Origin of the sequence: Botrimarina sp. (assembly GCF_040219535.1) — a bacterium.
GTDB lineage: Bacteria > Planctomycetota > Planctomycetia > Pirellulales > Lacipirellulaceae > Botrimarina.
The window spans coordinates 111,965-161,917 of record NZ_JAVJSH010000013.1 but is presented as its reverse complement, the minus strand read 5'-3'; the positions used below and the strand labels follow the sequence as shown (position 1 = coordinate 161,917).

Annotated in this window: 34 protein-coding genes and 1 pseudogene (1 of these 35 running past the window's edge); 11 read left to right on the top strand and 24 right to left on the bottom strand. The window is 70.4% G+C overall.

The window, feature by feature from the left end; all coding sequences use genetic code 11:
* The 4 genes and pseudogenes from RIC11_RS07755 to ribH all read right to left on the bottom strand — a co-directional run.
* Positions 1–443 (bottom strand): annotated as a pseudogene (locus tag RIC11_RS07755) (hypothetical protein); the annotation flags it as partial.
* A 233-nt stretch (positions 444–676) separates the two neighbouring features.
* Entirely contained in the window at positions 677–1,609 is a 933-nt protein-coding gene (gene ftsY, locus RIC11_RS07750; protein ID WP_350209995.1) for a signal recognition particle-docking protein FtsY, read from the bottom strand.
* A gap of 86 nt (positions 1,610–1,695) precedes the next feature.
* Complete coding sequence (gene nusB, locus RIC11_RS07745) at positions 1,696–2,106, bottom strand: transcription antitermination factor NusB (RefSeq protein WP_350209993.1); 411 nt, start codon at positions 2,104–2,106, stop codon at positions 1,696–1,698.
* 78 nt (positions 2,107–2,184) lie between these two features.
* Positions 2,185–2,667, bottom strand: coding sequence for a 6,7-dimethyl-8-ribityllumazine synthase (gene ribH, locus RIC11_RS07740; RefSeq protein WP_350209991.1), 483 nt, complete (start codon positions 2,665–2,667; stop codon positions 2,185–2,187).
* Positions 2,668–2,754: 87 nt separating this feature from the next.
* Here ribH and RIC11_RS07735 point away from each other — a divergent pair, with 87 nt between their 5' ends.
* Positions 2,755–2,970, top strand: a complete 216-nt coding sequence (locus RIC11_RS07735; RefSeq protein WP_350209989.1) for a hypothetical protein — start codon at positions 2,755–2,757, stop codon at positions 2,968–2,970.
* Positions 2,971–3,386: 416 nt separating this feature from the next.
* Here the strand turns inward: RIC11_RS07735 and rho are convergent, their stop codons facing one another.
* The 4 genes from rho to polA all read right to left on the bottom strand — a co-directional run bounded on the left by rho (position 3,387) and on the right by polA (position 9,738).
* Positions 3,387–4,937 carry a transcription termination factor Rho gene (rho, locus tag RIC11_RS07730; RefSeq protein ID WP_502879379.1) on the bottom strand — a complete coding sequence of 517 codons (1,551 nt, stop codon included), beginning with the start codon at positions 4,935–4,937 and terminating at the stop codon, positions 3,387–3,389.
* A 572-nt stretch (positions 4,938–5,509) separates the two neighbouring features.
* Positions 5,510–6,112: a dephospho-CoA kinase gene (gene coaE, locus RIC11_RS07725; protein WP_350209988.1), complete on the bottom strand. Its 603-nt coding sequence runs from the start codon at positions 6,110–6,112 to the stop codon at positions 5,510–5,512.
* Positions 6,109–6,858, bottom strand: a complete 750-nt coding sequence (locus RIC11_RS07720; RefSeq protein ID WP_350209986.1) for a Uma2 family endonuclease — start codon at positions 6,856–6,858, stop codon at positions 6,109–6,111. The genes coaE and RIC11_RS07720 overlap by 4 nt, the downstream gene beginning before the upstream one ends.
* A gap of 102 nt (positions 6,859–6,960) precedes the next feature.
* Positions 6,961–9,738 carry a DNA polymerase I gene (gene polA, locus RIC11_RS07715; RefSeq protein WP_350209984.1) on the bottom strand — a complete coding sequence of 926 codons (2,778 nt, stop codon included), beginning with the start codon at positions 9,736–9,738 and terminating at the stop codon, positions 6,961–6,963.
* A 342-nt stretch (positions 9,739–10,080) separates the two neighbouring features.
* Here polA and RIC11_RS07710 point away from each other — a divergent pair, with 342 nt between their 5' ends.
* Positions 10,081–11,433 (top strand): hypothetical protein, encoded by a 1,353-nt coding sequence (locus RIC11_RS07710; protein WP_350209982.1) that lies wholly within the window; start codon positions 10,081–10,083, stop codon positions 11,431–11,433.
* 52 nt (positions 11,434–11,485) lie between these two features.
* Here RIC11_RS07710 and RIC11_RS07705 read toward each other — a convergent pair whose 3' ends face one another.
* Both RIC11_RS07705 and RIC11_RS07700 read right to left on the bottom strand, forming a co-directional pair.
* Positions 11,486–11,884, bottom strand: coding sequence for a hypothetical protein (locus RIC11_RS07705; protein ID WP_350209980.1), 399 nt, complete (start codon positions 11,882–11,884; stop codon positions 11,486–11,488).
* A gap of 1 nt (position 11,885) precedes the next feature.
* Positions 11,886–13,490, bottom strand: a complete 1,605-nt coding sequence (locus tag RIC11_RS07700; protein WP_350209978.1) for a HEAT repeat domain-containing protein — start codon at positions 13,488–13,490, stop codon at positions 11,886–11,888.
* 230 nt (positions 13,491–13,720) lie between these two features.
* Between RIC11_RS07700 and RIC11_RS07695 the strand changes: the two genes are divergently transcribed.
* Both RIC11_RS07695 and RIC11_RS07690 read left to right on the top strand, forming a co-directional pair.
* A complete protein-coding gene (locus RIC11_RS07695; protein WP_350209977.1) occupies positions 13,721–14,005 on the top strand; it encodes a hypothetical protein in 285 nt (94 codons plus the stop codon).
* 46 nt (positions 14,006–14,051) lie between these two features.
* A complete protein-coding gene (locus RIC11_RS07690; protein WP_350209975.1) occupies positions 14,052–14,879 on the top strand; it encodes a TatD family hydrolase in 828 nt (275 codons plus the stop codon).
* 236 nt (positions 14,880–15,115) lie between these two features.
* On the opposite strand, the gene RIC11_RS07685 is transcribed toward RIC11_RS07690, so the two are convergent.
* Positions 15,116–15,475 carry a type II secretion system protein gene (locus tag RIC11_RS07685; protein ID WP_350209973.1) on the bottom strand — a complete coding sequence of 120 codons (360 nt, stop codon included), beginning with the start codon at positions 15,473–15,475 and terminating at the stop codon, positions 15,116–15,118.
* A 265-nt stretch (positions 15,476–15,740) separates the two neighbouring features.
* A complete protein-coding gene (locus RIC11_RS07680) occupies positions 15,741–17,645 on the bottom strand; it encodes an ABC transporter ATP-binding protein (protein WP_350209971.1) in 1,905 nt (634 codons plus the stop codon).
* A gap of 345 nt (positions 17,646–17,990) precedes the next feature.
* Here RIC11_RS07680 and hrpA point away from each other — a divergent pair, with 345 nt between their 5' ends.
* The gene (gene hrpA, locus RIC11_RS07675; protein WP_350209969.1) at positions 17,991–21,932 is read left to right on the top strand and encodes an ATP-dependent RNA helicase HrpA; all 3,942 of its coding nucleotides are present in this window, start codon (positions 17,991–17,993) and stop codon (positions 21,930–21,932) included.
* Positions 21,933–22,351: 419 nt separating this feature from the next.
* The gene (locus RIC11_RS07670) at positions 22,352–24,211 is read left to right on the top strand and encodes an alpha-amylase family glycosyl hydrolase (protein ID WP_350209967.1); all 1,860 of its coding nucleotides are present in this window, start codon (positions 22,352–22,354) and stop codon (positions 24,209–24,211) included.
* Between the two features lie 161 nt (positions 24,212–24,372).
* Here the strand turns inward: RIC11_RS07670 and RIC11_RS07665 are convergent, their stop codons facing one another.
* The 9 genes from RIC11_RS07665 to RIC11_RS07625 all read right to left on the bottom strand — a co-directional run bounded on the left by RIC11_RS07665 (position 24,373) and on the right by RIC11_RS07625 (position 34,249).
* Positions 24,373–24,813, bottom strand: a complete 441-nt coding sequence (locus RIC11_RS07665) for a hypothetical protein (RefSeq protein WP_350209965.1) — start codon at positions 24,811–24,813, stop codon at positions 24,373–24,375.
* Between the two features lie 23 nt (positions 24,814–24,836).
* Positions 24,837–25,946: a DUF1559 family PulG-like putative transporter gene (locus RIC11_RS07660; RefSeq protein ID WP_350209963.1), complete on the bottom strand. Its 1,110-nt coding sequence runs from the start codon at positions 25,944–25,946 to the stop codon at positions 24,837–24,839.
* 409 nt (positions 25,947–26,355) lie between these two features.
* Positions 26,356–26,631, bottom strand: a complete 276-nt coding sequence (locus RIC11_RS07655; RefSeq protein ID WP_350209962.1) for a GlsB/YeaQ/YmgE family stress response membrane protein — start codon at positions 26,629–26,631, stop codon at positions 26,356–26,358.
* A 261-nt stretch (positions 26,632–26,892) separates the two neighbouring features.
* The gene (locus RIC11_RS07650) at positions 26,893–27,111 is read right to left on the bottom strand and encodes a hypothetical protein (RefSeq protein WP_350209960.1); all 219 of its coding nucleotides are present in this window, start codon (positions 27,109–27,111) and stop codon (positions 26,893–26,895) included.
* 57 nt (positions 27,112–27,168) lie between these two features.
* A complete protein-coding gene (locus RIC11_RS07645; protein ID WP_350209958.1) occupies positions 27,169–28,578 on the bottom strand; it encodes a purine-cytosine permease family protein in 1,410 nt (469 codons plus the stop codon).
* A gap of 83 nt (positions 28,579–28,661) precedes the next feature.
* Positions 28,662–29,930: an L-rhamnose isomerase gene (locus RIC11_RS07640; protein WP_350209956.1), complete on the bottom strand. Its 1,269-nt coding sequence runs from the start codon at positions 29,928–29,930 to the stop codon at positions 28,662–28,664.
* 169 nt (positions 29,931–30,099) lie between these two features.
* Positions 30,100–31,608: a rhamnulokinase gene (locus RIC11_RS07635; protein WP_350209954.1), complete on the bottom strand. Its 1,509-nt coding sequence runs from the start codon at positions 31,606–31,608 to the stop codon at positions 30,100–30,102.
* Positions 31,609–31,639: 31 nt separating this feature from the next.
* Positions 31,640–32,011 (bottom strand): four helix bundle protein, encoded by a 372-nt coding sequence (locus RIC11_RS07630; protein WP_350209952.1) that lies wholly within the window; start codon positions 32,009–32,011, stop codon positions 31,640–31,642.
* 42 nt (positions 32,012–32,053) lie between these two features.
* Complete coding sequence (locus RIC11_RS07625; protein WP_350209950.1) at positions 32,054–34,249, bottom strand: bifunctional rhamnulose-1-phosphate aldolase/short-chain dehydrogenase; 2,196 nt, start codon at positions 34,247–34,249, stop codon at positions 32,054–32,056.
* Positions 34,250–34,586: 337 nt separating this feature from the next.
* Between RIC11_RS07625 and RIC11_RS07620 the strand changes: the two genes are divergently transcribed.
* The 4 genes from RIC11_RS07620 to RIC11_RS07605 all read left to right on the top strand — a co-directional run bounded on the left by RIC11_RS07620 (position 34,587) and on the right by RIC11_RS07605 (position 42,177).
* Positions 34,587–35,426 (top strand): DeoR/GlpR family DNA-binding transcription regulator, encoded by an 840-nt coding sequence (locus RIC11_RS07620; RefSeq protein ID WP_350209948.1) that lies wholly within the window; start codon positions 34,587–34,589, stop codon positions 35,424–35,426.
* Between the two features lie 239 nt (positions 35,427–35,665).
* Positions 35,666–38,557 (top strand): peptidylprolyl isomerase, encoded by a 2,892-nt coding sequence (locus RIC11_RS07615; RefSeq protein WP_350209946.1) that lies wholly within the window; start codon positions 35,666–35,668, stop codon positions 38,555–38,557.
* A gap of 229 nt (positions 38,558–38,786) precedes the next feature.
* Positions 38,787–40,772: a putative Ig domain-containing protein gene (locus RIC11_RS07610; RefSeq protein WP_350209945.1), complete on the top strand. Its 1,986-nt coding sequence runs from the start codon at positions 38,787–38,789 to the stop codon at positions 40,770–40,772.
* Positions 40,773–40,971: 199 nt separating this feature from the next.
* Complete coding sequence (locus RIC11_RS07605) at positions 40,972–42,177, top strand: Lpg1974 family pore-forming outer membrane protein (protein ID WP_350209943.1); 1,206 nt, start codon at positions 40,972–40,974, stop codon at positions 42,175–42,177.
* Positions 42,178–42,371: 194 nt separating this feature from the next.
* Here the strand turns inward: RIC11_RS07605 and RIC11_RS07600 are convergent, their stop codons facing one another.
* The 3 genes from RIC11_RS07600 to lacZ are packed head-to-tail and all read right to left on the bottom strand — an operon-like array spanning position 42,372 to position 48,063.
* Positions 42,372–43,604: an amidohydrolase family protein gene (locus RIC11_RS07600; protein ID WP_350209941.1), complete on the bottom strand. Its 1,233-nt coding sequence runs from the start codon at positions 43,602–43,604 to the stop codon at positions 42,372–42,374.
* A 35-nt stretch (positions 43,605–43,639) separates the two neighbouring features.
* Positions 43,640–44,824, bottom strand: a complete 1,185-nt coding sequence (galK, locus tag RIC11_RS07595; RefSeq protein ID WP_350209940.1) for a galactokinase — start codon at positions 44,822–44,824, stop codon at positions 43,640–43,642.
* A 5-nt stretch (positions 44,825–44,829) separates the two neighbouring features.
* Complete coding sequence (lacZ, locus tag RIC11_RS07590) at positions 44,830–48,063, bottom strand: beta-galactosidase, LacZ type (protein WP_350209938.1); 3,234 nt, start codon at positions 48,061–48,063, stop codon at positions 44,830–44,832.
* Between the two features lie 188 nt (positions 48,064–48,251).
* On the opposite strand from lacZ, the gene RIC11_RS07585 reads away from it, so the two are divergent.
* On the top strand, positions 48,252–49,953 hold the 5' portion of the coding sequence (locus RIC11_RS07585; RefSeq protein WP_350209936.1) for a sodium:solute symporter family transporter. Its footprint extends 371 nt past the window's final position; 1,702 of the gene's 2,073 nt are visible here — the first part of the coding sequence; it begins with the start codon at positions 48,252–48,254; the stop codon falls past the right edge of the window.

The following is a 49,953-nucleotide window of genomic DNA, read 5'->3' as shown; positions in this document are numbered from 1 at the left end:
CGGATGTTGTCGGTGTGGAAGCCGAACTGCGTCCACCCGCCGAAGTCGATCGGGCAGCAGCCGCAAGGGTCCACGCAGTCCTTCAGCGCGTACGCGTCGCCCAGGCAGCAGTCGCCCAGCAACGAGCACCCGCCGCCGCCTGAGCACCCGCGGTGGCCGCCGCAAGCGTCGGCGCCGCAGCAAGCGAGCGGCGCGTCGCAGTGGAGCGACACCGGCTCCACCCCTGGCGCCGCGGCCGGCGCGGCGTACGGGATCGGCGCGGCCGTCGGCGCCGGCGGCGTCGCCTCGTCGGCGAGCGCCGGCAGCGTTTCGGCGGGCTGCGCGTAGTAGCTGTCGTACCGGAGGGTCGACGGGGCGATCGATCGGGGCTGGGCGACCTCGTCGGCCCCCGCCACCCCGGCGACCGCGAGCGTGGCCCACCCGGCCAAGACTCGGTGTTTCATATGCTTTTCTCCGCTCCGTGGAGCACTGGGCTAGCAACCAGGGAGGGCGCAAGCCGCCAGTCGGCAAGCGTCGCTAGCTAGCACCGATATCGACCCGGGCCCGCGCGTCGGATGAGCCGCCACCACTCCGAAGCGCCGGCAAAGCGGCCCGGCGTGAGAAACCCCGCGGGCAGATCGGGCCGCATTGGTCGATGCGGTCGTAGCGGCGAGGTCGCGGCGGCGCGGCCCGCCCGTTAAGCGGGCGCCTTGAGCACGTCGGCGAACAGCGCGTCGACGAACTCGTCCGGCTTGAACGGGGCGAGGTCGTCGTGCCCCTCGCCGAGTCCCACGTACTTCACCGGGAGGCCGAGCTGCTGGCGGATCGAAACCACGACGCCCCCCTTGGCGGTGCCGTCGAGCTTCGCGAGCACGATGCCCGTGCAGCCGGCCGCTTCGGCGAACTTGGTCGCTTGGCTGATGCCGTTCTGGCCGGTCGTGGCGTCGAGCACGAGCAGCACCTCGTGCGGCGCGCCGGGCAGGGCCTTGTTGAGCGCGCCGCGGATCTTGGTCAGCTCCGCCATCAGGTCCGACTGCGTCTGCAAGCGGCCCGCGGTGTCGACGATCGCCACGTCGGCCCCCTCGGCCAGCGCCCTCTCGACCGTCTGGTAGCCGACGGTCGCCGGGTGGGTCTTGGGCGGCGCGGTGATGATCCCGACCCCCAGCCGGTCGGCCCACACGGTGAGCTGCTCGACGGCCGCGGCGCGGAACGTGTCGCCGGCGCCGAGCAGCACGCGGCGCCCCTCGCCCTTGAACTGGCTGGCCAGCTTCGCGATGGAGGTCGTCTTGCCGGCGCCGTTGACGCCGCAGACCATGACCACCGTCGGGCCGCTCTGGGCGAACTCGACGGGCGCCTCGGGCTGCTGCATCAGCTCCTTGAGCTTGGCCTTGAGGACCTCGACGACCTCCTCGAGCTGCACGACCCGGCCCCGCAGCTTCTTGCCGATCTCGTCGACGAGCGCCTCGGTCGAGTCGTACCCCATGTCGGTGCGGAAGAGGATGCCGCGGACCTCCTCGAGGAACTCCTCGTCGATCAGCCGCCCCTCGCTCTTGAAGAGGTCGCGGATGTCGGTGTTGAGCACGTCGCCGGTCTTCTTGAGCCCGGCGCGGATACGTTTGAAGAAGCCCATCTGGGAAGGCTGCAGGCTGGAGGCGGTAGGCGGGAGGCAGCGCACGCGGCTGAGGGACCCGATTCTCAGCCCTCAAGCCTCAGCCCTCAAGCCTCAGGCCGCACTCCCTCTTTCAGCCGGTCGAGGATGCCGTTCACGAAACCGCCCGACTGCGCGCTGCCGTAGCGCTTGGCCAGTTCGACCGCCTCGTTGACGGCGACCGCGTGCGGGGCGCCCCCGTAGAGGGCCTCGTACGCGCCGAGGCGGAGGATGTTGCGGTCGGCGCCCGCCATCCGTTTGAGGCTCCAGTTCTCGGCGATCTGCGCCAGCCGCTCATCGATCGCTTCGCGGTTGCGGCGCACGCCGAGGATCAGCCCCAGGGCGAACTCGCGCCCCTCCTCGTTCCTCAGCCGCCCCTGGAGGAACTCGGTCAGCTCGCCCGCCGTGGCGCGCGGGTTGACGTCGTCCTCGAAGAGGATCTGCAGGGCGACTTCGCGGGCGCGGCGGCGGAGTGACATGGTTCGTGCTGGTTCGGTGGGCGGCTCCTCGCATTAACCGGCGGAGTTCGCCCCGGGTCAATAACCCCGGGCCAATCGCTACGACGTGGGGAGCGATTTTAGCAGCGCGACCATCTGCATCGCGGCCTCGGCGCACTCGGCGCCCTTGTTGCCTTTCTCGCCGCCGGCCCGGGCGACGGCGTGCTCGCGGCTGTTGACCATCAGCACGCCGAACTGCACCGGCAGGGAGTGCTCGGTGGCGATCCGCATCAGGGCCTCGGTCACCCCGTGGTTGATCCAGTGGTCGTGCGAGGTCTGGCCTTTGATCACCGCACCGAGCGTGATGATGGCGCCGTAGCGGCAGGTGTCCGCCAGCCGCTGCACGGCGACCGGGATCTCCCACGCGCCGGGCACCCACACGAGGTCGATCTGCTCGTCCGGCACGCCGGCCTCGGTGAGCTTAGCGACGGCGCCGTCGGCCAGGGGCTGGGTGATGTCGTCGCGGTTCCACTCGGCGGCGACGATCGCGTAGCGGGCGGACTTCGCGGCGTCGTCGGGGGCGGGGCGGTATTCGTTGGGCATGGGTCGGATCACTCAGGCGGGCGGCATCGTGCTCGGGTATAATCGCAGTGACACCGACGCTCCGACAGCCCCTCCGAGAGAGTGCCGATGGAACGGGAAGAGCTGATGAAACTGATTCTGGCCGGCCCGATTCGGATCACAATGAACGACGGTCAGTCGTACGACGTGATAAACCGAGACTTTGCCACGGTCAGCGATTTTTCCGTTTCGGTGCTCTACAAGGCTCCGGACGGCAAATGGCGCCACCACCACCTGCCGCTGGTTAGCATCGCCGGTGTGGAAGAGCTGCAGCCGCAATCCTAGTTGAGATCAAAACTGCCGAGTCGTCTGAGATTCCGGCTGCCCCAAAGTGACCATCTTGTCGAGAAAGGAAGGCCAGGCCTTCGGCCGACAGGTCGATTCCGGAGGCGACTGAGAGTCCGTAGAGCGGGAAGATATTCAGCCCATCGGCGCAGTCAGCTAACCTCTTGCGGAGACGTGTCTTCAGGACTACGGCGTCGTGACGCGTCCAAACATAGGCCGTTGGATCGACTCTCCCCGGCAGAGAAATCCGCCATTCGCTGGCGAGGAAGTCCTCGAGGGCGTCCCACATGCTGACGGTGTAGCCGCGTAGCTCGTCCAACAGTCCGGCCGACCTTAAGTCGAAGCTCGGCGCGGCAAGAGGATCGCGAACTCGGTAGCTGGCGATGATCAGGTGATCGCTGAACGTGCTGCTCCGGTCAGTCCTTCAGGCTCATCAAGAACTCGGCGTTGGTCTTGGTCTTGCCCAGCCGGGTGGTGAGCAGGTCCATCGCCTCGGGCGCGTTCATCTCGCTGAGAACGCGGCGGAGGACGGACACGCGGCGGTGCTCTTCGGGGTCCATGAGCATCTCTTCGCGGCGCGTGCCGCTGCGGTCGATGTCGATCGAGGGCCAGATCCGTTTGTCGACCAGGCGGCGGTCGAGGAAGATCTCTTGGTTGCCCGTGCCCTTGAACTCCTCGAAGATCACCTCGTCCATCCGGCTGCCGGTTTCGATCAACGCCGTGGCGATGATCGTCAGCGAGCCCCCCTCTTCGACCTTGCGGGCCGAGCCGAAGAACCGCTTGGGCCGCTGCATGGCGTTCGCGTCGAGGCCGCCCGAGAGCACCTTGCCCGACGGCGGGCACTCCGAGTTCCACGCCCGGGCGAGGCGCGTCACCGAGTCGAGGAAGATCACCACGTCGCGGCCGAACTCGACCATCCGCTTGGCCTTCTCGATGACCATCTCGCTGACCTGCACGTGCCGGCTGGCCGGCTCGTCGAACGTGCTGGAGATGACCTCGCAATTGGGGCCCTTGACCTCGCGCTCCATGTCGGTGACCTCCTCGGGCCGCTCGTCGATCAGGAGCATCATCACGTACGCGTCGGGGTAGTTCGCCAGCACGCTACGGGCCATCTTCTGCATGAGGATCGTCTTGCCCGCCCGCGGCGGGCTGACGATCAGCCCGCGCTGGCCGAAGCCGATCGGCACGATCAGGTCGACCACCCGCATGGCGATCTCTTCGGGCGTGGTCTCCATCGAGATCCGGCTGTCGGGATGGATCGCCGTGAGGTCGTCGTAGGGGATCTTCTTGCTGAGCTTGTTCGGGTCCTCGCCGTTGATCGACTCGACCCGCAGCAGCGCGAAGTACCGCTCGTTCTCTTTCGGCGGGCGGATCGTGCCGGTGACCGTGTTGCCGTTGCGGAGGTTGAACCGCCGGATCTGGCTCGGCGACACGTAGATGTCGTCCGGGCAGGACAGGTAGTGGTAGTCCGGGCTGCGGAGGAAGCCGAAGCCGTCGGGCAGGATCTCGAGCGTGCCCTGGCCGACCATCATCCCCTGCAGCTTCACCCGCTGCTTGAGGATGCGGAAGATCAGGTCCTGCTTCTTCAGCCCGGCCGCGTTCTCGACGCCCTCGGCCTCGGCGATGTCCATCAGCTCCTGGGTGGGGAGCTGCTGCAAGGCCGCGATGTGGATGTTGTGGTCCGGCTCGGTCGCCTTGGCGATCGCAGCGCCGCTGCGGCGGACCCGCTCGGCCGCCTTGTCTAGCTCCTCGGCGATCGACAGCGGTTCCTCCCGGTCGAGCTGGCGGACCAGCTCCTGGTCCAGGTGCTCGTCGGGCGGCGCGCTGCTCGAGCGGCGGATGTGTGGGCCGCCGGTGCCCGACGGGCCGCCGCTGCGGTTGCGGATGCCTCGGAGCGGGCCGCGGCCCGAGGTGGACGGGTTGCCGCGGTCGGACCGTGAGTCGCTGTGGGGGGGGCGGTCAGCCATAGAGAGGGGTTCCTATCGCCGCGCAACGGGGGCGGGATCGCGGCAGCCGCTTGGCCGGAGTCGGCCGGGCTTGCGAACGAGGCAAGTGGGGGGTGCGGGAGGTGGGGAGGGCGGGCGGTCGCTCCGCCTAAAATGGGGCGCGAGCTCGTGTGCGATCAGGAAACGGGGAGGACGCGGGAAGGAAAGTCAGCGAATAGGTTGGGTCGCCACAGGAGGGCGGGTGGGCCAGCGGAATAGGCAGCGGACTAGGTGTCGTTCAGGTGGGGGCGTCGTTCAGGTGGGGGGCGTCGTTCAGGTGGGGGCGCCGTGCAGGTGGGGTCGATCAGGTGGGGTCGTTCAGGTGGGGTCGTTCAGGTGGGGAGCGGCACCGGCTGGGGGCCGGAGCCTGTCAGGCAGGCAACGCCCAATCTAGCGGTCAAACGCCATCGGCCGCAGCCACCGCTCCGCCGGCAGTGCTACTGCGGAGTATGCCAAAGGGGCGGCCGGCTTGGTAGCGGAATCGGTAGAACTTCCAGGCTATTTGCAGGAAATTAGCAGGATAAATCCCCTCTCTATCCGTCCGAAGCCGCTAGCTATTCCTCGGCGACCCGCCCACGCCATATCTCCTGCACAGCTCGCCGGGCGCCTCTCGGGTCGTCGCCGGGGACGACCGCGTCGGCGCCGAGCCGCTTGGCGTCGAGGTCGGTTTGTGCCGCTTCCCGCCGGGCGAATTCCGCGTCGCTCCACCCCCGACGCCGGGCCCGCTCCAGCCGCACCGGCCGGGGCGTGTCGACGAAACAGACCGCGTCGCAGCGTTCGGCCCAGCCGGCTTCAACTAACAACGGGATGTCGAGCACGGCCGCCGCGGCGCCGGCCGCCTCGGCTTCGGCCAGCGCGGACTCCAGGCGCTGCCGCACGCGCGGGTGGACGACGCTCTCGAGGAAAGCCCGCTCGGCGGCGGCCTCGGCGTGGGGACCGAACACCCGGCGGGCCAGCTCCGATTTCACGACCGCGCCGGCCGAGTCGACCACCGCGTCGCCCCAGCGGTTGCGGAGCGTGCTGACCACTTCCGGCTCGGCCAGCACCGTGTGTGCGTAGCGGTCGGCGTCGAGCACCACGGCGCCCAACTCGCCGAACAGCGCGGCGACATACGACTTTCCGCTGGCGATCCCGCCGGTGAGGCCGAAGACGATCACGCTGTGGGCCCCGCCTCGGCGAGGCGGTCGCGGAACTGGCGGTACGCGTCCGATTGCAGCCCCTCGTTGAGCGTCGCGAGGACGCGCGGCATGTCTCGCGCGAGCATCGCTTCGACCGGGAGCCACAAGCCGGGGAAGACCTCGCTCTGCAGCACGCCGTCCGCATTGGGAGAGAGCGGCTCGTAAACGCCGCCGCGCAACGCGAACCAGTCGATCGCCCGGTCGCGCGTCCGCCACACCAGGTACTCGCGCACGCCGGAGCGGCGGAACGCGTCTTTCTTCTGGTGCAGGTCGTAGCTGGCCGAGGTCGCCGCGATCTCGCAACACAGCTCCGGCGCGCCGCCGACGTACTGGCCATCGTTGGTCGACTGCCCACCGTAGCCAGGCAGCACCCGCAGCGCGGCGTCGGGCTGCGGCTCGTTGTCCCAGTCCAGCCGGAGCGTTGCGTTGTCGCAGCCTTCGACCCCCGCCGTGTTGGCCGAGTACACGCCCAGCCACGTGTTGAGCTCGAAGTGAGGCGCCCCGTGGAATTCGTTGGAGACAGGCGAAGACATCAGGTACACCACCCCATCGACTAACTCGGCCTTTTTTATCTCCGGCATCGCCTCGTACCGGCGCTCGAACTCGGCGCGGCTAAGCCGGTCGCCGTTCTCTAGCGGCGGCAGGTCGGCCTTGGCCGGGGGCAAAGCCGGCGGCGACACGTTGAATCCGGCGGCGGTCGATTGGGCTTGGGCGTCGGTCGACATCGGGCGGCTCCGGACAGCCAGGCAGAAGGGGCGTGCCCCTAGTTTACGCGAAAAAGACCCTTGTTCCACGTGAGCCGCCCCAGCCTCAGCAGAAGCGAATCCTCAGCACTCGGCCCAGTTGACGCCCACGCCCACGTCGACCGCGAGCGGCGTCCGCAAATCGGCCACGCCGGTCATCTCTTCGGTCACGAGCGCCCTCAGCGTGTCAACTTCGTCCTCGGGCGTGTCGAAGACCAGCTCGTCGTGCACCTGCAGGATGAGCTTCGCGCGGAGGCCCTCCTCCCTTAGGCGGCGGTACACGGCCAGCATCGCCAGCTTGATGAGGTCCGCGGCGGTCCCCTGGATGACCGTGTTGACGGCGGTCCGCTCGGGCAGGTTCATCTGGATCGGTTGCGGCCGGTCGTCGAACAGCGATCCCTTGGGCGGCCCCGGCTTGCGCACTCCGGTGATCGCGCGGCGGCGGCCGAGGAGCGTCTCGACGTAGCCCTGCTCGCTGCAAGTGGTCAGCGTGTCGACGATAAAGTCGGCCACGCCCGGGTAGCGGGCGAAGTACTCGGCGATGAACCGCGCGGCCTCCTCCTGCGGGATGCCGAGCGACTTGGCCAGCCCGAACGCGCTCTGGCCGTAGATGATACCGAAGTTAACGGCCTTCGCGCCGCGGCGCTGGTCGGCGGTGACCTCGTCGAGCGGCACGCCGTTCACTTGGCTGGCGACCAGCGTGTGGATGTCTTTGCCCGCGGAGAAGGCCTCGCAGAGCGTCGGGTCCTCCGAGAAGTGCGCCAGCACACGCAGCTCGATCTGCGAGTAGTCCGCCGCCAGGAGCCGCCAGCCCGGCTCGCCGGCGGTGAAGGCCGAGCGGATCTGCCGGCCTTCCTCGGTGCGGATCGGGATGTTCTGCAGGTTGGGGTCGCTGCAACTGAGCCGGCCGGTCGCGGCGACCACCTGGTTGAACGAGCAGTGCACCCGTCCCGTCTGCTCGTTGATCAAGTCGGGCAACGCGTCGACGTACGTGCCGCGGAGCTTCGCGTACTGGCGGTGCTCGACGATCAGCCGCGGAAGCGGGTGCTGCTCGGCGAGTTGCTCCAGCACGCCCGCATCGGTCGACGGCCCCGTCTTGGTCCGCTTGAGGACCGGCAGCTTCAGCTCTTGGAACAGCACCTCGGCCAGTTGCTTCGGCGAGGCCAGGTTGAACGGGTGGCCGACGACCTCTTCGATCTCCTCGGCGAGCTCTTGCAGGCGCACGCCGAACTGCTCGCTCAGCTCGCCGAGGCGTTGCGGGTCGACCCGCACGCCGTTGAACTCCATCTCGGCGAGGACCTCGATGAGCGGCGTCTCGAGGTCGTCGGCCAGCGTGAGCAGGCCCGCGCGGTCGAGCCGGTCGTGCAGCAGCGGCGCCAGGCGGAGCGGCACGTCGGCGTCCTCGCCCGCGTACGCGGCCACGTCGGCGACCGGCGCCTGGTCGATCCGCTTCTGGTTTTTCCCCTTCCCGATCAGCTCGGTGATCTTGGTGGTGTGGTGGCCGAGGTAACGCTCGGAGAGCACGTCGAGGTTGTGGGTCCGCTCGCCCGCGTCGAGCAGGTAGCTGGCGACCATCGTGTCGAGCGACACACCGCGGAGCGTGACGCCCGCACCGCGGAGCACGACCATGTCGTACTTGAGGTTTTGCCCGATCTTGGCGATCGACTCGTCTTCGAGGATCGGCCGCAGCGCGTCCAGCGCGTCGGCCTCGGCGAGCACCTTGTCGCCGTCCGGCCCGCGCACGGCGACGTACGCCGCTTCGCCCGGCGCCCAGGCGAACGACAGGCCGACCAGCCGAGCCTCCCGAGCGTTGAGCGAGGTTGTCTCGGTGTCGATCGACAAGGTCTCGTGCTCGCGGAGCGTCGCCACCAGCTCGGCGAGCGCCTCGCGCGTGTCGACGGTGCGGTAGTCGGCTCGCCATTCTTGGGCGGCGACCGGCGCGCCCTCGCCGAGGCCCCTCGCGCGGGCGGCGATGCTGCGGAAGCCGAATTCCGCGCACAGCTCGGCCAGCCGCTCGTGGTCGTACTCGCCCAGGCGGGCGGCCTTCCAGTCGATCTCGATCGGCGTGTCGCGATCCAGCCGCACCAGCTGCCGCGAAAGGAGGGCCATCTCGCGCCCTTCCATCAGGTTTTGCTTCCGCTTGGCGCCTTTGACGCGCTCGGCGTTGGCGAGCACGCCGTCCAGGTCGCCGAACTCATCGAGCAGCTCCTTGGCGATCTTCGGACCGATCAGCGGCACGCCGGGGATGTTGTCGATCTTGTCGCCGACGAGCGCCTGAAAATCGATCACCTGATCGGGCCGCACCCCCCAGTCGGCGGCCAGAGCGACCTCGTCGTACACGTGGTCCTTGCGGATGTTGTAGACCGCCACGAAGGGGCTGATCAGCTGGCGGCAGTCCTTGTCGCCGGTCACGAGCCGGCAGTAGGCCTGGGCCGCGTCGCACCGCGTAGCGACGGCGGCCAGCACGTCGTCGGCTTCATAGCGGGGAACCGTAACGATCGGCACGCCCAACGCGCGCACGACCTGTTCGATCTTCGGGAATTGCGATCGCAGCTCGCCGGGCATCTCGCCGCGGTCTCCCTTGTAGACCGGGTAGAGGTCGTGCCGGAACGTGTCGCCGGGCGGGTCGAACGCGCAAAGCAGCGTGTCGGGCTGTTTTTCCTCGATCAGTTTCAGCAGGTCTTTCGTAAAGCCAAAGACGGCGTTCACCGGCTCGCCCGTCGGGCTGGTCATCTCCGGGATCGCATGAAAGACCTGGAAGATGAGCGAGTGGGCGTCGACGACCCAGACGGTCGAGCCCTTTTCGGGGCCGCCGATCGCGGGGTCGCCCACTGCGGGTTCTTGGGCTTCGGGGCCTGCCATCGCGTGCCGGTCGTCGGGAGTGTTGAGAGGGGCGTCGGTAGAGATGGGGCCGGCTAGCCGGGCGACCCGCGGACGCCCCCGGAGAACCCCGCGAGCCGTCAGAGCCGGACTCTAACGGCTTCGTTGACAAGCGTTAATCCCCTAACTAGTTTCGACTTACGTGTAGCCGAGCCGCGCTCGCCCGCCCGGCTGCCGCCCGCACCGACCCGCCACCCGCTGGCAGGGCGCCCCGACGCTTCGCCCCCGGCCGGGGCACGGCGCCGCGCGGCGCCCGCTTGAATCACTATCCGCGGCAGCGCGCCGCACGCCGCGACGCTTTCGCCACCGCTGCAAGGACCACGCATGGCCGCTCGTCAGGACCAGACCCAGACGATCATCAGCAGCATCTTCGGGACGCTGTTTTTCGTGATGTGCATCCTCGCTTACTTGGCCTATAGCAGCGCCAAGAGCGAGTACGCACGCGCAGAGCAACTCGAGGAACAGAAGAACCAAGCCGAGAACGCCGCCCGGGAACGCATCGCCGAGGCCGAAGAGCTGCGCCAGATGATGGGCTTCGACCCCGGCGCAACGATGACCGACCTGCGCCAACGCTTCGAGGACGACAAGAAGCAGTACATGTCGACCTTCGACGAGGGGAGCCGCGCGTATCGCTCGGTGCTCGACCTCATCTACGCCGAGAACGAGAAGATCGCCCAACAAGAAGAGGCGGCCAAGCAGCAGATCAAGCAGCTGCAAGAGAGCCTCGTCGCGCTCGAGGGCGAGTGGAAGCAGCAGTACAGCCAGGCGCAGGGCGAGGCCGACAAGGCCAAGCAAGACCTCGCCGGCGAGCGTGAGCGGTTCCGCACCGAGCGCGAGAGCATCGAGCGGCAACGCCAGCAGCTCGCCCAGACCCTCGCCCGCAAAGAGCAAGAGTTCAGCCAACGCGCGGCGGAGGCCGAGGCCGGCCGCGACGAGGCTCAAGAGGAGCTCGTCACCACCCGCCGCGCGATCATCGACTTGCAGAGCAAGGTCGAGAAGTCCAACCCGAGCTTCGAGGTAGCCGACGGCATGGTCACCTACGTGAACCAGCAGAACGGCGTCGCGTGGATCAACCTCGGCGAGGCCGACGACCTCCGCCGCCAGGTGACGTTCAGCGTCTTCGCGTCGGAGTACAGCGACGCCGCCAAGGCCGAGAAGAAGGGCAGCCTCGAGGTGACCCGCGTGCTCGGCGACAACCTCGCCGAGGCCCGGATCACCAGCGACGAGTCCAGCGACCCGATCCTGCCCGGCGACCGCATCTACAGCCAGGTGTGGGAGGCCGGCAAGCCGCTGCGGTTTGGCCTCACCGGCTTGATCGACCTGGACGGCGACGGCGCCAGCGACCTGAAGCGAGCCAAGGACCTCATCGAGCTAAACGGCGGCATCATCGACGTGGTGCTCGGCGAGGACGGCCAGATCGACGGGCAAATGACCGTCAACACCGACTACCTCGTGCTCGGCGAGTCGCCCGACCGCCCCAACCAAGCGGCGTACCGTGAGGGCTTCCAGACCATGAGCAAGCAGGCCTCCGACCTGGGCGTCGATACGATCACCCTCAGCGAGTTCCTCAACCGCGTCGGCTACAAGCCGGCCGAGAAGACCGAGCGGTTCGCCGGCGGCGGCTCGCAGGGCGGCGGCTCGTCGGCCGGGCGGAGCTTCCGCTTCCGCACGCCGTGACCGGAGCGGCCGCCGCTCAGTTCGCCGAGCAGCCGATGGCCGACAGGCTCCGCTAGGCGTTGTCGAAAAGCCTCGCCGCCAGCGACGCATTGCGGGCCGCCAGGGCGCCCGCCAAGTCGACGCGCACGAAGAGCTCGGCCGGCTCGCGCAGGCCCTCGTCGCGCGCGACCGCGCGGCACAGCCGCCGCTCCAGGTAGCTCAGGCGGTGCGCGGCCGCCAGCTCGGCAAATAGCCGCTTCGGGGGTTGGTCGCGCGAGCGTTCCTGCCACGACCCCAGCCGGCTGAGCACCCAGAACCCGCCGGCAAAGGCCAGCACGACCGTGGCCCAGCCCAGCGCGTCCTCGGTCCGCCACTCCAGGTGCTCGCCGCTGAAGTGGTCGCCCAGGCGGCGCCAGTTGTCGATCTGCCCCAAGAGCAGCGGCGACCGCACGTAGATCCCGATCAGTGGCATGCTAGGTCTCCTCCGAGAGGCTCTCGGCCGCCGCGCCGAGCGCCGCCAGCGCGCGCTCGGCCGCCGCTCGGACGCTCGGCGTGCGGTCGGTCAGGCAAGCCTGCAGCACCTCGACGACCGGCCCCTCCGGCGGGCACTCGGCCAACAGACGCACCGCCTCGCAGCGGACGCCCGCGTCCGGATCGAGGGCCGCGGCGACCAGCTCGTCGAGCAGGTCGAGCCGCAGGCCCATCACGTCGAGCAGCTCCAGCGCATCCAGCCGCCGCCGCGCGGCCCCCGCCCCGAGCTCGGCGCGCAGCGTCGGCGCGCTCAGCGAGTCGGCGCGGGCGATCATCCGGCCGATCGGCCGGCGGTGCTCCTCGGGGAGTTCTCGGTAGTGGTCGCGGAAAGCGGCGAACGACACGCCCTCGAGCGACCGCCGCGCGGCGGCGCGGACGGCCGCGCTGGGGTGGTCGAGCAACGCGACGAGCTTGGTCGTGGCCTGCGGGTAGTCCTTCCGCCGGAGCAGCCCGGCCGCGGCGGCGACCACGGCTGGGTCGTCCGAGCCGAGCGCCTCGCCGAGGGGCTCGATCGCTAGCTGCGAGGGCAGCTTCGCGATCGCCCGGCACGCCGCCTTGCGCCCCTCCGGCGCGCCGGCGCGGAGGACTTCGCCGATCGCGGCGGCGACCCTCGTGCGGCGTTCGGCCGACGCGGTCGCCACTTGGATCGCGACCGACTGGCCGCGGCCGTCGAGCTCCAGCAGCACGCCGATCTGCTCCTCGTCGAGCCACGCGAGCCGCTCGATCCGCGCACACGACTCCCTGGCCGAGGCGCCGATCGGGTCCTCCATCCGCGCGAGCATCCCGCGGAGCGCCGCCGCGTCGTGCCGCGCGCCGGCGATCCTCGCCAGCACGCGCGGCGCGCGTTGGTCGACGAGCGAGCGTCCGATCGCCGCCAGGGCGTTGGGGTCCGTCGTCGTGGTCAGGGCGTCGAGGAGCGGCTGGTGGCCCGCGGCCGACGGGTCGGCGAGCGTCGCCCAGAGGGCCGGCTCGTCCGGCGCGGCGAGGGCGAGCAAGGCCTCGATCAGCTCGCCGTGGCGGTGCTCGCCGTAGGCGATCAGGGCCTCGCACAGCTCGTTGGCCGCCGCGCGGCGCAGGAAGGCGGGGTCGCGCTCCGTTTGGCCGGCCCGGTAGCGGTCCACTTCGGCGGCGACCCGTCGCGCCATCCGCAGCGCGCGTCGGGCCATCGCCGCCGCGTCCGGCGCGCGGGCCGCCCTCACCACGCACGGCAGCAGTTCGTCGCACGGCCAAGCCTCCGCGAGCCGCGCGGCGGCCTCCGCCGCTTCTCCCTCCCCCGAGTCGATGAGCCGCCGCAGCCCCCCCGCCAACGGAGCCGACGGGGGCGTGTCGGCCAGGGCCGCTTCGATGTCTGCCGCGAGCTGCGTGTACCGCTCGACTAGCACGCGGTGCCCACGGGGGTCGTCGCGTCGTGCCAGCGCGCGGACCGCCCCGACACGGAACCGCTCGTCGGGCGAACCCAGCGCCACGGCCAACAGGTCGGCCGCCGCAGGGTTCGCCGATCGCAGCAACGCGCGGAGCGTCGTCTCGATGCCGGCGGGAGGGTTCACCTCGGATCGGGGGCGAAAGGGTCGAAGGGTCGGGGAAATACCGCTGCCTCTTCCGGTAGATCGTCGGCTCGGTCGAGCCGACGGCTGCGGGGCGATTCGGCGCGCGGGGGCCCGCGGCGCCGCGAATCTGCGAGAGTGCCCGGCATTGCCGGGTTGCGCCGGCCGGGCCACACTGGTTGTGAGGGATGCGCCGCCCGCGTCCCGAACCCCACCCCGACTCCCAAAGCCAATTGGCGAGCCGACCGCTTCCCGCCGAACAAGTCGCCCAGCGCGAGTGGCCGGCCCTCCGCGCCGGGCTGCTAGACGCGGCCGCCGCCCTCGACCGGATCGACCGCGCCGGCGGCGGCGACTCGGCCGAGCGCCGCTTGGCCCAGCGCCTGCTGGAGGTCCTCGCCGAGCCGGGGCGAGCGGACCGGGCGGAGCGGGTGCTGACGCTGCTCAGCCGCGAGTACGACCCTTCCTGGCGCGAGCGGTTCGCCGACGGCCAAGGGTCCGCCGACCCACCCCCTGCCTGAGCGCGGCTCAGCGAGCCCGCCGCACGACGACCCCACCCAGCGCGCCGTGAACTACATCGACCCCCACATCCACATGGTGTCGCGCACGACCGACGACTACGGCGTGCTCGCGCGGATGGGGTGCGTGGCGGTCAGCGAGCCGGCCTTCTGGGCGGGCTACGACCGGGGCGGCGCCGAGGGATTCCGCGACTACTTCCGGCAGCTCACCGAGTTCGAGCCCAGCCGCGCCGCCGCGCACGGCCTCGGCCACTACACGTGGCTGTGCATCAACGCGAAGGAGGCGGAGGACGTCGCCCTGTCGCGCGAGGTGATCGCGATGATCCCCGAATTCCTCGACCGGCCCGGCGTGCTGGGCGTCGGCGAGATTGGTCTGAACAAGAACACGCCGAACGAAGCGACCGTCTTCCAGGAGCACCTGGACCTGGCCGCCGCGCGGGACGAGCTGGTGCTGATCCACACGCCGCACCTGGCCGACAAGCTGCAAGGCACGCGGATGATCCTCGACATGCTGCGGCACGACGCGCGCTGCCCGCCGGAGCGTGTGCTCGTCGACCACGTGGAGGAGCACACCGTGTGGCGTGTGCTCGACGCGGGCTACTGGGCCGGCATGACGCTCTACCCGACGAGCAAGTGCACGCCGGCCCGCGCGGCCGACATCGTCGAGCTCTACGGGCCCGAGCGGCTGCTCGTGAACTCGGCCGCCGACTGGGGGCCCTCCCGCCCGACCGCCGTGCCCGACTTCATCGCCGAGATGCGCGCCCGCCGCCACCCGGAGGCGACGATCCGCCGCGTGGTGCTCGAGAACCCGCTGGCGTTCTTCTCGCAGTGCCCACGATTCGAGCCGCCAGAACGACTCGAGGCGAATGCCCCGTGAGCCGCGGGGGAACTCCGTAGGCCGGGCCAAGCGCAGCGCCGGTCCGGCAGGCGAGCGGGAAAGAGCCGGCGTCCGCTTCAAGCCGGACTGGCGCTGCGCTGGTCCCGTCCTGCACGCTGCTTGAGCCGACGGCGCTAGCCGCGGGCGAACGAAGCGTGGCGGGCGGCGCCTCGATTGCCCGACGCCAGCGCGTTCGGCTCGTGCGCGGCCCTGTGGGGCGGCGCGGCTTGCCGCTCTCAGAGCGGCGAGTGGTCGCCGCTCGGGTGGCCCGGCACCCGGTACAGCTCGCCGGTCGTGTCGACGCGATACGCCTCGCCGCTGACCGGGCAGACCGGCAGCCCCTGGGGGAAGTAGTCGAGGTGGCCGTCCAGCTCGCTGAGGTCGGCGCTGGGCCACACGCCCTCGGCTTCGCGGTACCGCTCGACGGCCGAGTGGATGTGGCCGCAGTTGCTGCGGCAGACTTGCTCGGCCGCGGTGTCGGTCGCCACGGTCACGCGCGGCACGATGATCGCCGCGATGATCCCCAGGATCGTCACGACCGCCAGCAGCTCCATCAGCGAGAAGCCGGAACGGCGGCGGCGCACGGTCGGGGTCATGTCAGCGCGTTCAATGGGCCAGTGACGCAGGCGTCTTGCGATACCAACCAATAGCACGCGCCGAGCTCCGCCCGACGCCCCGGCCTTCCAACCGCCGCGTGCGTCGCGCGGCCGCGTCCGATTGTGCCGGACATGCGGGAGTGTGGGGCTGGCCCCAAGCCAAGCCACGCCACGCCAAGCCACGCCACCCCACGTCACGGGCCTGCCCGCCCGACCGAGTTGCCGCTCGCCCGCCGCGGCGGCTATCTGGCGTTGCTCGTCTGGATCAACCCGCGGCCAGGACCGCGGCGTCGTTCATCGCGTCGCGTTGTCGGGTGACCATGGCGTGGTACGCGCCGCCGCGGGCCATCAAGCGGTCGTGCGTGCCGGTCTCGACGATCCGCCCCTCTTCCATGACCACGATCAAGTCGGCCGCGGCGATCGTCGACAGCCGGTGGGCGATGACGAACGTGGTGCGGGTGTGCATCAGCCGGTCGAGCGACTGCTGGATGAGTTGCTCGCTCTCGCTGTCGAGGTTGCTGGTGGCCTCGTCGAGGATCAGGATGCGCGGGTCGGCGAGGATCGCCCGCGCGATCGAGAGCCGCTGCGCCTGGCCGCCGGAGAGCTTCACGCCGCGCTCGCCGATGAGCGAGTCGTAGCCGCGGGGCAGCTCCGCGATGAACTCGTGCGCGTTGGCCGCGCGGGCCGCCGCGACCACCTCCTCGTCGGTCGCGTGGCGCCGGCCGTAGGCGATGTTGTCGCGTATGGTGCCGTCGAACAGGAAGGTCTCTTGCTGCACCACGCCCAGCAGGCCGCGGTACGAGTCGAGCTGGAAGTCCCGCAGGTCGACGCCGTTCAGCAGCACGCGGCCCTCGGTCGGGTCGTTGAACCGGGCGACCAGGTCGGTGACCGTCGTCTTGCCCGCGCCGCTGCGGCCGACCAGCGCGACCACCTCGCCGCCCCGGGCGACCAGGTTGAAGTCGCGCAGCACCGGCTCGCCCGGGTTGTATTCGAAATCGACGTGCTCGAACCGCAGCTCCTCGACGCGCGACGGCGGCTCGACCGCGTCGGGCCGGTCGGGCTTGTCGGTCGGGCTCTGCAAGACCTCGAACACGCGCTCCATGCCGGCCAGGGAGCGCTGCATCTCGCTGAACGAGTTGACGATCTGCCAGACCGGGTTGAGCAGCATGAACGTGTACCACTGGAACGCCATGATGTCGCCCACGCTGGCCGACCCGGCGAGCTGCAGGTAGCCGCCGTACCAGATGATCACCACGTTCACGACCGCCAGGATCAGCGCCCAGCTGCTCCAGAGGACGATCTCACGCCGGTGGGCGAAGAGCTCCTTGCGGGCGATCGTGTGGCGGCCGGTGAGGAACTCGGCCAGCTCGCGGTTCTCGCGCTGGAACGAGCGGACCACGCGGATGCCGCCGAAGGTCTCGGAGACCCGCGCGTCGATCGTCGAGTTCTCTTTCCGCATCGAGCGGTAGATCGGCCGGATGCGGCGCGCGACCCACATGCTCACGAGCATCGCCGGCGGGATCACCATGATCGCCGTCAGCGCCAGCCGCCAGTTGACCGCCAGCAGCACCCCCACCGCGCACAGCAGGCGGATCGCCGAAACGGTCGGCGAGATCAGCGCCAGCTGCAGCAGGCCGGTCGTGCGGTCGATGTCGCCGCTCAGGCGCGACAGGATGCCGCCGGTCTTCATGTCGGTCAGCTGCCCCAGCGGCAGCCGCAGCAGCCGGTCGAACAACGCCCTGCGGAGCGACAGCACGACCCTCAGGTTGAGGATCCGCTGCTGGCAGTTCTTCCACGTGTCCAGCGCGCGGGCCACGCAGACCACCGCTAGCAGCGCGAAGCCCGCCACGTTGAGCCGCAGGATGCGTTCCGCGTCGGAGAGCTGCTCGTCGAGCAACACGTTGTCGACCACGTACCGCAAGAACAGCGGCTCGGCCACCTCGAGCGCCGCCACCGCCAGCGCCAGCCCCATCATCAGCCCGACCGCGCCGCGGTGCGGCCACAGCCAGTCGACGTACTGCCGGAAGTACCGCCGGCGCTGCTCGCGGTCGGAGGTGCGGCGGTCGTTCTCCTGTTCGCTGGGGTCGTGCGTGAAGGGCCGCACGTCGCCGTTGGCGTAGGCCTGGCGGAACTTCTCAAAGCGGCTACGCGAAGACTCGAGGCGGGACACAGCAGAGCGGGGCGGGGCAGGGGGGGGGCGGGGCGGGGGGGGGGCGGTAGAGGCGGGGCTTCGAACAGCAACAATACGGGCCGCTGGCCACTCAGCCTACCTCTGCTTCGACAAGAAACCGCCAAGACGCCAAGAGCGCCGAGCACGCCATGACACTCTCGACAGGGTTGGTACGCGGTGCGGAAAACGACTGGATTCGTCCAGGAGCCGTGTAGGGTTCTATCCGCCGAAGCCGAATCACACCGCACTATCGCCCAAGCCGGTGCGGTTCCGCTTATCGGGGTAGCACCCTACGGCCTCGATCCTTAGCGGCCTTGGCGCTCTCGGCGTCTTGGCGGTTCGCAAATGATAAACCCGATAGAGCCCGACCCCCTCGAAGCCGCGATGCTAGCGGACCGGGCCGAGCTGCGCCGGCTGCGGCGGTCGATCGCGCTGGCCAAGAAGTCCGGCAAGCCGCACGACCGCAACGAGCGGCGGCTGGAGCGGCTGCTCGAAGAGTCGACCGCGGCCCGCCAGGCGCGGCTGGACAACCTTCCGAGGATCGACCTCGAGGGGATCGACCTGCCGGTCCTCGACAAGCGTGAGGAGATCACCGCCGCCATCCGGGACAGTTCGGTCACGGTCGTCTGCGGCGAGACCGGCTCCGGCAAATCGACTCAGCTGCCCAAGCTGTGCCTGGCCGCGGGCCGCGGGATCGACGGGGTGATCGGCCACACGCAGCCCCGCCGGCTGGCCGCGCGGAGCGTCGCGACGCGGATCGCCGAGGAGCTCGGCTCACCGCTCGGCGAGGCCGTCGGCTACAAGGTCCGCTTCCAAGACCAGACCGCGCCGGGCACGTACGTCAAGCTGATGACCGACGGCGTGCTCTTGGCCGAGGCCCAGGGCGACCCGCTGCTGTCGCGGTACGACACGCTGATCGTCGACGAGGCCCACGAGCGGTCGCTCAACATCGACTTCTTGCTCGGCCTGCTGCGCCGGCTGATCGACCAGCGGCCCGAGCTGCGGGTGATCATCACGTCGGCCACGATCGACGCCGAGCGGTTCGCCGAGTTCTTCGCCGATCGCGAGCGGCCCGCCCCGATCATCGAGGTCTCCGGCCGCACGTACCCGGTCGAGGTCCGGTACGAACCCCCGGAGAAAGGGCCCCCGGAGAGAGGGCCCTCGGAGAAGGAGGCCCCGCGCGGCGTCGACGTGCTGCGGGCCGCGGCCGACGCGGTCGAGCGGCTCTACCGCGAGCGGGTCGGCGACACGCTCGTGTTCCTCCCCACCGAGCGCGATATCCGCGAAGCGGCCCGGCTGGTGCGGGGCTCGCTCGGCGAGTCGGTCGACGTCGTGCCGCTGTACGCGCGGCTCTCCTCCGCGGAACAGCAGCGCGTGTTCAAGCCGGGCAAGAAGACCCGCGTCGTGCTCGCGACCAACGTGGCCGAGTCGTCGCTGACGGTGCCGGGCATTATGGCCGTGGTCGACACCGGCACGGCGAGGATCGCCCGCTACTCGCCGCGGACCCGCGTGCAGCGGCTGCCGATCGAGGCGGTCTCTCGCGCGTCGGCCGACCAACGCGCCGGCCGCTGCGGCCGCATCGCCCCGGGGGTCTGCGTGCGGCTGTACGAGGAGTCGGACTACGAGTCGCGGCCGCGCTACGCCACGCCCGAGATCCGCCGCACGAACCTGGCCGGCGTGATCCTGCGATTGCTGGCGTTAAAGCTGGGCGAGCTGGAAGACTTCCCGCTCATCGACCGCCCCCGCCCCGACGCGGTCCGGGAGGGCCGGGCCACCCTGCGTGAGCTGCAAGCGATCGACGCCCAGGGCCGGTTGACTCCTTTGGGCGAGAAGCTCGGCCGCATGCCGGTCGACCCCCGGGTGGGCCGCATGATCCTCGCCGGCGCCGACGAGGGGTGCTTGGCAGAGGTCCTCATCATCGCCGCCGCGCTAGAGATCCAGGACCCCCGCGAGCGGCCCGCCGACAAGCAGCAGCAAGCCGACGAGGCCCACCGGCCCTTCCAAGACGGCCGGTCCGACTTCGTCGGCTTCCTCAAGCTGTGGGACCACCTCCAGCGGCAGCGGAGCGACCTGTCACGCAGCCAGTTCCGCAAGGCGTGCAGCCGGCAGTTCTTGTCCTACAACCGCGTGCTGGAGTGGCACGACGTGTACCGACAGCTCAGCGACCTGGCGCGGCAGAACGGGCTCCGCCCCCAGCCGCGGCAAGACGCCTACGGCGCGATCCACCGGGCCCTGCTCACGGGCCTGCTCAGCGCGGTCGCCGTGCGCCGCGGTGAGGAGGGCTACCAGACACCCGGCGGGACCGGCTTCCAGCTATGGCCCGGCGCGGGGCCCGCGGCCAGCGGGCCGCGGTGGGTCGTAGCCGCGGAGACCGTCGAGACCTCGCGCCGGTACCTGCGGACCGTGGCCCGCATCCGCCCCGAGTGGCTCCCCCGCTTGGCGGAGCACCTGATCGAGAAGGAGTACCTGCACGCGCGGTTCTCGACCGACCAACAGACCGTCGTGGCCAGTGAGAAGAGCACGCTGTTCGGCTTGCCGATCGGCAGCAAAAAGGCCGTGCACTACGGCCCGATCGCCCCGGCCGCGGCGCGGGAGGTCTTCATCCGCGAAGGGCTGGTCGAAGAGCAGCTCGCCGGCGATTGGCCGTTCCTCGAGCACAACCGCGAGGCGATCCAGGGGCTGCGGCGCGACCGGGCGAAGCTCCGGGTCTCGCAGCTGGCCGGCGAGGACACGCTGGCCGCGTTCTACGACGAGCGGCTGCCCGCCGACGTGTACGACGCCCGCCAGCTCCGCCGCTGGCTCCGCCGCGTCGAGGGTGACCCGCTGCGGATCGAGCCCGCCGCCGACGACGCCGACGCGCCGAGCCTCGACGCGGCCGCGTTCCCCGACCACCTGGAAGTCGCCGGCCAGTCGCTCCCGCTGGAGTACGAGCACAGCCGCGGCAGCCAATCAGACGGGGTCACCCTGCGTGTCCCCAAGGACCTGCTGCCGCTGGTCGACGAGGCCGCGCTCGAGTGGGGCGTGCCGGGGCAGCTCGCCGAGCGGATCGTCGCGCTGATCCGGGCTCTGCCCAAACCGCTCCGGACCCGCCTGGTGCCGGCGCCCGACGCGGCCGCGCGGGTGGCCGAGCGGCTGCCGTTCGGCGAGGGGCGGTTCGTTCTCGTGCTGGCGGCGGCCCTGTCGGCGGAGGCCGGCGCCGACATCGCGGTGGGCGACCTGCAGCCCACCGCCTTGCCGGACCACCTGCGGATGCGCGTCGTGGTCGAAGACCAAGCCGGCGAGGTGATCGCCGTGGGCCGCGACCTGGCCGCGCTCCGCCGGGAAACGCTCGGCGGCGAGGCCCCCGCCGAGTCGCAGCCGGCCGCCGCCGACAGGGCCGGCCGCCTCGTCGACGACCCGGAGTGGACCCGCGACGGCCTCACCGATTGGAGCTTCGGCCCGTTGCCCGACTCGGTCGAGACCGCCAGCGGCCGCTTCGCGATCACCGCCTACCCCGGCCTGGTCGACCAACGCGACGCGGTCGGCTTGCGGCTGTTCGCCGATCGCGGCGAGGCCCGGGCCGAGACCGCCCGCGGCGTGCGGCGGCTGTTCGTGCTCGCTGCGGCCCGCGACCTGCGGACCCAGGTCAAGTGGCTCCCCGATTGGGACCAGCTCAAGAAGCGGCTCAAGCCCCACACGCCGGGCCGCGACTGGGCCGCCGAGATCGAGGAGCTGCTCGCCGATCGCGCGATCGCCTTGGCCGGCGTCGAGCCGCGCGACCCGAGCGGCTTCGAGGCCTTCCGCAAGCAAGCCCGGGCAGCGCTCGGCGCGGCTACCCAAGAGGCCACGCCGCTCGTCGTGCGTGTGCTGGAGGGCCTCGCCGAGGGCTACCGCTTGGCGGCCGAGGCCGACCGCAAGCACCACAGCCCCGCGGCCGACGACGTCCGCCGGCAGCTCGCCGACCTCACACCCGGCGGCTTCTTCGCGGCCACCCCCTGGGACCGGCTGGCCCACTACCCGCGTTACCTGAAAGCGGCCGCCGCGCGGCTGGCCCGGGTGCTGGAAGGAGGCGGCGGCCAAGACCGGCGGATGGCCGAGCTGATCGAGCCCCACCAGCTAAGCCTCGAAGCGGCTCGCGACGGCGCGGTCGTCGTGGCCTCGGCCGACGAGGTCGAGCGTTACCGCTGGATGATCGAAGAGTACCGGGTCTCGGTCTTCGCCCAAAAGCTGGGCACGGCCGAGAAGGTCTCGCCGAAGCGGCTCGACGAGCAGTGGCGGCGGTGCCGTGGCTTGGTGGGGGGGAAGTAGACGAGGGACGAGGCGACTGGTTTGAGACAAACGCGACACGTCCAAAAAAAGCGATGTCACGCTTAAGCGTAACGAAACTGGGGTTAAGTGCTTGCGACGTAGGCGTTTGCGGAAGCGTTACAGGGCGCCTGATGCGCCCCGATTTGGCCCGCCGTGTTGCGAAAAACGGCGGGGCGAAAACCCAGCAATTGTCCCCGCTTCGTCGGCCGACGAAGCGGGAAAAAGCCGCGCCGGGCGCCAACAGGGCCTGGCCGCCCGAGTGGATTCCCAGAACGACTGGCGGGGCCCCGGCGCGGCGCCCGCGGCCGCCAACTATGATCCTGTTGGCGAACAGAGCGCGTCGCAACCAAGCGGGCTCAGCGTTCGGCTAGCCGGGGGGCTACCCGCCACCCGCCACCTTCCCCCTTGCTGCCTCTGCGATGGACCTCTCCGAGCGTATCGGCGCCCACCTGACCGAGGGCGGTTGCTTCTTCCGGGTTTGGGCGCCGTCGGCCGTCGGCGTGGAGGTGCTCGTGCAGCACGGGCCGCGGTGGTCCGGCCGCCGGCGCACGCGTCGCTTCGCGTTGCAGGCCGAGCCGCAGCACGAGGGCTACTACTCGGCGGTCGCGCCGGGCGTGGGGGAAGGAGAGTTGTACCGCTTGCTGCTGCACCGCAACGGCGGCCACGAGCCGCTGCTGCGGCTCGACCCGGCGGGGCGCGACTCGGTCCACTCCGGACTTCCGCGCGCCGGTTCGACCAGCGACAACGCGTCGATCGTCGTTGGCGAGGATCCTCCGGGGGAGCCGCACGAGTGGGCGCCCTTCACCACGCCGCGGTTCGAGGACTTCCTCATCTACCAGTTGCACATCGGCTCGTTCTCGGGCCGCGACGACCACGTGCGCCGCGACGTCGCCGGCTTCCGCGACGCGGCGACCAAGTTCCCCTACGTGCGCGACCTGGGCTTCAGCGCAATCCAGCCCCTGCCGGTGCAAGAGTTCGCGATGGACCGCTCGTGGGGCTACAACCCGGCCTCGTTCTTTGCGCCGGAGAGCGCGTACGGCTCGCCCGACGACCTGCGTTACATGGTCGATCAGGCGCACCGGCACGGCTTGGCGGTGATCTTCGACGTGGTCTACAACCACGCCGGCCCGGGGGACAACGTGCTGTGGGACTTCGACCGCGAGCCCGCGCCGGGCGAGGAGTCCGACGGCGGCTGCTACTTCGACTGGGGGCAGATGACCCAGTGGGGCCGCGGCCCGGCGTGGTGCAAGTGGGAAGTCCAAGACTTCTTCTACCAGAACGCGCGGATGTACTTCGAGGACTACAAAGCCGACGGGCTGCGGCTGGACGTCACCACGCAGATCCCGGGCGGGCCCCTCGGCCAGATGGTCGGCCGGCTGAAGGAGGACTTCCCGGACAAGTACCTGATCGCCGAGCACCTGCCCGCGCACCCGTGGGCGACGACCGACGGCCGCTTCGACGCGACCTGGCACGCGCGCACGCACCACGAGACCCAGCGCGCCCTGCAGCACGAGGACGAGCCCGTCCGCCGGATCAAGCCGCTGCTGGGCTGGGACGGCTTCGCCCACGCTTGGAACCTGGTGAAGTACACCGGCGGCTCGCACGACGACGTCGGCGACGACCGCTCCGGCGACGCCAAAGACGGCCTCACCAACGGCGACACGCGCCACCGCTACCTGGTGGACCAACTGGGCGGAGTGCAGAACTGGCACGCGCGGGCCAAGTGCCGGCTGGCTTGGGCGCTGAACGTGACGATGCCCTGCACGCCGATGCTGTTCATGGGCACCGAGTGCCTGCTGGGCTCGCCCGCCGTGGCCTGGGGCTACTGGCACGACGGCGTCGACCAGCGCGGCGACCACCGCTTCAGCTGGCGGGCCGCCGGGAGCAAGCACGGCAAGGCGATGCGGCGCCTGGTGAAGGCGGCCAACCGCGTGCGCTGGGAGAACCCCGCGCTGCGGAGCGATTCGCTCCAGATCGTGCACGAGGACCACGAGCAGGGAGTGCTGGCCTTCGTGCGCGAAGCCCACGAGAGCACCGTGCTGGTGGTCGTGAACCTAAGCGACCACAGCCACGTCGGCACGGGCCGCGAAGCGTACCCCTACGGCGTGCCGACCGGCGGCCGCCGCTGCCAGTGGATGCAGGTCCTGTGCACGCAAGACGCCGCGTTCGGCGGCTGGGACGGCGCCGGCAACGCGTACCACGACCCCTGGACCCAGGACGACGGGCTGGTCTGGATCAACCTGCCGAAGTGGAGCGTCGTGGTGCTGCGGAAGAGATAGGTCGCACGTGGCTGTCGGCTGTCGGCTCGCGGCGAGTGGCGAGTGGCGAGCCGCTCGTCAGGCGAGCCCCCGACGTAAGTCGGGGGTGGGAACCACCAAGGCACGAAGGACACAAAGGGGACCCCGCCACCCGCCGTGCCTTGACGCCGCACGGCGCGCCGTTACCTCAGCCGCTCGATGAAGGGCTCGAACGGTTGGCCGTTCTCTCCCTCGAGTTCGATGACCAGGTCGTCGATCGGCTCTTCGACGGTGACCTCGATGCCCGACGTGCCGGGCTCGGAGTACCTCTTCGGGGCGAACCACTGGGTCTGCTGCGGGTTGAGCGCCTTGGCCGAGGTGACCGAGACCAGGTGCTTGCCGAGCGTGGCGCCGTCGTTGTGCTCGTAGCAGGTGAGCTGGAACGACCCGTCGGGCAGGATCATGCCGCCGGCCGGGCGGCCGCTCTCGGGGAGGAACTGCACGGAGCCGAACTCCAGCGGCTTGCCGTCTAGCAGCACCTTGCCGGAGACCGGCACGCGCTCGGGCCGGCCGTCGCTGCAACCGACCAGGGCCACCAGAGCCAGCGCCGCTGCGAGCTTCATCACGCTTCCGTATCGGGGCATCCGTTGCGGTCTCAGGGGGGGTGTCAGAAGTCGTGCCGCTCGGGGCGCGCCGGGTTGGCGAGGGAGAGGCTGCAGTCGACCGAGCGGGCGTCGGGGTCGTCGCCGCCGCAGTTGAGCCGCCCCGCGCGGGTGCCGAGGGAGCGGTAGACCAGCAGGTCGATGTCTTCCTGGAGCATCTCGACGTGCCCGTCGGCGAACGCGAAAAACGCGCCGCCGGGGTGGTCACTAGAGAAGTTGCCGGTGGGCATCGGGTTGCCCTGCGGGAACGCGTTGATCTGGATGCCGGGCAGCGCGTTGATCGGGTCGTTCATCAAGAGGATCGCGCCGCGCGCGCTGAGCGGGTTGTGCCAGTAGTTCTCGTTGTCGACGCGGACGTTGTTCGCTTCGAGGTTCGCCACGAAGGGCGAGTTGTCGTGCGCGCGACGCTCGCCGACCATCGCGGTCTTGCTCGTGCCGTCGGTGATCTGCGAGACCTTGACCCGCCGCATGTACATCATCAGGCCGTCGTTCGCCCACTTCAAACGCTGCGCCTGCACGTTATTTCCCTGGTTGGAAGTCCCCATCACGCCCGCGTAGCTGATCAGTGAGAACTGGATCGAGTTGGGGTTGCTCGGGTCGCCCTGGGTGAGGAATTCGTCGGAGCCGTCACTCGGACAGAGGTAGGTGGTGGGGCTGCTGCGGAGCAGCTCGCGGCGTTGATCTTGCACGCCGGCCGGCGCCGAGTTGACCCAATTGCCGATGTCGAAGAGCGTCGTGCCGTCGTGGTCGACCCAATCCTCGAATGCCTCGTAGTAGGCGGGCTCCTCCATGAAGGGGAGGATCAGCAAGAACCCGCCCGTCGGATTGTGGCCGCCGCCGGGCAACGAATAGCAGTCGTTATTGGGGTTGGTGCTGAAGTCGCAGCCGGCGCGGCCGGGCGGGAGGGTGCGGTTGGTCGATTCGTAGTTCAGGCAGGCCAGGCCGATGTTCTTCAGGTTGTTGGTGCACTGGGAGCGGCGGGCCGCTTCGCGCGCCGACTGCACGGCCGGCAGCAGCAACGCGACCAGGATGCCGATGATGGCGATCACCACCAGCAGCTCGACCAACGTGAAGCCCGGGCGGCGGCCCGACCGGCGGGTAAGGCGATTGAGCATTCTCAAAGAGCGGTGCTGAAGAGAGAGGGGTTGTCGCCAAGGCGGGTCGCCAGCGGGGCGCCGTGCGGGGCGGATCGAACCGACCTACCGCCGGTGCGGGCCCACGCAACGAGTCAACGCCGCTAGCGCGCTTAAGAAGCCCGCCGGATAAGGTTCCGTTGGATTAGAAATGCCGCTCAGCGAGGTTTTGGGCGCGGCGGGCGCCGGTTTTCGCAGCCGCCACGGCCGCAGATTACCAGAATCGCGCCCTCGCCCGGGAGGCCCTCGGCGGACCGCTCGGTGCGAAACAGCGGCGCCCGGCCCCAAGAGCCGGCACGGGAATCCCCGGAGGCTTGCACGGCCTACGAAAAAAGGCCACCCCGGATGGGGGCGGCCCTCGTTGTGGTCATCGCTTCGGTCGCTGTGCGGATCAGACCGCGGCGGCGTGCTTGTCGCGCTTCATGTACAGGTAGATCGCCAGAGCGATCACCGCTCCGAGGATCGACAGGATGAAGCCCGACGGGGTCAGCGCGATCGTTCCCGTGAGGAGCGAAGCGAGGAAGCCGCCCACGAACGAGCCGATGATGCCCAGCACCATCGTGGCGAGCAAGCTCATCGATTGCCGGCCCGGAACCAAGAAACGAGCGATTGCGCCCGCTATCAGTCCAAAGACCGCCCAGACGATCAAGCTATAGATAAGGTCCATTTATCGTTCTCCTGCTGTGCGAGTGAGATTGGGTCTTCCGCCGTGCAGGGGAGAGAGGATGCAACGGGTGTGCCGCGGCGAGCGAATCGCCGGTGGGCGTGATGAAAACCCCCAGGGCGGCAAGAACAACCCGCTCCGGCTGGTCGGTTGGCTGCCAAGCTGGTCGCAAACTGCGCGAATTTCAGCCGCGGACGGGTTTCAGCCACGGACGGGGCGACGCCCTCGGAGCGGCGATCCGTTGCAGCCGACCGCGCGCCCCCCTCAGGCGACCGGCGCGCGGGCCTCTTCGTCGAGGGGCTCTTCGCCCGGCGCGTCGCCGGTGGCGAGCAGCAGCAGCGGCGCGGCGAACCAGAGCACGGTCGCGGTGAGCATGACCGCCTTGGCGGTGGGCAGCGCGAGCGAGCCGGCCAGAAAAGCGACCGCCGCGCCGAGGATGGCTAGCAGCGTAGCGATCTGGATCGCGCGGTAGAGGGCGTGCATCGGCTTGTCGGCTCGGTTGGGGTTGGGCCGGTAGAAGGGGGTGAACGCAAGACCCGCCTAAGCGTCGGCCAGGTGGTCGAGCGGCGGCATGGGCTTTTGGGTCGCCATGCTGAGGCCGAGGTAGATGGCGCCGCAAGCGATCCACGCGGGGATCACGCAGTAGGCCGCGTACACCCCTTGGTAGAAGATCAGATAGAGGCCGACCGCCACCGGCAGCACCCACGCGACGAGCACCGCCGGGTTGACCGCCATGCCGCCGCGGCGCGCGGCGTACTCGCTGGTGAGGCCGAAGCGGCGCATCAGCCAGTAATCGACGAAGATCACCGCGCCCATCGGGCCGAGGACCGTGCCGTACGTGCCGACGAAGCCGAGCAGCTTGTAGGCGAGGTTTGGGAACGCGCCGGCGATCGTCGCCACCGCGCCGGCGGTGAGCGTCATCGCCACGCGCGACGCGCCGGGCAGCACGCCCTGGAAGGCGAGGCCCGCGCGGTAGATCGTTGGGTTGGCGGTGGTCCAGCCGGCGATGACCACGCAGAGGATGCCGGCCCAGCCGAGCGCGTCGTAGGCGAGCACGCCGGGGTTGGGGTCGGTGCTGCCGGTCACTTGGATTTGCGAGGCGAGCAGCAGCCCGGCGGCGATCCAGGCCATGTAGTGGCCGAGGAACATGCCGATGGCCGGCGCCCAGCCGCTCGACGCGTGGCGGGCGAAGCGGAAGATCGACAGATCGGCCATGCCGAAGTGCATCGCGCTGTTGGCGAGCCACGCGAACGTGACGATCTGCCAGAACGGGAAGGCCGACGCGCCGTCCTTCTCTTGCACCACGCGGATCGCCTCGGACCAGTAGGCGCCGTCGGTGAGTTCCTCCCACGAGTCGACGCCCATCTGCCCGAGCGACACGATCCCCGCGGCGGCGAACACGGCGATCATCCACGGCGCGGCGAGGTTCGCCACGCGGGCGACGGTCGTGTAGCCGGCCGCCGCGATGACGCTCATCACCGCGCCGACCACCAGTACGATCAACGTGAAATCGGTCCGGCCGAGGGCGAAGGTGTTCTCGGGGACCTCGTACATGACGCCGAACGGCACGCCGACCGCGCTGGCGGAGACCGTGACCATCGCGCCGGCCAAGAAACAGAACAGCACGCCGTTGGTGACGTTGTACAGCTTGACCATCTGCGAGCCGGCGATGCGCTCGAGCTGGAAGTAGAGCGTCATCCGCCGGTCCATCGCGATCGGCACCACGAGGTACCGCCACGTGAGCACCGCCAGGACGTTGCCCAGCAGCAGGCCGAGCACGACGTCGCCGAGGCTCGCGCCGGCCGCGAGGAACAGCGGGCCGATCATGAACTCGGTGCCCGCGCAGTGCTCGCCCGCGTACATGCCCCAGAACTTGCCGGGGCCCAGCAGCGCGCGGTCGGGCACGGGCTCGCGCTCGAACTCGCCGCCGCTCGATTCGGTGTCTGCCATCTTGATTTAGTCGAGGAGGAGCCCGCGGAACTGGCGAATCGACTCGAATCGAGAATCGTGGAGATTCGAGTCGACTCGTGGGCCTAATTGCGCCGAGACAGGACGTTCTTTTCGTAGTCGCGGACCTCGTCGAGCCAGCCGCGGCCCACGGGCACGCCCTCTTGCTCGCAGTAGGCCTCCCACACGGCGGCGAAGGGGAGGCTCTTGTGTTCTTCCATCAGCGCCAGGCGCGCCGTGAGGTCGCCCTCGGCCTCGGCCCGCTGGATCTCGGCGGTCGGCTCGAGCAGCGCGGTGAGCAGCGCCCGCTGCGTGGCCCGGACGCCGATTACCCAGGCGGCGACGCGGTTGATGGTGGCGTCGAAGAAGTCCAGGCCGATGTGGACCCTCTCGGCGTAGCCGCCGCGGACGATCTCGCCGGCGATCGCGCGGTTCTCGTCGGAGAGGATCACCACGTGGTCGGAGTCCCACCGCACGCCGCGGCTGACGTGCAGCAGCACCTCGGGGACAAACTGCAGCACGGCGGAGAGCTTGTCGGAGACCGTCTCGGTCGGGTGGAAGTGGCCCGTGTCGAGGCACAGCGCGACGTTCTGGCCGGCCGCGCTCTTCTTGGCCGCGTAGCCGAGGTAGAACTCGTGCGAGCCGACGGTGTAGCTCTCGGCGCCGATGCCGAACAGCTTGGACTCGACCGCGTCGAGGTTGTGCCGCGCGTCGAGGGGCTCGGCGAAGACCGCGTCGAGCGAGTCGGCGAGCCGCTCGCGCGGGCCCTTGCGGTCGGCGGGCGTGTCCTTCGTGCCGTCGGGGACCCACACGTTGGTGACCGTCGGCGCGCCGAGCGCCTGGCCCATCGCCGCGCCGATCCGGCGGCACGCGCGGCAGTGGTCGATCCAGAACCTGCGCACCGACTCGTCCGCGTGCGCGAGGGTCATGCCGCTCTCGGCGAGCGGGTGGCCGAAGCAGGTCGGGTTGAAGTCGAGCCCGATCCCTTGCGACTTGGCCCAGTCGATCCAGCCGGCGAAGTGCTCGGCGGCGAGCTGGTCGCGCGGGACCTTCTTGTCGCCGGTCTCGGCGTAGATCGCGTGCAGGTTGAAGCGGTGCTTGCCGGGGATCAGCGAGTAGGCTTTCTCGGCGTCGGCGCGGAGCTCGTCGGCGGTGCGGGCCTTGCCCGGGTAGTTCCCAGTGACGGCCAGCCCGCCACCGAGCTCGCCGCCGGCCGACTCGAAGCCGCCGACGTCGTCGCCCTGCCAGCAGTGGACCGACACCGGGAACTGATCCATCGCGGCGATCGCCGCGTCGACGTCGACGCCGTGCTCGGCGTAGCGCTGGCGGGCGTGGTCTAGTGGGGTGTTAGGCATAGCAAGTCGAAAGAGTTCACCGCGGAGTCGCGGAGGTCGCAGAGAGAGTCTGTCGCCGAGCCGCGACCGCCAGGGAGCGACCGGTCGGCTCCCCGACTCGATGGTCGCTCCCTCACGGCCGCGGCCCGGCGAGTGGATTCTCCGTGTGCCCCGTGCCTCCGCTAAATTTTCAGTTGATGAGTTCGGAGAAACGCCGCCGCGCTCCGTCCCACGCAGAGCGGTCGCCGGTCGGCCGGACCGTGGCGACCGGCTGCGACCGCGCGACGATCGCCCTCAGCTCAGAGAGGTCGCTGATTAAACCAAGTCCTGCCGCTTGCACCAGGGCGTTGCCCAGAGCTGTCGCTTCGCTGGGGCCGATCCTCACGGGCCGGTGGGCGGCGTCGGCCGTGAGCTGATTGAGCAGCGTGTTGTTGACGCCGCCGCCGACCAGGTACAGCACCTCCGCGCGGCGGCCGGTGATCGACTCCAGGCGGTCGAGCGTTTCGGCGTACGACAGCGCGAGGCTCTCCAGGCAGCACCGCGCGAATTGGCCGGGCGTTTCGGGGAGCGGCTGGCCGGTGCGCTCCGCCTGACCACAGAGCTTCGCGCGGCTGTCGCCCGGCGCGGCGAGGTCGGCGGTGTTGGGGTCGACGAGCGTGCGGAGCGGCGGCGCTTCGCCGGCCAGGGCGGCGAGCTCGGCGTAGTCCAGCGCGTGGCCGTCGCGCTCCAGGTCGCGCCGCAGCTCTTGGATCAGCCACAGCCCGGCGATGTTGCGCAAGAACCGCACCTTGCCGCCCACGCCGATCTCGTTGGTGAACGGCACGGCGGCGGCCTCGGGCGAGGTGATCGGGCGGTCGAGTTCGACGCCCAGCAGCGACCACGTGCCGCTCGACAGGTAGGCCCAGTCGCCGCCCCCCTCGGCGGGCACAGCCGCGACGGCCGAGGCCGTGTCGTGCGTGCCGGGGGCGACCACCCGCACGCCGTCGGGCAGGCCGAGTTCGGCCGCCAGCGAACCGCGGACCGGCCCCAGCACCGCGCCGGGCGCCGTGATCGGGCCGAGCATGCCGTCGGGCAAGCCGAGCGTGGCGAGCAGGTCGCGGTCCCAGTCTTGCGTCTGCGCGTCGAGCATCGCCGTGGACGACGCGTTGGTGAGCTCGACCGACCTCGCGCCGCAGAGCCAATAGTGCAGCAGGTCGGGCAGCATCAAGAAGCCCGCGCCGGGCACGGCGAAGCGGCCGGGGCCGGCCGAGTACGCGCGCTCGAGTTGGAACAGCGTGTTGAACGGCTGGCGCTGGATGCCGGTGCGGGCGTAGAGCGCGTCGAAGCCGCCGGGCAGGCGGTCGAGCACGCGCTGCATCGCCGGGGCGTTGGCCGGGTCGCGGTACGCGTGCGGCAGGCCGAGCAGCTCGCCGGCTGGGTCGACCAGCGCCCAATCGACGGCCCAGGTGTCCACACCGATCGACCGCAGCGGCGCGCCGAGCTCGGCCGCCATCGCCGCCCCGCGCCCGACGCCGGTGAGCACCTCGCGCCACAGCGAGGTGAGGTCCCACACGGGCCCGGCGGGCGTGTCGAGCGGCTCGTGGTCGAAGCGGTGCGCCTCCTCGAGCCGCACGGCCAGCGGCGCCCCCCCGAGCACGGCGAGCATCGCCCGCCCGCCGGAGGCGCCGAGGTCGATGGCTAGGTGGGTGGAGGAGGGCAAGGGACGAGGGACGAGGGACGAGGGACGGGGACTATGGGAGGCGCTTTCTTAGGGCGTGTTGAAGAGAGCGGAGCATTCGGCTTTCTTCTTCGCAAAGAGAGATGAGGTCGTCGTAGTCGCCGGTGTCTATGAAGCCGAGTTCGGTTGCGATGAGCAGTTGCGTTTCGATTTCTGCGAGCGAGCCGCTCGCGATCGACAAGTGACGAAGATAGTCCTTCGTCGATTCGCGGGCGTTGCCTTCAGCGACGTTCGACGGGATCGAGACCGCCGCACGGCGAAGCTGTGCTGTGAGCCCAAAGCGCTCATGATCGGGGAAGTTGGTGGTGACTCGATAGACGGCTAGCGATATCTCAACTCCGAGTCGCCAGACCTTCAGATCGCGAAAGCTAGAAACGGCGCCCATCCGACTTTCTCCCGTCCCCCGTCCCCCGTCCCCCGTCCCTCCCTACCTCAAAAACGCCTCATGCAGCCCCCCGTCGACGCTGATCACCTGGCCGGTGGTCTTGCTCGACGCGTCGGACAGCAGGAAGCGCATCGCCTCGGCCTGGTCGGCGGGGGTGATCGGGGCTTTGGTGAGGGTCCGCTGCGCGTAGAAGCCCGCCAGCTTGCTGCGGAGTTCGTCGTCGGACTCCGAGTCCTCGTACGCGATGTCGTACTTCGTGAGCGAGGCCATCACCCGGTCGCGCGGGAACATCGTCGAGCCCTCGACGACGGTCGCCGGCGCGACGCCGTTGACCCGCACCAGCGGCGCCATCTCGACGGCCAGCTCGCGCACCAGGTGGTTGGCGGCCGCCTTCGACGTGTCGTACGCCAGCGAGCCCTTCTTGCTGACCACCGCGTTGACGCTCGTCGTGAGGACCATCGCGCCGGTCAGGCCCTGGTCGGCGAACAGGCGCTTGGCCTCGTCGGCCACGTTGTAGAGCCCGTGCACGTTGACCTCGAAGGTCAGGCGCCACGCGTCGTCGGAGAACTGGCCGTCGCGGTCGGGCGCGAGGAACACGCCCGCGGTGACGAGGACCTGGTCGACGCCGCCGTAGGCGAGCGTGGCGGTTTGGAGCAGCTCGCGGATGCTGTGGCGGTCGGTCACGTTCACGGCCACGCCGATCGCCGGCCCGCAGCCGGACACGCCCGAGCCGGCCACGCCGATCCCCTGGCCGTGCTTGGCGGTTAGTTCCTCGGCGGTCGCGCGGGCCGCCTCGGCGTTCAGGTCGGCGCACACGACGTGCGCCCCCTCGTCGGCCAGGCGGTGGGCGGCCTCTTTGCCGATGCCCGACCCGGCGCCCACGATCAGCACGACCTTGCGGGCGAACTCCTTCTCGGGGGGCATCCGCTGGAGCTTGGCCTCCTCGAGCAGCCAGTACTCGATGTCGAAGGCCTCTTGCTGCGGCAGGGCGATGTACTCGTCGATCGCCTCGGCGCCGCGCATGACCTCGACCGCGCAGTTGTAGAACTCGGCGGTCACGCGCGACTCGCTCTTGTTCTTGCCCCAAGCGATCATCCCCACGCCCGGCACGAGCACAACCGACGGGTTCGGGTTGCGCATCGCCGGCGAGTCGTCGTGCTTGCAGGCCTGGTAGTAGGCCGCGTAGTCCTGGCGGTATTGCTCGAGGCCCGATTCGAGCTTCGACTTCAGCGCGGCGAGGTCCTCCGTGGCGGGGTCCCAGTCGATGTAAAGCGGCTTGATCTTCGTGCGGAGGAAGTGGTCCGGGCAGCTCGTGCCCAGCTCCGCCAGACGCGGCGCGTCGTGCGAGTTGACGAACCGCTGGATCGTCGCGTCGGTCTGCACCGTCCCGATCAAGCGCTTGCCCTCGAAGGTCACCCGCCCGCGGAGCCAGGGGAGCAGCTCGGCCAGCAGCGTGTCGCGCTGCGCGTCGGGCAGCGGCGCGTGCTTCTGGCCGCCGAAGGTCTGCGCGCCCTTGTCCTTCGACTCGATGTAGCGGGCGGCCTTCTCGATGAGCGAGAGCGTGAGGTCGTAGCACTCGCGGTCGTCGTCCGCCCAGTTGATCAGGCCGTGTTGGCTCATGATCAACCCGCGGAGGTTCGGGTTGGCCTCGGCCTCTTTCTGCATCAGCAAGCCGAGCTCGAAGCCGGGGCGGAGCCAAGGGACCCAACCGATCTGGTCGCCGAAGACCTCGTGGCCGATCTCCTTGCTGTGCTTGCTCGCGGCGATCGCGATCACGCTGTTGGGGTGCATGTGGTCGATGTGCCGCGCTGGCAAGAAGCCGTGCAGCGGCGTGTCGATCGACGACGCGCGGGGGTTCAGGTTGAACGTGCAGTGCGGGAAGTAGCCGACCATGGCGTCTTCGGCGGGGGTCTTGGGCCCCTTCTCGTCGGCCGCGGCGTAGACGCCTTGCAAGTCGAGCAGCTTCTGCAGATACAGGGAGGCGAAGTTCCCCGCGTTGCTCGTGCGCAGGTCGCCGCCGGAGCCCTTCACCCAGAGCACGTCGACGGCCTCGCCGGTGACCGGGTCCTTCTCTTCGATCTTGGCCGAGGTGTTGCCGCCGCCGGTGTTGGTGATCCGACCGTCCGCCCCCAGGCAGTTGGAGCGGTACACGAGCCGCTCGACCGGCGAGAGGTCGCGGGCGACCGCGTCGTCCCAGAGGTAGCTGACGTGTTTGAAGTCTTCGGGCTTGTTGTCCACCGAATGCCTGTAGGTAGGGGTGAGGGTTGAGGGGCTGCCGGGGATTCAGCGATCGCGGTGTGGCTCTGGCGATGCCAGCGGCTACCCGCTTTGCCGAGCGGTCGATCCGCGGGCCCCGTCGGATGGGAGCGAGCTGTGACGGAGACGGCCTACTGCTTGCTGCTTGCTGGGGTCGAGGCCGAGCGGCTGGCTCGCACTGGCCAGGCCAGTGGCACACGGCCGGCGAGCGGCGCGCGGCGGTCGTGGGAGGAGCTTGCCGACGGAGACTCGTGACCCGGTCCGTGGCGTCCGATGGGGCGAATGTTGACTTACCTCGGACGCTAAGTCAACCTGTTTCGTGTTGGTTCTCTTGGGATTTGTTTTGCTAGCACGCCAGAGACAGATCGAAATCCTCCGTGACCTCCAGCAGGAGGGGGCGGTGTCGGTGACCGAGCTCGCCGAGCGGTTCGACGTCACCGACGAGACGATCCGCCGCGACTTGGCGAAGCTCGCCAACGGTGGGCAACTGGTCCGCACGCACGGCGGCGCGGTCCTCAGCGAGTCGGCGCAGGTCGACGCGCCGTTCGCGGTCCGCCAGGGGGCAAACTCCGACGCCAAGCGTGCGATCGCCCATGCGGCGGCCGAGCTCGTCCGGCCGGGCGACGTCGTCGCGATCGACGCGTCGACGACCGCCCTGGAGCTCGCCATTCGCTTGCCCCCCGCGCCGGCGACCAACCCGATCACGGTCATCAGCAACGGCGTCGGCCTCATCCAGCGGCTGGCCGACCGTCCCGGGCTGCGGCTGATTTCGACCGGCGGCGAGCTGGACCGCACCGGGGCGTGTTTCGTCGGCTCGATCGCCGAGGCGACGCTCAGCCAATTCGCCTGCAGCCACGCGCTGCTCTCGTGCCGCGCGCTCGACCCGCGGCGCGGCGCCGGCGAGGCGGGGCCCTCGCACGCGGCGATCAAGCGGCTGATGCTCTCGATCTCCGAACAGTCGCACCTGCTGGCCGACAGCAGCAAGCTCCAAGAGAAGGCCGTCTGCTTCTTCGCGCCGCTCGACCGCTTCACGACGGTCGTCGTCGACGACGGCCTCGACGAGGGCCGCCGCGGAGAGCTCGAGCGGTCCACCGCCCGCCTGCTGATCGCGCCGCGCCCCAGCGCGGCGCCGGCGGCGACAGACCCCTCGGGCGCTTGAGCCGAACGCGCCAGCGACGGGCGCGCTTGAGCCGAACGCGCCAGCGTCGGGTGATCGAACCACGGCCCGCGACGCTTCGTTCGCCCGTGGCTAGCGCCATCGGCCCAAGCGTTACAGGCGTGACAGTTGACGGGGCGTCCGGCCTGTCGGCTCAGCCGGCCGCCGATCGTTTGCCGCTGCCGGCGCGGCTGGGCATACTCGGTTCACTTCTTTGAAATGGCAACCACGGCGAGGCGGCGATGCGGCGGCGACAACGATCCGGGCGGCTGCGGACCGCCGAGCGGCTGGAAGACCGGCTAGCGATGGCCGTCGAAGCGATCGGCGATCCGATCCAGCTCAACTCCCTGCTGGCCGACGAGCAGCTGGCCGAGGGGCCGGCGGCCGTCGCCGCGAGCGACGCGGGCTACGCCGTCGTGTACGAGGGCCGCGGGCCGGTCGACCGCGACGGCGTGTTTTTCCGTCGCCTGAGCCTTGAAGGCGCCACGCTCGGCCCCGCGGTGCGTGTCAACACGACCCTGCGCGGCGCGCAGCACTCGCCGGCGGTGGCGATGGCGGACGACGGCTCGGCCGTGGTCGTGTGGGCCGGCCGCGGCGTGGGCGACAAGCAGGGCGTTTTCCTCCAGCGATACGACACCAGCGGCGCGGCGGTTGGCGGCGAGACGCTCGTCAACTCGGTGACCGGCGGCCTGCAGACCGACCCCTCGGTCGCGCTGCTCGACGACGGCACGATCGTGGTCGCTTGGCACGGCGCGATGGCCGACGACGCGGTCGGCGTGGGCATGCGCCGCTTCGGCGCCGACGGCGCCCCGCTCGGCCCGGCGGCGCGCGTCAACACCCAGGCCGGCAGCGATCAGCAGAACGCGAGCGTCGCCGCGCTGGCCGGCGGCGGCCTGGTGGTCGGTTGGCAGAGCCGCCATCAAGACGGCGACTCCTGGGGCGTGTACGCGCAGCGTTACGACGCGGCCGGCGCAGCGGCCGGCGGCGAGTCGCGCCTGACCGAGACCACGGCCGGCAGCCAAGCGGGCGTCGCGCTGGCGGGCGCGCCGGACGGTGGCTACGTGGCGGCCTGGCAGTCGCACGCGGGCGCCTCGGCCGACTGGGACGTGGTCGCGCGGGGGTTCACCGCCGCGGGCGCGGCGGCGACCGACCAGACGCCGCTGGCCGCGGCCGCGGCGGGCCGGCAGACCGGCGTGGCGATCGCCGCTTTGGAAGATGGCCAATGGCTCGCCGCTTGGAACTCGACGCCGACCGACGCGGCCGCTTGGTCGGTCGCCGCGCGGACGGTCGAGCCGGGCCAGTCGTCCGACGCCGAAACGCCCCTCGCGCCGGCCGCCGACGCGGCGCGGGTGGCGGCCGGCGCGCGGCCGTCGGTCGCGGCGACCGACGGGGCGGCCCTGGTCGCGTACGGCGGTGTGTCGGGCGTGGATCGCCGCGGCGTCATCGGGCAGCGTGTCGGCGTGGAGCTGGCCGACAACGGCACGCCCGCCGCGCCGGACCTGGCGGAGGTGGCCGACCGCACGGTCGCCGAGGGCTTCGTCGCGGAGGTGACCCTCATCGCGACCGACGCGAACCCGCGCGACACGCTCACCTTCTCGCTCGACGCAGACAACTCGCCCGCCGGGGCGACGATCGAGCAAACCGGGGCGGGGACGGCCGTCGTCCGCTGGACGCCGCCGGCGGGCTCCGACGGGCAGTCGTTCTCGTTCCGCGTGCTCGTGACCGACGACGGCGACACGCCGCTGGCCGACGCGGAGGACTTCACCCTCACGGTCGACGACAACGTCGACCTGGTGGCCCTCGCCCGAGCGATCAGCGATTCCGGCGCCCAGTTCTTCGGCGCCGCTTGGTGCCCGTTCTGCACCGATCAGAAGGAGCTGTTCGACGACGGCGGGCAGTTCCTGCCGTTCCGCGAAGTCACCGGCCCGGACCGCACGCCGAACGATCTGGCGGAAGAGAACGAGATCGAGAACTACCCGACCTGGGTCTTCGCCGACGGCACGCGCGTCGAGCGTGTGATGTCGCCGGCCGAGCTGGCCGCCGCGGCGGGGGTGACGGCGACCGTGGCGGACGGGCCGTTCCTTGTCGAGCCGGCCGACACGACGCTCTTGGTTGGGTCGCCGCTGCACGTGTCGCTCGACGGCTACTCGCCGAGCGGGGGCCCGCTCACTTACACGGTCCAGAGCGACAACCCCGACGTGTCGGCCGAGATCCTGTCGGGGAACCGCTCGCTGCGGATCGACATGCAGGGCTACGGCGACATGGTCTTCGAGCTGTTCGACGACCGCGCGCCGCGGGCCACGTCGCGCGTGGCGACGCTCGCCGCGATCGACTTCTACGACGACCTCACCTTCCACCGGGTCATCGACAACTTCGTGATCCAGGGCGGAGACCCCGACGGCGACGGGACCGGCGGCTCGCCGCTCGCCAACTTCGACGACCAGTACCACCCCGACCTGCAGCACAACCGCAGCGGGCTGCTCTCGTACGCCAAGAGCGCCGACGATACCAACGACTCGCAGTTCTTCATCACCGAGGGCGCGCAGCGGGGGCTCGACTTCAACCACACGGTGTTCGGCGTGCTCGTCGAGGGCGAGGACGTCCGCGCGGCGATCAGCGACACCGAGACCGGCGCAAACAACCGGCCGACCAACACGATCCGGATGGAAACGGCCGAGGTGTTCACCGACACCGAGAACGCCGTGCTGCTGCTCAAAGCGGCCGACGGCGCGACCGGCTCGGCCAACCTCACCGTGACGGTCGAGGACCAACAGGGACGCACGTCGCAGCGCACGTTCCGCGTCGACCTGGCCGCCGACTCGGTCGACAACCGCCCCTACTTCAGCGACATCGCCCCGGTCACGGCGCCGGCCGGCTCGCCGGCCGAGTTCCAGTTGCCGGTGGTCGACATCGACGGCGGTCCCACGGCGCTAGCCGCCAGGGTCCTGGGCGGCAGCGGCGCGACGGCCACCGTCAGCGACACGGGGCTCGTGAGCGTCACGCCGCCGGCTGGGTTCACCGGCACGGTCAACGTCGAGGTCCGAGTGGCGAGCACCGCCGCGCAGCTAGCGGACAGCCCGGTCGTGGGCCAGTTGAACGTCGACGTGCAGGTCGTCGGGGTCACGTTCGGGTAGACGGGGCCAGGCCCTAGTTGGCGGGCAAGTGGCGTCGAGCGTCGGATTCGATCTCGTCAGCGAGAGCCCCGCCCCGAGCGCTTAGCGGTAGCGTCGCCCTAGTTTGCTCAGCGCGCCGCGTTGCAAAGGTCGACCCAGTCGGCCTAAGTTATGGCCCGCACGACCCGCAGCGGGCTGGCCCTCGCCGCCCGGCGGCTGCCGATCGACACCTAGAAACAAGGACGGTTCTATGAATTGGTTCCGCACGCGGTTGGCCGCTCGCCCGGTCGTCAAGAATCCGACCCGCCGCCTGACCGGCGAGGCGCTCGAGTCGCGGCGCCTGCTCGACGCGAGCGGCTTCGCCGGCAACGACTGCCCGCCGGAGCTCGACCTCTCGGCGGTTGCGTTCCCCTCGGCGATCGTCGGCGAGGAGCTGGTGCTCGACCTGCCGACGCTCGGCGCGACGCTCGTCGACCTCGACGCCGACGGCGAGCCGACAGGCGACACGCTCCGCTGGCTGGCCGACCCCGACACGGGCGTCGACTTCCCGGCCGGCGCGACGCTCAGCCCGGCCGGCGTGCTCACCTGGACGCCCACCGCCGACCAGCTCGGCGCGAACCGCGTAACGGTCATCGGCATCGACAGCGGCGCGCCGGCGCTGGCCGACGCCGAGACGTTCCAGATCACCGTGCTGCCGGCGAACCTCACCGAGCCCGACCTGGCGCCGATCGCCGACCAGCGTGTGAACGCCGGGAGCGAGCTCGTCTTCACGGTGAGCTCGTCCGAGCCGGACGCCGGCGAGACGCTCACCTTCACCCTCGGCGACGACGCGCCGGCCGGCGCCGCGATCACGAAGCTCGACGCCACGACGGCCGAGGTCCGCTGGACCCCCACCGAGGCGGACCTGGGCACGGCTTCGTTCACGGTCGAGGTGACCGACGACGGCGCGCCCAACCAGGCGGACAGCGAGGCCGTGTCGGTCGAGGTGCTGCCGGTCAACGTGGCGCCGAGCCTCGCCGAGATCGCCGACGTGTCGGCCAACGCGGGCGGGGAGCTGACCGTCACGCTGACGGCCACCGACCCCAACAGCGGCCAGACGCTCGTCTTCTTCCTCGACCCCGACACGGCCCCCGACGGGGCGACGATCACCGCGGTCGACGCGAACACGGCCGAGCTGCGCTGGACGCCCGACGCGTCGCTGATCGGGTCGACGGTCGAGATCGGCGTGCTCGTTTCGGACGACGGCCTGCCGCCGCTGGTCGACGCCGAGTCGTTCGAGGTGTCCGTCATCGAGGCGCTCGCCGCGCCGACGCTCGCGGCTATCGACGACCGCACGACGACCGTCGGCGAAGAGGTTGTCGTCGCGGTGACCGCGACCGACGCCAACGCCGGTGACACGCTCACCTTCTCGCTCGGCGCCGGCGCGCCGGCTTCGGCGACGATCACCCCGACCGGCGACGGCCGCACGGCCGAGCTCCGCTGGACGCCGACCGCGGCGGACGTCGGCGTGGCGTCGATCACGGTCGTCGTGTCGGACGGCGTGGCCGGCACGGCCGACGCGACCGAGTCGTTCGACGTGACCGTCGAAGCGGCGCCCGCCGCGCCGGTCCTCGATTCGATCGTCGACCAGGTAACGGGAGCCGGCGTCCAACTGAGCGTGCCGGTCTTCGCGACCGACCCGAACCCGGGCCAAACGCTCACGCTGTCGTTGCTCACCGAGGGGCTCCCCGCCGGCGTGGAGCTGACGCAGTCGCTCAGCGAAAACTCCAACGCCGTGGGCGTGGTGACCTGGACCCCCACGGCCGAGCAGGTGGCGGCCGGGCCGGTCACGGTCACCGTGCGGGTCGAGGACGACACGGCCGGCGGCCCGCTGTCCGACACCGAGTCGTTCGAGGTCCGCTTCGACACGACGCCGCCCGCGGTGTCCTCGGTCGCTACCGAGCTGTACGACGCGTCGATCCCCGGCATCGTGCTGCTGTTCAACGACGAGATGAACGCCGCCACCTTCGAAGCGGCCAGCTACACGCTCGAGGTCGTCGGCGGTGCGAACAACGGCCAGCTCATCCCGCTCACCGGCGCGACCAAATTGGGCGATGCGTCGGTCGAACTGGCGCTCGACGAGGCCCTCGCCGAGGGGAGCTACCTGCTGGAGATCAACGACGCGGTCGTTGGCGACCTGGCCGGCAACCTGCTGGAGGGGGTCAGGGCGTTTGTCTTCGGAGTGGCTGCCGGGTAGGCGGCCAGTGAGAGCCCCAACCCTCAGGCCTCGCGCCTCAAGCCTCGCGCCTCAAGCCTCTCCCAATCGGCGCCGCCGGAATAATTGGACTTCTTTGCCTAGCCTGCCGATTCCCAGGTCCAGGGCGCCATTGCGCGGCGCCGTTGGACGTTGGGGGGATCGGCCGATGCATTGCTATCTCGTGGACGCGCTTCGCCGTTTGGCGACGCTTTTGGTTCTCGTGGCGTTTTGGGGCGGGGCGTTCGCCGCGGCCTCGCCGCCCGAGCGGGTTGTCTACAACCCGGTGACCGGACGCTCGGAGTTCGAGCGCCAGCCCGGCGGCGGAGCGCCGCCCGTCCAGCCGCCTGTACGCATCGGCGACGCCAGCCGCGGCACGCGGCGCGTTGCGCCGGCGTCCCACGCCGAGCCTTGCGGCTGCGGCGATATCGGCTGTGCGGACTGCACGTACAGCGCCGACTCGTGCGGCGACCTGTGTGTCGACCCGATGGGCTGCGGCGCGACGGTCGCTCCGTGTGCGTCGGCGGGGGCGTACGCGGGGTTTGAGTTCACGTTCGTGAAGCCGCGGTTTAGCGACAACGTGGCGTTCACCACGACCGAGTCCGACGGCGCGGGGAGCGACACGCTCGGCGATACGCCGATCGATTACGACCTGGAGCTCACGCCGCGCGTGTTCGTCGGCTGGCGCCGGCCGCAGGGCGTGGGGTTCCGCGCGACCTGGTGGCGCTTCGACCACGCCGCCGCGGCGCTGTCGACGAGCCCGCCGGCCAACGGCTTCGGCCTCGTCGACCACCCCGACTTCGACGGCTTCGACGGCGTCGACTTGTCGAGCAGCGACCCGACCGACAGCTTCTCGGTCGCCAGCCGGCTCGACGCGTACGCGGTCGACCTCGAGGCGACCCACGACAGCCGCTTGGGCGCGTGGGAGGTGGGCGTTGGCGGCGGCCTGCGTTACGCGAGCGCGACGCAGGGTTACCAAGCCGAGCTGCGCAACTCCGCCGGCGACCTGCAGGGACAGATCGACTACCAGCAGAGCATCGAGGGCTTCGGCCCGACGATCTCGCTCTCGGCCCTCCGCCCGGTGACGCACCGCGCGGCGCTGTTCGTCCGCGGTCGTGGTTCGCTCTTGTTCGGCGACGGCGAGAGCCGTCTGGCCGCCGGCGAGGACCTCGACCTCACGACTCCCTTTACGACGACGCGGACCACCGGGCGCGACGACGTGCTGTCGATCGCCGAGGTGCAGCTGGGCCTGAAGTGGCGCGGCGACCGGTTCGCGCACGGACCGCACCGGCCGTTCTTCACCGCCGCGCTAGAGGGCCAGGTGTGGAACGGCGCCGGCACGCCGACCAGCGAGGACGGCACGCTCGGGTTCTTCGGCTTCGCGACCGCGGTCGGGTTGGATTGGTAGGTGGTAGCCGCAAGGCGCCAGGCCCTTGGGCCGAAGGCGCTAGCCTCGGGCCGCACCACACGTCGACTTGCCTGCCGCCCAACGCAGTGGCGAGAAAGGCGCCGAAGGGGAGCCGTTGCAACCGAAGGGTGTCGCGTCGGTTGAACGCAGCACGGCCCGCCACGCTTCGTTCGCCCGACGCTAGCGCGTGCGGCTCAAGCAGCGGCGTACACCACCGCGCCGCGGCAGAGCGTGGTGCGGAGCCAGCGGTCGTCCCAGGCGAAGAGGAGCCGGGCGAGCGGGTCGACGCGGCCGCGCTGCCAGTCGATGGTCGGCTTGGCGACGATCAGGTCAGCGGGCGCCCCCACGGCGAGCCGCCCCGCGTCGGCCAGGCCTGCGGCGTCGGCCCCGGCGTGCGTGATCTGCGCCCAAGCCTGGGCGGGCGTCGGGTAGCGGTCGCCCAGCCGGCTGGCGGTCTGGATCATCGCGCGTGCGACGCGGACCATCGAGCGTTCGTAGCCGGCGCCGACGTCGCTGCCGAGGCTCAGCCGCAGGCCCGACGCGACGAGCTCGTCGCGCCGCATGTCGCCCGCGCGGAGGAACGCGTTGGCCGTGGGGCAGTGGGCGACCACTGCGCCGGCCTGGGCGATCAGCTGTTGCTCTTGCGGGTCGAGCCAGACGCCGTGCCCGAGCAGCGTGCGCGGCGTGAGCAGGCCCGCGTCGGCGTACACCTGCGTGTAGCCGCGGCCGCCGAACGCCGCGGCGACGGCGCGGCACTCGTCGAGGGTCTCGCTCAGGTGGGTCTGCACGGCCGCGCCGGGTGTCTGCGCGGCCAGTCGCCCCGCGCCCTCGAGCAGCTCGGCCGAGCAAGACACGGCGAACCGCGGCGTGATCGCGGCCGCCACACGCTCGCCGGGTGGGAATCGGTCGAGCAGGTCGGCCGTCTGGTCGAGCAGCCGGGCGGGGTCGTCGACGAGCTCGTCCGGCGCGGCGCGGTCGCTCATCGTCATCCCGACCACGCCGCGGAGGCCGGCCGCGGCGAGCTGCTCGATCGCGGCGGCGGTCGCTTCGTGGTGGATGGTCGAGTACGCGCAAACGGCCGTCGAGCCGTGCGCGAGGAGCTGCCCGGCGGCTTCTCTGGCGGCCCGCGCGGCGAACGCGGCGTCGGCCCATTGGGCTTCGGCCGGGAACACGATCTCCTCCAGCCACTCCAACAGCGGCAAACCGTGCGCGCCGATCAGGCTGAACTGCGGCAGGTGCACGTGCGTGTCGACCAGGCCCGGCGCGACCAGGCAGCCGGGGCCGCCGAGGTCGGCGCTGGCCGGCGGCGGGCAGCGAGCCACCTCGGTGATGACCTCGCCCTCGATCCGCACGTAGCCGGACGCCAGCTCGACAGGCCGATCGGCGTCGCCGGGGCGTTCTAGCAGCAACTCACCAGCAACGATCATGTCGACGCCCCGCGCGGGGCCCCGGGGGGCGTGTTTTAGAGGGTCCGTCCGCCGGCCGCCGGGCGGGTGGCGAAGCAGGTGGGTTCGATGCCGGTCGCGGATCGGTACCGCTCGTGCAGCGCAGCGGCGACCGACTCCGCCTTGTCGGCCTCAACGAGCGACACCGTGCAGCCGCCGAAGCCGCCGCCGGTCATCCGCGACCCGATCACGCCGCCCGCGGGGCCGATCGCCTGGGCGATCTCGACCAGCTTATCGATCTCCGGCACGGTGATCTCGAAGTCGTCGCGCATGGCCGCGTGGCTCGCGTACATGAGTCGGCCCGCGGCGGGCCAATCGGACTGGGCGACGGCGGCGGCGGCTTGCTCGGTGCGGAGGTTTTCGCCGACCACGTGCCGCGCGCGGCGGAAGGGGAGGGGGCCGAGCTCGGCCTCGGCCGCGGCCACCCGCTCGGGCGTGGCGTCGCGCAGCTTGGCCACGCCGAGCGTGCGGGCCGCTTCTTCGCATTGGGCGCGGCGCTCGGCGTACTCCCCGCCGGTGAGCTCGTGCTTCACGTTGCTGTTGGTGATGAGGACCGCCACCGACCCGTCAGCCAGCGGGACCATCCGCGGCTCGCGCGAGCGGCAGTCCAGCAGCATCAGGTGGCCAGCGCGGCAGAGGGCCGAGCTGAACTGGTCCATCACCCCGCACGGCACGCCCGCCCCCTCGTGCTCGGCCCTTTGGCAGAGCAGCGCGCGCTCGGCGGGCGACTTGGCCACGCCCGTCAGCCCCTCGAGCACCAGCGCCAGCGAAACCTCCAGCGCCGCGGAGCTCGACAGCCCGCCGCCGAGCGGCACGGTCGACACGACCACCGCGTCCAGAGCCGGCGCGGCGACGCCCTCCCGGCGGTACGCGTCGAGCACCCCGCGCAGGTAGCCGGCCCAGCCCGGCACGCGCCGGCGGCCGCCGACGAGCGGCAGCTCGACCTGCTGGTCCATCGCGGCCGAGTAGAACCGGGCCGTGTCGCCCGACTCGCGCCGCGCGGCGGCCACGACCGTGTGCCGCTCGATGGCCATCGGCAGCACGAAGCCGTCGTTGTAGTCGGTGTGCTCGCCGATCAGGTTGACCCGCCCCGGCGCGGCGGCGACGACCTGCGGCTCGGCGCCGTAGCGCTCGCGGAACAACCGGCGCGCGTGATCGGCCAGTTGCGACAGCGGCGGGGCGGTCTGGAGCCATGTCGCCATCTGCGTTACTCCGCGCGGCGTGCGACCACGCCGATCGGCCCGTCGGCCGAGCGGTACGGGCGGAGCGTCACTTCGTAGGCGTAGGGCCCGGCGGGCAGGCGGTACTTCTCCAGCGGCAGCTGGCCCCACGAGTCGGTCCCCCCCAGGCCCATCTGCCGGTGGTCGATCTGCAGCGTGAGCCGGTCGCTCGGCTCGATCTCGTACGGGTGACCGGCCGCTTCGAGCGACTCGGGCGTGTACGGCCGCAGGGCGAACTCGAACGTGGGGCGGCCGACGACGATCAGCCCGCGGTCGGTCGGGCTCGTGAGGGCGAGCCAGCGAACGTCGGTCCGTTGGCCGTTCTCTTGGGGGCGAACGTAGTCGTGCGTGAGCCGGTCGGCGGGCATCGAGTAGCGGCCGAGGGGGGCGCTCGCCTTGCGGTCCCAGTGGTTCTCGTGCGGGCCGCGGCCGAACCAGGTGGCGGTCGCGATCGCCGGCGGCAGCTCGGTTTGCAAGCCGATCCGCGGGATCATCGGCAATGAGTCGTCGGCGTCGATCTCGTGCGCGACGACGAGGTCGCCCGCCCCGGTGAGGCGGTACGCAAGCGTTTCCTTGAGCTTGCCGCCGAGCGACGAGAAGACGACGCGAACCGACGCGGCCGCCGCCGACCGGTCGATTTCTTCGACCGACTCGACCGAGCGGCTCGACGCGACGTCGCGCCACACGCGGAGCTTCTCGTGCAGCTTCGCGCCGCGGTCGTTGTCGATCGGCGCGCGCCAGTAGTTGGGCGCGATCGGCGCGGCGAGCTGCTCTTCGCCGTCGAACACCAGCGACTCGACCAGGCCGCTCTGGCGGCCGATACGGACACGCGTGTCGCCGACGGTTAGCACGAACGCGTCGTCGGTCGGTTCGGTCTGCGATACATGAACATCGGGCGTGTCGGTGGCGGCGAATCGATCGGCCGGCGTGTCGATGGCGAACTGCGCCCAAGCCAGCTCGTGCCCGGCGGGCGCCCAGCGGGTGGCTTCCTTCTGGCGGTAGCTGACGGTGAGCGTGGTCTCTTGGCCGGCGAGCGGAGCGGGCTTCTTGAGCGGCAGCGCGACCTCGGCCGACTCGCCAGGGCCAAGCTCCGGCGCGGTCGTCGCGCCGCGGCCGACGACCGTGCCGTCGACCTCCAAGCGCCACACGAGCTCGACGCCCGCCAGCGAGCGGTGGTCGTAGCCGTTGGTGAGCTTGATCTTGCCGGCAGCCGCGTCGATTGCCTCGGTGTGGACCCGCTCGTACGCCTTCTTGGCTTCGGTGAGGCTCGGGTTGGGCTTGCGGTCGGGCTGCACGAGGCCGTTGCAGCAGAAGTTGCCGTCGGTCGGGTGGTCGCCGAAGTCGCCGCCGTAGGCCCAGAATTCTTGGCCGGCGTCGTTCTTCTTCACGAGGCCTTGGTCGACCCAATCCCAGATGAACCCGCCTTGCAGAAGGCGGTGGCGGCGGATCTCCGTCCAGTAGTCGGCCATGTTCCCGAGCGAGTTGCCCATCGCGTGCTCGTACTCGCAGAGGATCAGCGGCCGGTCGGTTTCGACGCCCTCGATCTCGCCCCGCGCGTACCGGACGATCTCGTCGATCGGCGCGTACATCGGGCAGCGGATGTCGGTGTTGCGGTCGGTGTACTCGGCGCGTTCGTACTGGACCGGCCGCGAGGGGTCGCGCTCTTTGATCCAGTCGTAGTTGGCCATGAAGTTGACGCCGTTGCCGGCCTCGTTGCCGAGCGACCAGATGATGACCGACGGGTGGTTCTTGTCGCGCTCGACCAACCTTCGCGCCCTGTCCAGGTGCGCGGGCCCCCATGCGGGGTCCTTGGCGAGCGACTCGGGGCCGTAGCCCATTCCGTGCGACTCGATGTTGGCCTCGTCGACCACGTACAGGCCGTACTCGTCGCACAGGTCGTAGAATTCCGGCGCGTTCGGGTAGTGGCTCGTCCGCACGGCGTTGATGTTGTGCCGCTTCATCAGCTCGATGTCGCGGATCATCGACTCGCGCTTCACGTAGTGGCCGGTGCGCGGGTCGTGCTCGTGCCGGTTCACGCCACACAGGTAGACCGGCCTTCCGTTGACGGTGAGCAACCCGTCGTCGATCGCGACCTCGCGGAAGCCGACGTTGACGGCGGTGGCCTCGATAACGCCGCCCTGCGCGTCAATCAGCGAGATGACGCAGCGGTAGAGATTCGGCTCTTCCGCAGACCAGAGCTCCGGCTTCTCGAAACCCACCTCCATGCGGCCGCCCATCGACGCGTCCGCCGGGTCGACCTCGACTTCGCTGACCTCACGACCGGCGTTGTCGTAAAACTGGAGATGCGTCGTGACCGCGTCGGGCCCGCTCACGTCGATCCGCGGAGTTATCACCCCGTCGGCGCCGTTCTCCTCGAGGCTGGGGATTAGCTCCACATCGACGATGTGCGTCTCGGGGACCGCCTCCAGATAAACGTCCCGAAAAATCCCGCTCAGGCGCCAGAAGTCTTGGCACTCCAGGTAAGAGCCATCGCTCCAGCGGAAAACCTGCGCGGCGAGGGTGTTCTGGCCGTCGGCGTTGAGATAGGGCGTGAAGTCAAATCGGGCCGGCGTGCGGCTGCCTTGGGAGTAGCCGACCCTCTGGCCGTTGCACCACAGGTACATGGCCGACTCGACGCCGTCGAAGCAGATCTCGATGGTGCGGCCTTCCCATTCGTCGGGCACGCTGAACTGGCGTAGGTACGAGCCGACCGGATTGCCGTGCGGCCCGGCGATCTTCGGCGGGTTCGGATCGAACGGGTACGGCACGTTCAGGTAGATCGGCTGGCCGAAGCCCTCGGTCTGCCAGTTCGACGGCACGCGGATCGTGTCCCAGCCGCTGGAGTCGAAGCCCGGCTCGTAGAAGTCCGTCGGGCGGTCCTCGGGGTTCGGGACCAGCTTGAAACGCCACTCCCCAGCGAGGCTCTTCACGTACGGCGACGCATACCGCCCGCCGTTCTCGCGCGTCGCGTCGCGGGCGGCTTCGGGCGTGTCGAAGCGGTAGAACGTCGCCCGCGGCGGCAGCGTGTTGCGGCCGAAGACCGCGGGGTTCTCCCAGTCGGGCGGAGCAGACTCCCCGCCCCCCGGTTGGTGGTGATCCGCCGCGGCCCGATCCTCGGCTTGCAAGTCGGCCGCGGCGAGGGCGCTACAAGCCAGAGCGAGCAGCATCTTGGTCGCGGCGCGGGCGGTCGGTTGTCCGCAGCGGCAGAAGCGGAGAGCCATCGACGGGCGAAGCCTCGGAGGAGGGCCGGGGGCGGGCTAACCGGCGCAGGATAACAGGCGGTCGAGCGGCGCGTCCACGCGGCGTCCGTGCGCGGCTGGCGATGCTGTCGGCCGCGGTCAATAATGCCGGGCCGATTGCGGCGGCCGCGCCGCCTTGTCTCGCCCCCCGTTCGCTCAGGACGACCGCTGTGGGAACTCTCGATCTGCTGGTCTTCGTGGCGTTCATCGCCGCGGTGGTTTGCGTGGGCCTCGTCAAGAGCCGCGAGGCCGACGGCGAGAAGGACTCGCAAGACTACTTCCTAGCGGGGCGCGGGCTCACCTGGTGGCTGGTCGGCTTCTCGCTGATCGCGGCGAACATCAGCACCGAGCAGTTCGTCGGCATGAGCGGCGCGGCGGCCAGCCACGTGGGCCTGGCGATCGCCAGCTACGAGTGGCTCGCGGCGGTCACGCTGGTGGTCGTGGCGTTCGGCTTCCTGCCGTACTTCCTGCGCGCGGGCATCTTCACGATGCCGCAGTTCCTCGAGTACCGCTACAACCGCGCCGCGCGCCTGATCATGGCCGCCGCTACGGTGCTGATTTACCTGCTGCTGCTCGGCGCGGTCACCTACTCGGGGGCGCTCACCGTGCGGACCCTTGGCGACAAGTACGGCATGGCGATCCCGCTATGGCAGCCGTCGCTGTTTATCGCCGTGGTGGCGATGGTCTACGTGGTCGCCGGCGGCTTGAAGGCCTCCGTGTGGGCCGACCTGCTGCAGGGCTCGGCCTTGATCCTCGGCGGCGCGATCGTGATGTGGCTGGCGCTCGCCAGGCTGGGCGCAGTCGAGCAAGCGGCGCGGGTCGTCGACGCGTCGACCGGCGAGGTGGCCGTCCAGACGCTCGACCCCGAAGCCGGGCCGATCGAGCGTTTCTTCGACCTCAACGCGAACCGGATGAACATGTTCCTGCCGGCCAGCGACCCGGTGCTGCCGTGGACCGCGCTGCTGCTCGGCGTGTGGATACCCAACTTCTACTACTGGGGCCTGAACCAGTACATCACGCAGCGCACGCTCGGCTCGTCGAGCCTGGCCGAGGGGCAGAAGGGGATCGTGTTCGCCGCGTACCTGAAGCTGCTGATCCCGTTCGTGGTCGTCGTGCCCGGCATCCTCGCGTTCAACCTGTTCCACGAGGACATGCGGGTCCTCGCGCGCAAGGACGTGGCCGGCGCGATGGCGAAGTACCTGAAGGCGAACCCCGAAACCGACTACGTACGCACCGTCGAGGGCCTCGACTCGGCCGAGGCGGCCGAGCACGCGGGGCCCGCCTATTTGCTCGCGCTTTACGATTCGGACGAGCAGCTCGCGGCGTTCAAGAAATTAAAAGTCACGAGCCCCTTCGTGCTGCCGATCCGACGCGACGACTTCGACAAGGCCACGCCCGTGGGCCGCCAGGTCTTCGAGAACCGCGAGGACCTTTCTTGGGATGAGGTCAACCCCGAGCTGGCCGCCGAGATCCAGGCCTACAACGCGGGCGTGCGTAGAGCCGCCGCCGCGGCGGGCGTGTCGCCCGAGTCGCAGGCGCTCGTCGCCTACAAGTACGACACGGCGCTCGGCCAATTGCTGGACCTGCTGCCACGCAACGGCCTGTTCGGCTTTGTCATGGCGGCGCTGCTGGGGGCGGTGATCAGCTCGCTGGCGGCGATGCTCAACGCGGCCAGCTCGATCTTCACCCTCGACCTCGTGCGCGGCACGGTCGCGCCGGACGCTTCGGACCGCACGCTCGTGCTAATCGGGCGGTTGGCGGTGGTCGCATTCGCGACGGTCGCGTGCGTTCTGTCGCCGCTGCTGAGCGACCCGGACATCAGCAATTCGGTCTTCACGATCATCCAGAAGGGCCAGGGCCTGCTGTCGCCGG

Bases quoted from the DNA above. Each gene is read 5' to 3' on its own strand.
- RIC11_RS07600 (WP_350209941.1), bottom strand. From the start codon at position 43,604: ATGATCGTTGCTGGTGAGTTGCTGCTAGAACGCCCCGGCGACGCCGAT.
- RIC11_RS07735 (WP_350209989.1), top strand. From the start codon at position 2,755: ATGGAACGGGAAGAGCTGATGAAACTGATTCTGGCCGGCCCGATTCGG.
- RIC11_RS07645 (WP_350209958.1), bottom strand. From the start codon at position 28,578: ATGGCAGACACCGAATCGAGCGGCGGCGAGTTCGAGCGCGAGCCCGTG.
- RIC11_RS07650 (WP_350209960.1), bottom strand. From the start codon at position 27,111: ATGCACGCCCTCTACCGCGCGATCCAGATCGCTACGCTGCTAGCCATC.
- galK (WP_350209940.1), bottom strand. From the start codon at position 44,824: ATGGCGACATGGCTCCAGACCGCCCCGCCGCTGTCGCAACTGGCCGAT.
- RIC11_RS07655 (WP_350209962.1), bottom strand. From the start codon at position 26,631: ATGGACCTTATCTATAGCTTGATCGTCTGGGCGGTCTTTGGACTGATA.
- polA (WP_350209984.1), bottom strand. From the start codon at position 9,738: ATGGCAGGCCCCGAAGCCCAAGAACCCGCAGTGGGCGACCCCGCGATC.
- RIC11_RS07610 (WP_350209945.1), top strand. From the start codon at position 38,787: ATGAATTGGTTCCGCACGCGGTTGGCCGCTCGCCCGGTCGTCAAGAAT.
- RIC11_RS07670 (WP_350209967.1), top strand. From the start codon at position 22,352: ATGGACCTCTCCGAGCGTATCGGCGCCCACCTGACCGAGGGCGGTTGC.
- RIC11_RS07660 (WP_350209963.1), bottom strand. From the start codon at position 25,946: ATGCTCAATCGCCTTACCCGCCGGTCGGGCCGCCGCCCGGGCTTCACG.
- rho (WP_502879379.1), bottom strand. From the start codon at position 4,937: ATGGCTGACCGCCCCCCCCACAGCGACTCACGGTCCGACCGCGGCAAC.
- lacZ (WP_350209938.1), bottom strand. From the start codon at position 48,063: ATGGCTCTCCGCTTCTGCCGCTGCGGACAACCGACCGCCCGCGCCGCG.
- ribH (WP_350209991.1), bottom strand. From the start codon at position 2,667: ATGCCCAACGAATACCGCCCCGCCCCCGACGACGCCGCGAAGTCCGCC.
- RIC11_RS07630 (WP_350209952.1), bottom strand. From the start codon at position 32,011: ATGGGCGCCGTTTCTAGCTTTCGCGATCTGAAGGTCTGGCGACTCGGA.
- nusB (WP_350209993.1), bottom strand. From the start codon at position 2,106: ATGTCACTCCGCCGCCGCGCCCGCGAAGTCGCCCTGCAGATCCTCTTC.
- RIC11_RS07710 (WP_350209982.1), top strand. From the start codon at position 10,081: ATGGCCGCTCGTCAGGACCAGACCCAGACGATCATCAGCAGCATCTTC.
- ftsY (WP_350209995.1), bottom strand. From the start codon at position 1,609: ATGGGCTTCTTCAAACGTATCCGCGCCGGGCTCAAGAAGACCGGCGAC.
- RIC11_RS07720 (WP_350209986.1), bottom strand. From the start codon at position 6,858: ATGTCGACCGACGCCCAAGCCCAATCGACCGCCGCCGGATTCAACGTG.
- RIC11_RS07685 (WP_350209973.1), bottom strand. From the start codon at position 15,475: ATGACCCCGACCGTGCGCCGCCGCCGTTCCGGCTTCTCGCTGATGGAG.
- RIC11_RS07705 (WP_350209980.1), bottom strand. From the start codon at position 11,884: ATGCCACTGATCGGGATCTACGTGCGGTCGCCGCTGCTCTTGGGGCAG.
- hrpA (WP_350209969.1), top strand. From the start codon at position 17,991: ATGATAAACCCGATAGAGCCCGACCCCCTCGAAGCCGCGATGCTAGCG.
- RIC11_RS07665 (WP_350209965.1), bottom strand. From the start codon at position 24,813: ATGCCCCGATACGGAAGCGTGATGAAGCTCGCAGCGGCGCTGGCTCTG.
- RIC11_RS07640 (WP_350209956.1), bottom strand. From the start codon at position 29,930: ATGCCTAACACCCCACTAGACCACGCCCGCCAGCGCTACGCCGAGCAC.
- RIC11_RS07615 (WP_350209946.1), top strand. From the start codon at position 35,666: ATGCGGCGGCGACAACGATCCGGGCGGCTGCGGACCGCCGAGCGGCTG.